The 44637-nt window shown below is 69.1% G+C and carries 45 protein-coding genes; 19 read left to right on the forward strand and 26 right to left on the reverse strand.

The genetic code is table 11. The features are described from left to right. Both DDF67_RS07780 and DDF67_RS07785 read left to right on the forward strand, forming a co-directional pair. Window positions 1–229, forward strand: a 229-nt coding sequence (locus DDF67_RS07780) for an acetyl-CoA carboxylase biotin carboxyl carrier protein subunit (protein ID WP_332888319.1), incomplete at its 5' end; no start/stop codon positions are given. A gap of 101 nt (window positions 230–330) precedes the next feature. Next, window positions 331–702 (forward strand): MerR family transcriptional regulator, encoded by a 372-nt coding sequence (locus DDF67_RS07785; protein ID WP_109100330.1) that lies wholly within the window; start codon window positions 331–333, stop codon window positions 700–702. A 35-nt stretch (window positions 703–737) separates the two neighbouring features. On the opposite strand, the gene DDF67_RS07790 is transcribed toward DDF67_RS07785, so the two are convergent. Both DDF67_RS07790 and DDF67_RS07795 read right to left on the reverse strand, forming a co-directional pair. Then, window positions 738–1916 (reverse strand): vWA domain-containing protein, encoded by a 1179-nt coding sequence (locus tag DDF67_RS07790; RefSeq protein ID WP_109100331.1) that lies wholly within the window; start codon window positions 1914–1916, stop codon window positions 738–740. 63 nt (window positions 1917–1979) lie between these two features. Then, on the reverse strand, window positions 1980–2279 hold the full coding sequence (locus DDF67_RS07795) for a UvrB/UvrC motif-containing protein (protein WP_109100332.1): 300 nt from the start codon (window positions 2277–2279) through the stop codon (window positions 1980–1982). A gap of 94 nt (window positions 2280–2373) precedes the next feature. On the opposite strand from DDF67_RS07795, the gene DDF67_RS07800 reads away from it, so the two are divergent. Continuing rightward, window positions 2374–3807, forward strand: coding sequence for an MFS transporter (locus DDF67_RS07800; RefSeq protein ID WP_233247574.1), 1434 nt, complete (start codon window positions 2374–2376; stop codon window positions 3805–3807). A gap of 33 nt (window positions 3808–3840) precedes the next feature. Here DDF67_RS07800 and DDF67_RS07805 read toward each other — a convergent pair whose 3' ends face one another. From DDF67_RS07805 to DDF67_RS07825, 5 genes are all read right to left on the reverse strand, one after another. After that, a complete protein-coding gene (locus DDF67_RS07805) occupies window positions 3841–4902 on the reverse strand; it encodes a Leu/Phe/Val dehydrogenase (RefSeq protein WP_109100333.1) in 1062 nt (353 codons plus the stop codon). A 143-nt stretch (window positions 4903–5045) separates the two neighbouring features. Next, complete coding sequence (locus tag DDF67_RS07810) at window positions 5046–6080, reverse strand: alpha/beta hydrolase (RefSeq protein WP_109100334.1); 1035 nt, start codon at window positions 6078–6080, stop codon at window positions 5046–5048. Further along, window positions 6077–6661, reverse strand: coding sequence for a uracil-DNA glycosylase family protein (locus DDF67_RS07815; protein ID WP_109100335.1), 585 nt, complete (start codon window positions 6659–6661; stop codon window positions 6077–6079). The genes DDF67_RS07810 and DDF67_RS07815 overlap by 4 nt, the downstream gene beginning before the upstream one ends. A 179-nt stretch (window positions 6662–6840) precedes the next feature. Then, complete coding sequence (locus DDF67_RS07820) at window positions 6841–7497, reverse strand: glutathione S-transferase family protein (RefSeq protein ID WP_109100336.1); 657 nt, start codon at window positions 7495–7497, stop codon at window positions 6841–6843. 87 nt (window positions 7498–7584) lie between these two features. Beyond that, window positions 7585–7896 carry a DUF3253 domain-containing protein gene (locus DDF67_RS07825; RefSeq protein ID WP_109100337.1) on the reverse strand — a complete coding sequence of 104 codons (312 nt, stop codon included), beginning with the start codon at window positions 7894–7896 and terminating at the stop codon, window positions 7585–7587. Window positions 7897–8008: 112 nt separating this feature from the next. Between DDF67_RS07825 and DDF67_RS07830 the strand changes: the two genes are divergently transcribed. Then, entirely contained in the window at window positions 8009–8470 is a 462-nt protein-coding gene (locus tag DDF67_RS07830) for a PaaI family thioesterase (protein ID WP_109100338.1), read from the forward strand. 15 nt (window positions 8471–8485) lie between these two features. On the opposite strand, the gene phaH is transcribed toward DDF67_RS07830, so the two are convergent. From phaH to rlmJ, 3 genes are all read right to left on the reverse strand, one after another. Further along, window positions 8486–9175 (reverse strand): phasin PhaH, encoded by a 690-nt coding sequence (gene phaH / locus DDF67_RS07835; RefSeq protein ID WP_109100339.1) that lies wholly within the window; start codon window positions 9173–9175, stop codon window positions 8486–8488. An 84-nt stretch (window positions 9176–9259) separates the two neighbouring features. Next, entirely contained in the window at window positions 9260–10540 is a 1281-nt protein-coding gene (gene chrA / locus DDF67_RS07840; protein WP_109100340.1) for a chromate efflux transporter, read from the reverse strand. A gap of 4 nt (window positions 10541–10544) precedes the next feature. Then, window positions 10545–11369, reverse strand: coding sequence for a 23S rRNA (adenine(2030)-N(6))-methyltransferase RlmJ (gene rlmJ, locus DDF67_RS07845; RefSeq protein WP_109100341.1), 825 nt, complete (start codon window positions 11367–11369; stop codon window positions 10545–10547). A gap of 105 nt (window positions 11370–11474) precedes the next feature. Between rlmJ and DDF67_RS07850 the strand changes: the two genes are divergently transcribed. Beyond that, window positions 11475–12485, forward strand: coding sequence for a DNA topoisomerase IB (locus DDF67_RS07850; protein WP_109100370.1), 1011 nt, complete (start codon window positions 11475–11477; stop codon window positions 12483–12485). A gap of 12 nt (window positions 12486–12497) precedes the next feature. Here the strand turns inward: DDF67_RS07850 and DDF67_RS07855 are convergent, their stop codons facing one another. Further along, on the reverse strand, window positions 12498–13481 hold the full coding sequence (locus tag DDF67_RS07855) for a helix-turn-helix transcriptional regulator (RefSeq protein WP_109100342.1): 984 nt from the start codon (window positions 13479–13481) through the stop codon (window positions 12498–12500). 74 nt (window positions 13482–13555) lie between these two features. Here DDF67_RS07855 and DDF67_RS07860 point away from each other — a divergent pair, with 74 nt between their 5' ends. Continuing rightward, window positions 13556–13900, forward strand: coding sequence for a hypothetical protein (locus DDF67_RS07860; RefSeq protein WP_109100343.1), 345 nt, complete (start codon window positions 13556–13558; stop codon window positions 13898–13900). A 317-nt stretch (window positions 13901–14217) separates the two neighbouring features. Then, a complete protein-coding gene (locus DDF67_RS07865; protein ID WP_109100344.1) occupies window positions 14218–15039 on the forward strand; it encodes a flagellin in 822 nt (273 codons plus the stop codon). A 67-nt stretch (window positions 15040–15106) separates the two neighbouring features. Here the strand turns inward: DDF67_RS07865 and DDF67_RS07870 are convergent, their stop codons facing one another. Then, complete coding sequence (locus DDF67_RS07870) at window positions 15107–15658, reverse strand: GNAT family N-acetyltransferase (protein WP_109100345.1); 552 nt, start codon at window positions 15656–15658, stop codon at window positions 15107–15109. 130 nt (window positions 15659–15788) lie between these two features. Between DDF67_RS07870 and DDF67_RS07875 the strand changes: the two genes are divergently transcribed. Further along, window positions 15789–16154, forward strand: a complete 366-nt coding sequence (locus DDF67_RS07875; protein WP_109100346.1) for a c-type cytochrome — start codon at window positions 15789–15791, stop codon at window positions 16152–16154. A 158-nt stretch (window positions 16155–16312) separates the two neighbouring features. On the opposite strand, the gene DDF67_RS07880 is transcribed toward DDF67_RS07875, so the two are convergent. From DDF67_RS07880 to DDF67_RS07930, 11 genes are all read right to left on the reverse strand, one after another. Then, the gene (locus tag DDF67_RS07880; RefSeq protein ID WP_109100347.1) at window positions 16313–16699 is read right to left on the reverse strand and encodes a Rieske (2Fe-2S) protein; all 387 of its coding nucleotides are present in this window, start codon (window positions 16697–16699) and stop codon (window positions 16313–16315) included. Beyond that, a complete protein-coding gene (locus DDF67_RS07885; protein WP_109100348.1) occupies window positions 16696–17703 on the reverse strand; it encodes a fumarylacetoacetate hydrolase family protein in 1008 nt (335 codons plus the stop codon). The genes DDF67_RS07880 and DDF67_RS07885 overlap by 4 nt, the downstream gene beginning before the upstream one ends. 25 nt (window positions 17704–17728) lie before the next feature. Next, window positions 17729–19006: a homogentisate 1,2-dioxygenase gene (gene hmgA, locus DDF67_RS07890; RefSeq protein WP_109100349.1), complete on the reverse strand. Its 1278-nt coding sequence runs from the start codon at window positions 19004–19006 to the stop codon at window positions 17729–17731. Window positions 19007–19164: 158 nt separating this feature from the next. Beyond that, complete coding sequence (hppD, locus tag DDF67_RS07895; RefSeq protein WP_109100350.1) at window positions 19165–20226, reverse strand: 4-hydroxyphenylpyruvate dioxygenase; 1062 nt, start codon at window positions 20224–20226, stop codon at window positions 19165–19167. A 30-nt stretch (window positions 20227–20256) separates the two neighbouring features. Continuing rightward, the gene (hisC, locus tag DDF67_RS07900) at window positions 20257–21372 is read right to left on the reverse strand and encodes a histidinol-phosphate transaminase (RefSeq protein ID WP_109100351.1); all 1116 of its coding nucleotides are present in this window, start codon (window positions 21370–21372) and stop codon (window positions 20257–20259) included. A 286-nt stretch (window positions 21373–21658) separates the two neighbouring features. After that, window positions 21659–22129 carry an Lrp/AsnC family transcriptional regulator gene (locus tag DDF67_RS07905; protein ID WP_199229182.1) on the reverse strand — a complete coding sequence of 157 codons (471 nt, stop codon included), beginning with the start codon at window positions 22127–22129 and terminating at the stop codon, window positions 21659–21661. A gap of 166 nt (window positions 22130–22295) precedes the next feature. Next, window positions 22296–23849 (reverse strand): cell division protein FtsZ, encoded by a 1554-nt coding sequence (ftsZ, locus tag DDF67_RS07910; RefSeq protein WP_109100352.1) that lies wholly within the window; start codon window positions 23847–23849, stop codon window positions 22296–22298. Between the two features lie 431 nt (window positions 23850–24280). Then, window positions 24281–25606, reverse strand: coding sequence for a cell division protein FtsA (ftsA, locus tag DDF67_RS07915; protein ID WP_109100372.1), 1326 nt, complete (start codon window positions 25604–25606; stop codon window positions 24281–24283). Between the two features lie 33 nt (window positions 25607–25639). Next, window positions 25640–26548 carry a cell division protein FtsQ/DivIB gene (locus DDF67_RS07920; RefSeq protein WP_109100353.1) on the reverse strand — a complete coding sequence of 303 codons (909 nt, stop codon included), beginning with the start codon at window positions 26546–26548 and terminating at the stop codon, window positions 25640–25642. A 568-nt stretch (window positions 26549–27116) separates the two neighbouring features. Further along, the gene (locus DDF67_RS07925) at window positions 27117–28517 is read right to left on the reverse strand and encodes a M20/M25/M40 family metallo-hydrolase (RefSeq protein WP_408608598.1); all 1401 of its coding nucleotides are present in this window, start codon (window positions 28515–28517) and stop codon (window positions 27117–27119) included. A 109-nt stretch (window positions 28518–28626) separates the two neighbouring features. Beyond that, on the reverse strand, window positions 28627–29712 hold the full coding sequence (locus tag DDF67_RS07930; RefSeq protein ID WP_109100355.1) for a serine hydrolase domain-containing protein: 1086 nt from the start codon (window positions 29710–29712) through the stop codon (window positions 28627–28629). Window positions 29713–29860: 148 nt separating this feature from the next. Between DDF67_RS07930 and DDF67_RS07935 the strand changes: the two genes are divergently transcribed. The 10 genes from DDF67_RS07935 (at window position 29861) to spt (ending at window position 40542) form a co-directional block, all read left to right on the forward strand. Beyond that, window positions 29861–30523, forward strand: coding sequence for a TetR/AcrR family transcriptional regulator (locus DDF67_RS07935; protein WP_109100356.1), 663 nt, complete (start codon window positions 29861–29863; stop codon window positions 30521–30523). Window positions 30524–30605: 82 nt separating this feature from the next. Beyond that, complete coding sequence (locus DDF67_RS07940; protein ID WP_109100357.1) at window positions 30606–31880, forward strand: D-arabinono-1,4-lactone oxidase; 1275 nt, start codon at window positions 30606–30608, stop codon at window positions 31878–31880. 3 nt (window positions 31881–31883) lie between these two features. After that, window positions 31884–33044, forward strand: a complete 1161-nt coding sequence (locus tag DDF67_RS07945; protein WP_109100358.1) for a DSD1 family PLP-dependent enzyme — start codon at window positions 31884–31886, stop codon at window positions 33042–33044. An 88-nt stretch (window positions 33045–33132) separates the two neighbouring features. Next, complete coding sequence (gene lptC, locus DDF67_RS07950; protein ID WP_109100359.1) at window positions 33133–33744, forward strand: LPS export ABC transporter periplasmic protein LptC; 612 nt, start codon at window positions 33133–33135, stop codon at window positions 33742–33744. Between the two features lie 12 nt (window positions 33745–33756). Next, the gene (locus DDF67_RS07955) at window positions 33757–34917 is read left to right on the forward strand and encodes a glycerophosphotransferase (protein ID WP_109100360.1); all 1161 of its coding nucleotides are present in this window, start codon (window positions 33757–33759) and stop codon (window positions 34915–34917) included. Continuing rightward, window positions 34914–36329, forward strand: coding sequence for a lipopolysaccharide biosynthesis protein (locus DDF67_RS07960; protein WP_109100361.1), 1416 nt, complete (start codon window positions 34914–34916; stop codon window positions 36327–36329). The genes DDF67_RS07955 and DDF67_RS07960 overlap by 4 nt, the downstream gene beginning before the upstream one ends. Then, window positions 36326–38041 (forward strand): fatty acyl-AMP ligase, encoded by a 1716-nt coding sequence (locus DDF67_RS25985; RefSeq protein ID WP_109100362.1) that lies wholly within the window; start codon window positions 36326–36328, stop codon window positions 38039–38041. The genes DDF67_RS07960 and DDF67_RS25985 overlap by 4 nt, the downstream gene beginning before the upstream one ends. A 1-nt stretch (window position 38042) precedes the next feature. Next, on the forward strand, window positions 38043–38993 hold the full coding sequence (locus DDF67_RS07970; protein ID WP_233247575.1) for an NAD-dependent epimerase/dehydratase family protein: 951 nt from the start codon (window positions 38043–38045) through the stop codon (window positions 38991–38993). A 79-nt stretch (window positions 38994–39072) separates the two neighbouring features. Then, window positions 39073–39324 (forward strand): phosphopantetheine-binding protein, encoded by a 252-nt coding sequence (locus DDF67_RS07975; protein WP_109100364.1) that lies wholly within the window; start codon window positions 39073–39075, stop codon window positions 39322–39324. A 3-nt stretch (window positions 39325–39327) separates the two neighbouring features. Further along, on the forward strand, window positions 39328–40542 hold the full coding sequence (spt, locus tag DDF67_RS07980; RefSeq protein ID WP_109100365.1) for a serine palmitoyltransferase: 1215 nt from the start codon (window positions 39328–39330) through the stop codon (window positions 40540–40542). Window positions 40543–40601: 59 nt separating this feature from the next. Here spt and DDF67_RS07985 read toward each other — a convergent pair whose 3' ends face one another. The 3 genes from DDF67_RS07985 to DDF67_RS07995 are packed head-to-tail and all read right to left on the reverse strand — an operon-like array spanning window position 40602 to window position 43476. After that, window positions 40602–41516, reverse strand: coding sequence for a hypothetical protein (locus tag DDF67_RS07985; RefSeq protein WP_109100366.1), 915 nt, complete (start codon window positions 41514–41516; stop codon window positions 40602–40604). Next, window positions 41513–42424: a diacylglycerol/lipid kinase family protein gene (locus DDF67_RS07990; RefSeq protein WP_332888320.1), complete on the reverse strand. Its 912-nt coding sequence runs from the start codon at window positions 42422–42424 to the stop codon at window positions 41513–41515. The genes DDF67_RS07985 and DDF67_RS07990 overlap by 4 nt, the downstream gene beginning before the upstream one ends. Then, window positions 42424–43476, reverse strand: coding sequence for a CDP-alcohol phosphatidyltransferase family protein (locus tag DDF67_RS07995; RefSeq protein WP_109100373.1), 1053 nt, complete (start codon window positions 43474–43476; stop codon window positions 42424–42426). The genes DDF67_RS07990 and DDF67_RS07995 overlap by 1 nt, the downstream gene beginning before the upstream one ends. Before the next feature lie 151 nt (window positions 43477–43627). Between DDF67_RS07995 and DDF67_RS08000 the strand changes: the two genes are divergently transcribed. Next, complete coding sequence (locus DDF67_RS08000; RefSeq protein ID WP_109100368.1) at window positions 43628–44515, forward strand: metallophosphoesterase family protein; 888 nt, start codon at window positions 43628–43630, stop codon at window positions 44513–44515. The last annotated feature ends 122 nt before the right edge of the window (window positions 44516–44637 follow it).

Here is a 44637-nt window from a genome sequence, read left to right on the forward strand (position 1 = left end):
GGCCCCGGCCGACACCTCCAGGCTGGTGCTCTCGCCCATGCCCGGCCTCGTCGTCTCCATGGACGTCGCCGTCGGCCAGACGGTGCGCGAGGGCGAGGTGGTCTGCGTGCTCGAGGCCATGAAGATGCAGAACATCCTGCGCGCCGAGCGCGACGCCGTCGTCAAGACCATCAACGCCAGCCCCGGCGACCCCGTCGCCGCCGACCAGGTGCTCGTGGAGTTCCAGTGAGCGCTCCCGATCTCGCCATCCCCGGCCCGCGGACAAAGGCGGCGCTCGCGCTGGCCGAACGCCGTCGCCGCGCCCAGACAACCATTCGCAAGGGAGTTCCGATGCAAGCCGCCGCCCTGTCGAAGAACAATACCGCCGCCCCGCGTTTTTCGCTGCGCTCGTCCGAGCTGCCGATCGGCGTCGTCGCCGAGCAGTTGGGCCTGACCCTGCGCGCTATCCGCCACTACGAGGAGATGGGCCTGATCGCCTGCGGGCGCGGCCCCAAGAACGTCCGCACCCTGGGCCAGTCGGCCCGCGCCCGGCTGGCGGCCATCGCCGACCTCAAGAGCTTGGGCCTGCCGATCTCGGAGATCGTCGACCTGCTGGGCGAGGACGGGGCTTGCCCTGACCGCCTGAAGACCCGACTTCGAGCGCAGCTGGAGGCTCTGGACGCGCGGCGGACCGCGATCGCGGGGTATCTGTCGGGGCTGTAGCCAAGACCCTGTCCCTCTGGGGGAGGATCTTCAATCTACCCCCGCACCAGCTCCCGCATCGCCTTGTCGAGCCCGTCGATGGTCAGCGGGAACATGCGGTCGTTCATCAGCTGCTTCATGACGCCGATCGACTGGGTGTAGTCCCAGTGGCGCTCGGGCGTGGGGTTCAGCCAGACGCAGCTCTGGTAGATGTCGGTGACCCGGCTCATCCAGATCGCGCCGGGCTCCTCGTTCCAATGCTCGACGCTGCCGCCCGGATAGGTGATCTCGTAGGGGCTCATGGTGGCGTCGCCGACGAAGATCACCTTGTAGTCGGCCGGGAACTTGTGAAGCACCTCCCAGGTGGCGACCTTCTCGGTGTGCCGGCGCTTGTTGTCCTTCCACACGCCTTCGTAGAGGCAGTTGTGGAAGTAGTAGAACTCCAGGTTCTTGAACTCGGTCTTGGCGGCTGAGAACAGCTCCTCGCAGAGCTTGATATGGCCGTCCATCGAGCCGCCGATGTCGAAGAAGATCAGCACCTTGATGGCGTTGCGGCGCTCGGGGCGCAGCTGGATGTCGAGATAGCCCTTCTCGGCCGTGCCGCGGATGGTGCCGGGCAGGTCGAGCTCTTCGGCCGCGCCGGTGCGGGCGAACTTGCGCAGGCGGCGTAGGGCCACCTTGATGTTGCGGGTGCCCAGTTCGACGCTGTCGTCGAGGTTCTTGTACTCGCGCTTGTCCCAGACCTTCACCGCGCGTCCGTGGCGGCCCTTGTCCTGGCCGATGCGCACGCCTTCGGGGTTGTAGCCGTTGTTGCCGAAGGGACTGGTGCCGCCGGATCCGATCCACTTGTTGCCGCCCTGGTGGCGCTCCTTCTGCTCGGCCAGGCGCTCGCGCAGGGTCTCCATCAGCTTCTCGAAGCCGCCCAGGGCCTCGATCTGGGCCTTCTCCTCGTCGGTGAGGAACTTCTCGGTCAGGGCCTTCAGCCACTCTTCCGGAATGTCGGCGGTGATCCCCTCGCCCACGGTCTCCAGGCCCTTGAAGACGTGGCCGAACACGCGGTCGAACTTGTCGAGGTTCTTCTCGTCCTTCACCAGGCTGGCGCGCGACAGGAAGTAGAAGTCGTCGATCGAACGGTCGATGACGCCCTTGTCCAGCGCCTCCATGAGCAGGAGGTACTCGCGCAGGGACACCGGCACCTTGGCCTGGCGCAGCTCGGAGAAGAAACGGAGGAACATCGGCAGGCTCTCGAACGTCTGTTCGAAAGAATGAAGCCATCCGCCCTCCGGCGCAACGGCCCGCTACTTCCGACGGCGTCCGCCACGCGAATGGCCGGCGGTCATCGGGTCGGGCTTCTGTGGCGGCGCCCAGCCCGGCGGCCTGGCGGGAACCGGCTGGTCCGTGCCCAGGCCCATCTTCCCCGGAACCTGTCGCTGGAAATAGGAGGCCTGGGGCTCGGGCGCGTTCGGCGGCTCATGCAGGCGCTCGGAGCGTCGCAGTCCGGCGATCTCGTCGCGCAGGCGGCCCGCGGCCTCGAAATCCTCGGCGGCGACGGCTTGGGCCATCCGCTCCTCCAGCGCCTCGACATGGGTCTGCTTCATGGCCGCTCCCTTGCTGACCCGATGACAACGCCCCAGGCCCGCGTTCGCCCACTCTTTGCTTGAGACGCCGGATGCGGAGGCGTAGGCCATCGAGGTGTCCGATCCCGTCTCCGTCAATCCGGCCGCCCCGCCCCTGCCAGAGCCCTCGCCCTGGGCCACGCGCCTCGTTTCCCTCGCCGTCGCCAGCGCGCTCCTTATGGAGTTCATCGACTCCACGGCCCTGTCGACCGCCCTGCCCCGCCTGGCCCAGGCCTTCTCGGCCGACCCCATTCACCTGAAGCTGGCGCTCACCTCCTATATCCTGGCCCTGGCGGTTTTCACCCCGGCCAGCGGCTGGGCCGCCCAGCGCTATGGAGCCCGCCGGGTGTTCCTGATCGCCATGCTGGTGTTCCTGGCCGGCTCGGCGCTGTGCGGCCTGTCGCAGAACCTCGGCCAGCTGGTCGCCGCGCGCGTCGTGCAGGGCGTCGGCGGGGCGATGATGACGCCGGTGGCGCGGCTGATCGTCGTAGGCTCGACGCCCAAGGACAAGCTGATCAGCGCCATGGGCTGGTTCACCATGCCGGCCATGGTCGGACCGCTGATCGGACCGCCGATCGCCGGCTTCGTGCTGTCGGTGGCCGACTGGCCGTGGATCTTCTACCTGAACCTGCCGATCGGCGTGGTCGGGGCCATCGCCGTGCGCCGTTTCGTGCCCAAGGGCGCGCCCGATCCCGAGGCCGGCCGCTTCGACACGCAGGGCTTCGTGATGAGCGCCATAGCCCTGTCGGGCCTGATCGGCCTGGCCGAGACGGCGGGCCTGTCGCTGTTGCCCCCGCTAATACAAGCCCTGCTGCTAGCCGTGTCGCTGGGCGCAGGCTGGCTCTACCTCAAGCACTGCCGGGCCCAGGCCAGGCCGATCCTCGACCTGACCCTGCTGCGCTATCCGACCTTCCGGGCCAGCCTGGTGGGCGGAACCTTCGTGCGCCTGGGCATCGGCGCCAGTCCCTTCCTGATGCCGCTGCTGTTGCAGGTGGCCCTCGGCTGGAGCCCGCTGAAGGCCAGCGGCGTGACCATCGCCACGGGCCTGGGCGTGCTGGTCGCGCGCCCCTTCGCCGGCGCCCTGCTCAAGCGCTACGGCTTCCGCACGGCCCTGGCGGTGTTCGTGGTCGCCACGGCGCTGATGACGGCCGTGCCAGGCTTCTTCACGGCCTCGACGCCGATGTGGCTGATGATCGCCCTGCTGCTGGTCGGCGGCTTCGCGCGGTCCAGCCAGTTCATCGCCGCCAACACCATCGCCTATGCCGACGTGCCCCAGCCGCGGGTGGCGGCCGCCTCGACCCTGGCGGCGGTCAGCCAGCAGGTGGGCCTGGCCCTGGGCGTCAGCTTCGGCGGCCTGATGCTGCACCTGACGCGCGGCGCGGGCGAAGCGGCGCTGACACCGGCCAGCTTCGTCTGGCCGTTCGTGGCGATCGGGGTGGTGACGCTCCTGGCGCTGCCGGTCTACCTGCGACTCGACAAGGACGCGGGGGCCAGCATCAGCGGCCGGTAGAGAACCTCCCCTTTGGGGGAGGTTCCTTCAGGATCAGGCGCGCGCCGCCGCGATGCGGGCGCGGGCGATCTCGTCGGCGACGAGATTGGCCGGGCGCTTCTCGGCCAGCGACTGGTCGAGCACTTCGGCCAGGGTCAGGGCCAGGCGGTCGAGCTTGGTCGCCACCCATTGCGGATCGAAGGCGCCGCCGGCTTCCAGGGCGCGGATCTCGGCGGCCACGTTGATGATACCGCCGCCGTTGATGACGTAGTCCGGGGCGTAGAGGATGCCGCGATCGAACACGGTCTGGCCGATCATGGCGTCGGCCAACTGGTTGTTGGCGCCGCCGGCGATGACCTTGACCTTCAGGCGCGGCAGGGTCGCGGCCGAGATCGCGCCGCCCAGGGCGCAGGGCGCGAAGACGTCGGCCTCGACGTCGAAGATGGCGTCGGTCGAGACGATCTCGGCGCCGGTCTTGGCGGCGACCTCGTTCAGGGCGACCTGGTTGACGTCGGCGATGATCAGCTTGGCGCCGGCGGCGTGCAGCTTTTCGGCCAGATAGGCGCCGACGTGGCCGACGCCCTGGATGGCCACCTTCACGCCCGTCAGGTCGCGGCCAAGGGCGCGCTCGACGCACAGGCGCACGCCGCGGAACACGCCTTCGGCGGTGACCGGCGAGGGATCGCCCGAGGCGGCCGCATGGCCTTCCAGGCCGGCGACGTAGCGGGTGGCCTTGCGGGTGTTCTCCAGGTCGGCCGGCGAGACGCCGACGTCCTCGGCCGTCCAGTAGCTGCCGCCCAGGCTGTCGACCGCGCGACCGAAGGCCTCGAACAGTTCCGGCGTCTTCTGCTCACGGCTGTCGCCGATGATCACGGCCTTGCCGCCGCCGAAGTCGAGGTCGGCCATGGCGTTCTTGTACGACATGCCGCGCGACAGGCGCAGGGCGTCGGTCAGAGCCGCTTCGCTGCTGGCGTAGTCACACATCCGGCAGCCGCCGGCGGCCGGGCCGCGCGCGGTGGAGTGGACGGCGATGATCGACTTGAGGCCGGTCTTTTCGTCGTAGAACGAGTGGACGCCTTCGTGCCCTTCGAAATCGGGCAGATCGAACAAGGTCATTGCCGTGGGCCTCGCCTCAGCATGGAAAACAGTGCGCCGGGATGTACGCCGCCACGAGCGCCGCCGCAAGGATCACTTAATCGGCCTTTCGTCGCATAGACCGATGATCATTCTTTTCGCGCTGCAATAAGCCGGACGTTCGACTAGCGTCCTGCCGGAACACCCTGAACTTTGACAACATTCGGCGCGGTCGGCGCGCCTGGGATCGGCGGCGCCCCCGACGGCAGGTCCCCCTGGGGATCCTTGAGGAAGGCCGCCGCGTCGCGCCAGACCACTTCGGCCTGTTTGTCCACCAGCAGCAGGTGGTAGCCGTTGGCGTAGAAGGCCGAACGATCGTCGGGCTTCAGGCGGCGGGCGGCCTGCTTGGTCGGCTCCTCGGGAATGATCTCGTCACGCTCGCCGTAGAAGTAGGCGACCGGCACGCGCACCTTGCCCAGCGACGCCCAGGCCCGCTCCATCAAACCAACCAGCCCGTAGAGGGTGTCGGACCGGGCGCCCCAGATCATCAGCGGGTCGCGGCCCATGCGGCGCAGCTCTTCCATGTTGTCAGTCGGCAGCACCTTCTGCACCAGCCACTCGGGCGGTTTGACCACCCAGCTGCGGGCGGTGTGGGCGCTGATCCACAGGCTGGTCTTGTAGGGCAGCGGCTGGGCCGACCAACCCCAGACGGCGGGCGCGAACAGCAGCAGGCTGTCGGCGGCCGGTGGGTTGTCGGTGGCCATGGCGGCGATCGCCAGCCCCCCGCCCATGCTGACGCCGGCCAGCGAGACCTTGGCGTCGGGATGGGCCTCCCGGGCCAGCGACACCAGGGTGCGTACGTCCTCGATCATCAGGTCGGTAGAGGCCCAGACGCCCCGGCGCGGCGAGCGGCCAAAGCCCCGCAGGTCGAGCGCGTAGGTCGCGACGCCCTGCTGCGCCCACCAGTCGGCGGCCAGGTGATAGGCGTTGGAATAGTCGTTCATGCCGTGCAGGCCGACGACCACATGGGTGACCTGTCCGTCCCGCGGCAGCCAGCGCTTGAGGCCAAGCTTGGCGCCGTCGAAGGCGATCATCCAGTCGTCCTGCAGCCGCGCGCCGCGCAGGCCGAGCGGCGCGATGGCCGGACGCTGGGTGATGGGGGCGCAGGCGGCGGCGAGGCCGGCGGCCCCGACGGTCAGGAAGAGGCTCCGGCGGTTCATGCCGCCAGAATGCCCGCGACACGGCGGCGAAGATAGGGCGTGACCTCGTCCTCGAACCATGGATTGCGCTTGAGCCAGGCAGTGTTGCGCCACGAGGGGTGCGGCAGGGGCAGAACGCCGTGGGCCGCGTACTCGCTCCAGGCGGCGACGGTTTCGGTCATTGAGGGCTTCATCGCCTCGCCCAGCGCCCAGGCCTGAGCGTAGCCGCCGACCAGCAGGGTCAGCTCGACCTTCGGCAGCAGGTCGAGCAGGTCCTTGCGCCACAGGGCCGCGCAGCGCGGCGGCGGCGGATAGTCGCCGCCCTTGGGATTGGTCCCTGGAAAGCAGAAGGCCATGGCCGCCACGCCGATCTCCGGGCGGCCGTAGAAGGTGTCACGATCCACGCCCATCCACTGGCGCAGGCGATTGCCAGAGGGATCGTTGAACGGCAGGCCAGTCTCGTGCACCAGCCGTCCCGGCGCCTGGCCGCAGATCAGCAGGCGCGCACCCTCGCCCACCCGCACCACCGGCCGCGGTTCGGGGATCTCGCCGGCGCAGGCCCGGCAGGCGCGGATTTCGGACAGCAGGGCGTCGAGCGGCATGGCCGGCAGTTAGGACGCCACCGGCCGCGCGCCAAGGGGCGGCGTCACTGCGTCGCGACCGGGAACTGCAGGCCGAGGACGCCGGGCGACGGCAAGGTTCTGGACATGAAAGCTGCTCCCCGCACTCGCCGCTCAACCTCGAACGCCGAGCGCGGGTTGGCAACCTGTCGGATGATCGCTCAGGCGGCTTGCGGCGGCGCGAACCTCGCCAGCAACGCTTCTTCCCTGGCGATCAGCTCGGCGAAAGCCGGGCGGGCCAGGACGGCGTCGACATAGGCCTTGGTGCGCGGCCAGCGCGACAGGTCGAGGGCTAGGTGACGCAGGTTGGCGAAAGGACTGGCGACGGCGATATCGGCCAGGGTGAGGCGATCTTCCAACAGGAAGCCGCCGGCGTCCGGCGCGATGCCTTCCAGATAGTCGAGCACGGGCGGCAGTTCCTCGGTCTCAGCCCTGGCCGCCACCGCCTCGTCGCCGGGCTTGCGCATGATGCGCGGCGCCACCAGCCGGTTGAAGAAAATCTTGCCCGCGGCGGTCACCAAGATGGTGTCGGCGAATTCCTCGAACCAGACGGCCCGGGCGCGGGCGCGCGGCTCGGCCGGGATCAGGTTCGGCTCGGGATGCAGGGCTTCCAGATAGGTGATGATCGCCGTGGAATCCGAAATGCGGAAATCGCCGTCCTGGAAGCCCGGGATCTTCAGAAACGGACTGCAGTCGGCGAACTCGGGGTCAAGACTGCCGGGCGGCGACACCCGGTTCTCGAGAACGAGGCCCTTCTCGGCCCCGAAGGCCAGGGTCTTGCGCACATAGGGCGACAGCGACGAGCCGAACACGATCATGAGAACCTCCCGATGTATTTGGGAGGCTCATAGTTCATCGATTCAGTTTCTTTTCAAGACCCACCCAGGAGTAGGTCCTGAAGGGCCTCAATCCTCGGCGTCGCCAGCGGCGTCGGCCACGTCCTCGACGTCGTCCGGGAAGCTGGTCGGGTCGCCCTCCATCGGCAGGCGAAGTCGGTAGACGCCCCGGAACTTCTCGGGATTGGCCGGCTTGTTGTGGCGCAGGATGACGATCTTGCCTTCCTTGGCCAGCTCGATGGCGTCGGTGCGGATATGGCCCAGCAGGCGCTGCCAGCGCTCAGGCTGGATGGCCTTGGCCACCGACATCGGATCGATGGACTTGCCGGCCGGCACGCCGGCCAGTTGCGAGAGGATGGTGTCTTGGATCGGGGTGGTCATGGGAAAGCCATGCCACGGTTCGGCCTTCGACGTAAGCGGGCGGCTTGCCTCGGCGCGCGCCGGGGGCTTAGCTGAGCCGCAATAACAACGAGAAAGTACGGGAGCGCAGGGCATGGACGGCGGCAACGAGATCGTCAGCGGGCCAAGGCTGATCGAGGACGGCGAGTGGGCCGGCTGGCGTACCTGGGCGGGGCTGGATCCGTTCGAGGACCAGACCGGACCGTTCTACTTCCGCGAGGAAGACGGCAAGGTGCGCTGCGCCTTCCGGGCCGAGCCGCGCCACATGAACGGCGGCGGCTTCATGCACGGCGGCTGCATGCTGACCTTCGCCGACTTCTCGCTGTTCGCCATCGCCTGGCGCGAACTCGACAACGCCAAGGCTGTCACCGTCTCGCTGAACGGCGACTTCGTGGGCCCCGCCAAGTCCGGCGACTTGGTGGAGGCGACCGGCGAGGTGGTCCGAGCCGGCGGCTCGATGATCTTCGTACGCGGCCTGCTCTCCACCGGCGGCCAGCCGATGCTGACCTTCTCCGGCGTGATCAAAAAGATCTGGACGATGGGCGGGCCGGCCTAGGAGACCTGCGGAGCTTTACGCCCCCTCCGCCAACCGCTTGGCCTGGGCGATCCAGGCGTCACGCTCGGCGCGGCCCTTCAAGCTCAGCAGCTTGTCGAAACTGTCCAGCTCGTCGGCGCTCCAGGCGGCGATCTGGCTGAAGCGGGTGACGCCCAGGTCGGCCAGCGAGGCGGCCAGCTTGGGACCGATGCCGACCAGCAGCGTCAGGTCGTCGGCGGCGTTCTTGGCGGTCTCGATCACCGGCGCGGCGACCTTTTCCACCGCCTCGACCGGCTTGGCCACGGCGTCGGAGACAGGTTCGGGAACGGTCTCGACAACCGCTTCGACCACCTCGACCGAGGCCTCGGCGATGGCTAGAGGAACCTCGGCGGCGGCTTCGACCACTTCGGCGGTCGCGGAGGTCAGGGTCTCGACGACAGGTTCGGCCTCCGCCACGGCGGCCTCGATCACCTTGGCCGGCGTCTCGGCCAGGGCCGGAGCGGGCTCGTCGATCACGCCGCGCGACACAGGCTCGGGCGCGATGGCGATCAGGGCTTCGAGGTTGACCGCTTCGCGCCAGCGGTTGGACCACCACCACCAGGCCGCGCCCGCGGCGGCCGCACCGCCGAACACCGCCCACAACGGCGAGGCGACGCCGAGCAGCACGTTGGTCGAAGGAGCCTGGGAACTTTCGGAAGACGAGGGCAGGAAGGACGAGGAAACCATGGCCGTTCACTCCGTCGATCAAGATTGTGCGGCGCAGCATAGCATGGAACGCCGTTTCGCAAGCGCAAAAATGCTACCCTCGCGTCAGCCTCCCAGCAGCATCGTGCAGGCCACGCCGGCCGCAGCCATCACCCCTACCAGCGCCAGGATCGGCAGCCGCAGGGCGAAGGTCAGGCCGCAGGCGAGCACCACCAGGCCCAGCGCGGCCGGGTTCAGGCTGGCGACGTCGGGCAGCGTCGCCCGAAACGCCCCCCAGGTCGCCTCGTTCCCGGTCCGAAACAGCAGGTGAACGGCGAACCAGAGGGCGAGGCTGGCGATCACCCCGACGACCGCCGCCCCCACCCACGACAGCGCGGCCGCCGCCCGGGCGTGGCCGCGCAGGCGCTCGACGAACGGTCCGCCGGCGAAGATCCAGAGGAAGGACGGGGCGAAGGTCGCCCAGGCGGCCATCAACCCGCCCAGCACCGCCATCGGCCAGGCCATGGCCGGGTCGGCGTCGCGCCAGGCGGCCACGAAGCCGACGAAGACGAACACCAGCACCAGCGGCCCCGGCGTGGTCTCGGCCAGGCCCAGGCCGTCCAGCATCTGGCCCGGCGTCAGCCAGCCGAGCTCGCCCGAGACCTGCCCCACATAGGCGAGCGCGGCGTAGGCGCCGCCGAAACTGACCACGGCCAGGCCGCTGAACACCGCGCCGATCTGGGCCAGGGCCGAACGCGGCGCCAGCAGGAAGGCCACGGCCACCGGCGCCAGCCAGGCGGCCAGGCAGGCCAGCGCCGCCCTTCCCGCCCCTTTCAGCGGTGGCGTCTCGGCATGGTCGGCGACCACGGCGCCACGCGCGCCCAGGAACCAGCCGGCCAGGCCCGCGACCAGGATCACCAGCGGAAACGGCGCGATCGTGAAGGTCAGCGCCAGGAAGGCCAGGATCGCGGCGACTGCGCCGGCCCGGCCGCGCGCCGCCCGGCCGGCCATTCTTAGCAGGGCCTGCAGCACGAGGGCGACGACGGCCGCCTTCAGGCCCAGCAGCATCGGCGCGGCCCAGCGCGCCTGGCCATGGACCACGTAGAGCGCTGAAAGGCCGATCATGGCCAGAAGGCCCGGCAATACGAACAGCAGCCCCGCCGCCAGCCCGCCGCGCACCCCGTGGAGCCGCCAGCCCAGCCAGGTGGCCAGTTGCTGGGCCTCTGGGCCGGGCAGCAGCATGCAGAAGCTCAAGGCGTGGGCGAAGCGGTCCTCGTCGACCCAGGCCCGTCGCTCGACCACCTCCCTGTGCAACAGGGCGATCTGCCCCGCCGGTCCGCCAAACCCCAGGCAGCCCACCTTCAGCCAGACGGCGCAGGCCTGACGAAGGCTAGGCGCCGCGCCCACGTGATCAGGCGCGCCAGACGCGGCCGGCCGCGCCGGTCTCGCCCAGGCGCCCGGCCAGGAAGGTGGTGATCTCGCTGACCTTCGGCTCGATCGCCGCCGGCGCCCCGACCAGCACCATGGCGCTGCCGTTCATCTTCATCGGGTCTCGCAAGGGCCGCAGGCGGAGCTCGGCGATTAGCGCATCGTCGGTGACGTTTTCTAGCGCGCGGATGAAGGCGTCGAAGGTCTCGAGGTCCTTCAGCGGCGTCCAGATCGCCAGTACGGCGGCCGGATCGGTCTTGCGCACGGCTCGCACCGTGGCCACGCATTGGGCGTAGTCGTCGGGACGCTCGAACGGCGGGTCGATCAGAACGAAGGTCCGCCCGCCTCGGCCGGCGCGGGCCTCGGCCGTGGCATAGCCGTCGGCCTTCAGGCCTTGAGCGAAAGCGTAGGGACCCAGCACCTTGCGCAGTTGGTCGAAATCGTCGTCGCGCAGTTCGCAGGCCGTGTAGCGGTCGCTGCGCCGCAGGGCGCGGACGATCAGCAGCGGCGAGCCGGGATAGAGCGGCGCATCGGCCGCGCCGACGTTCAGTTCCTCCACCGCCTTCAGCAGCGGAGCGAAGGGCGCTGGCGCGTCGCCCTCGGCCAGCAGGCGGCCGATGCCGGCGGCGGCCTCCTTCGACTTCTGGGCCATGTCGCCGCGCAGGTCATAGGCCCCGGCCCCGGCGTGGGTGTCGATCACCGCCAGCGGCGACTCGTCGGCGGTCAGGGCCTCGAGCAGGGCCAGCAGGATCGCGTGCTTCTGCAGGTCGGCGAAGTTGCCGGCGTGAAAGGCGTGGCGGTAGTTCATCGAAGCTCCCCGGAACGGACGAACCCTCTACCACGTTGGCCGGAATTGGGTTGGGAGCGAACGCATGACCCGGCATTTTTCCGTCTTCGGCGCACGGTGAGCGCCGTGGCCCGCGACACCAACGAGGCCCCGGCCGCCGAAAAGACCCTGCTGGCCTATGTCAACGACCAGGAACAGGGGCTCGCGCGCCTGGGCAGGCCGGGCGCCTTCTCCTACGCCGACGCCGACGGTCGCCCGGTGAAGAATGCGGCCACGCTGGAGCGCATCCGCCTGCTGGCCATCCCGCCGGCCTGGACCAGCGTGTGGATCTGCCCCGACCCCAACGGCCACATCCAGGCCGTCGGCCGCGACCAGAAGGGCCGCAAGCAGTATCGCTATCACCCCGACTGGCGCGCCGACCGCGACGCGCGCAAGTACGAGCGCATGGCCGCCTTTGGCCGCGCCCTGCCCCGCCTGCGCAAGCGGGTCGAGGCCGACCTCTCCCGCCGGGGCCTGCCGCGGGAAAAGGTGCTGGCCGCCGTCGTCCGCCTGCTGGAGCTGACCCTGATCCGGGTCGGCAATGACGAGTACGCCAAGGCCAACAAGAGCTTCGGCCTCACCACCATGCAGAAGCGCCACCTGAAGCTTGCTGGGGGCGGGGCGGTGTTCGAGTTCAAGGGCAAGAGCGGCAAGGTCCACCGCACGGGCTTTCGCGACCAGCGCCTGGCGCGCATCGTGCGCGCCTGCCAGGAACTGCGGGGCCAGCGCCTGTTTCAGTATCTAGACGAGGACGGCCAGCGCCGCTCGATCGAGAGCCACGACGTCAACGACTATATCCGCGCCGTCGCCGGCGAGGACTTCTCGGCCAAGGACTTCCGCACCTGGTATGGCTCGCTGGCGGCGCTGGAGGCGTTGAGCCTGCAGCCCGCTCCGGCCACCAAGACCGAGGCGAAGAAGGCGCTGAACCTCTGCATCAAGGCCGTCGCTGGCCTGCTGGGCAACACGCCCGCCGTCTGCCGCGCCGCCTACATCCACCCGCGCGTACTGGAGGCGTTCGAGACCAGCGCCCTGCCCAGGCGGCGTGCGTCATCGGAGAGGGCGCGGGAACTGGCGCTGCTGAGGCTGGTTGGCGGCTAGCCGCGACGACGGTCAGCCCGGACGATGCGCCGCCAGGGCCTTTTCCAGCTCCTCGACCATGATCGTCTTCAGGCTTTGCGGCGAGACGATCTCGATAGCATCTCCCCAGGTGAACAGGTGCCAGGCCAGTTCCAGCATGCCGCTGGCCCGGAAGGCCACGGTCACCACGCCGTCTGGCCCCTGCGTCACGATCTGGTTGGAATGGAAGCGCCAGCGCAGGGCGTCCTCGGCGCGCTCGGGCTTGATGCGCAGGACCACGTCCTCGATCTCGCCGTGATAGATGCCGAAGCTCTCATCGGCGAAGGCCTGCAGCGAGAAGTCGGCCGGCGGCGAGGCTGGCCTTCCCAGCGCCTCGACTTCGCTCATCCGGTCCAGGCGGAAGGTGCGCGGGCGCGAGCTCGCGCCCTCCAGCGACACCAGGTAGTTGCTGCGGCCAAACAGGATGCCCAGAGGCGTCACCGTGCGCGTGCGCCCCGGCTGGCTGCCGCCCTCGTAGCGGAACGACAGGGCCGTCAGCCCCTTCACCGCCGAGCGGATCTCGGCCAGCACGGCCTGGTCCTCGTATGGGCGCGGACCGGCGTGGACGGCGATGGTCTCGGCCTGCACCAGGGCCTCGACATCGGGGGCCACGCGGCGGCGGGCCGAGCCCTTCAGAGCTGACAGCAGCTTGCCTTCCAGGGCGTACAGCGCCGCGGCCCGCGCCTCGGCGCCTGCGGTAGCATTGGAGTCGGCCGCCGTGCGCAGCGCCGCCAGCTCTTCGGCGGTCGGGGTCTGGAACAGGCTGTCCAGGCCCGAGGGGATGCGGAAGCGCCGGGTCGGCGGATCCTCGATCGCCTCCATCTGCGGAAAGGCCGACCAGACCGCGTCGCGCATGCGCTCGGCGGTACGGCGCCCAACCTCCATCGCCTGGGCCATCTCGTCCAGGGTCAGACCCTCGGAAGAGCTGGCCAGCCGCCGGGCCAGGTCGAGCAGCTTCGTCGCCTTCTCATGTCTCATTCCGGATCATTACGACCGTTTCTGACGCAACGCACGTGGAAAAGAGAGCATCGCAATCGTTCGGAGAAACCGACATGAGCCGCCTCGCCTGCCAGCCCTGGCACGTCCGCCCGGTCAGCGCCGCGATGATCTCCGCCGTGCTGGGCTTCGCCGACATTCACCGCGACCTGGGCGGCGGCCGCACCCTCATGCGCCTGAGCCTCGAGCGCGCGGCCCAGGCCGACGTGATCCTGCTGCTGGGGGGCGACGCTGAAAGAGCGACCGACGTCGGACTGGTCTGGAACGACCGCGAGGACCAGCTGGTGCGGGTGATCGACGATGCGGCCCTGCGCGAAACCCGCCGCGCCGCCTGGGAAGAGGCCTTCGACCTTTTCGACGCCGATGAACAAGAACCCGAGCCCGCCCGCCTCTGCGCCTGAACCGCTCCCGGACGTCACGCCCAGGACAGTTTGAATCTTCGCCCCTTCAAACGCGACGCGGGACCAAACTCCTCAGGTCGAGACCGTGATTTCTGTGTCTAGCTATCGCACTGAAGTCGCCATGACTTGGTCCGCGATTATCAAAGATTCATTGCGTCGCGACTGCCTCAATCGAGGTTAACAGGTCTTCTAAGTGAACGCCGCGGTAACCGCGACATTTTCACTCAATGTCAAGAACATTACGGGATGTTGCAGGAGGGCAAAAAGCCCTCCGGCCGTCAAAATGACGCCGGACACCTCAAGAAGGAGTCTTCGTAATGGCGCTGAACAGCATCAACACGAACTCGGGGGCGATGATCGCCCTGCAGAACCTGAACTCGACCAACAGCGAACTGCAGATCTCGCAACAGCGGATCAACACCGGCAAGAAGATCGGCTCCGCCAAGGACAACGGCGCGATCTGGGCCACCGCCAAGAACCAGTCGGCCACCTCTTCTTCGATCAACGCCGTGAAGGACTCGCTGCAACGCGGTCAGTCCACCATCGACGTCGCTCTGGCCGCCGGCGACACCGTGACCGACCTGCTCGGCAAGATGAAGGAAAAGGCCCTGGCCGCTTCCGACACCTCGCTGAACACGGCTTCGTTCAACGCGCTGAAGGCCGACTTCAACTCGCTGCGCGACCAGATCACGAAGGCCGTCAGCAACGCCAAGTTCAACGGCGCCAGCATCATCGACGGCAAGACCGCCAAGCTGACCTACCTGGCCAACTCTGACGGCTCGGGCATCACCGTCAACTCCAAGACCCTGTCGCTGGCCGGCATCGGTCTGAGCACCACGACCACCTTCACGACCGCCGCCGCGGCCAAGACGATGATCACCACCATCGACACGGCCCTGCAAACGGCGACCAACAAGCTGGCTTCGCTGGGCACCAGCTCGACTGGCCTGGACACCCACCTGAACTTCGTCGGCAAGCTGCAAGACAGCCTCGACGCGGGCGTGGGCAACCTGGTCGACGCCGACCTGGCCAAGGAAAGCGCCAAGCTGCAAGCCCTGCAAACCAAGCAGCAGCTGGGCATCCAGGCGCTCTCGATCGCCAACCAGTCGTCGAGCTCGATCCTGAGCCTGTTCCGCTAAGCGGCGCGGTCCGATCGGACACGAGGGGCGGACCGCGAGGTCCGCCCCTTTTTCGTTGGCCGGCCGCCTAGCGCGCCGGGGCCGCCCCCAGCGCCTTGCCCATCCGCGCCAGCGGCACGTCGTAGCCCCTGGAGGTCGCCGCCGTGAACGGCTCGATCAGGCTGTAGCCGCAGGCCTCATACAGCGGCACGCCGCCCATGGTCGCCGCCATCTCGGCGCGGGTGAAGCCCTCTCCGGCCGCCGCCTGCTCGCAGGCCGCCAGGACCATCCGGCCCACGCCCTTCCGCACGTGATCGGGGTGCGTATACATCGCCCGCACCCGGGCGGCGTCGCGCGACGGGTCCAGCAGGGCCGCGTCACGTCCCGCCGAGTGGTCGCCGCCGAACAGCGTGGCCCGCCGGCTCCACCCGCCGCAGCCAGCGATCTCTCCCCCATCCTCGACCACGAAGTATGTGCCGTCGGCGATCAGCTGACTGTCCAGCCCCATGATCTCGAACGAGGCCTCGACGCCCTCCGGCGGCAGGAACGGCGTCAGCAGTTCGGCGATCGCCGCGTTCATCAGGACGGTCAGGGCCGGGATGTCTTCCGGCTTGGCCAGGCGCAGGGTCAGGTCGGTCATGCTCTCGACATACCCCCCTCCCCACCGCGCGCAAGGCCCGGCGCCCTATCTCCATCGCCGCCGCCTCGGCTAACCTGCGCCGCGACGGAGCCGACGCCGTCGAGTCGACGACACCTCCCCGGGGAGACCTATGCACCGCAACGCCACCTTCGCCGCCCTGATCCTGGGCGGCGCCTTCCTGCCGGCCGCCTCGGCCCTGGCCGCCTCGCCGCCGGGCCAGACGCTCTATGCCGACAACTGCGCCGCCTGCCACCAGGCCAGCGGCAAGGGCGTCAAGGGCGCCTATCCGGCGCTGGCCGGCACGCCGCTGATTCAGGGCGACGCCAAGCCGCTGCTGTCCATCGTGCTGAACGGCAAGAACGAGATGCCCGGCTTCAAGGACGACATGACCGACGCCGATCTGGCCGGCCTGCTGACCTATGTCCGCGGGTCCTGGGGCAACAAGGGCAAGGCGATCACGCCCGCCGAGGTCGCCGCGGCGCGCCGGCGGAAATAGGCCTCCGGCGCTCCGGCGATTTTTTTCACCGAAAACTTCATGACAACGTTGTCACACGTACCGTAAGCGGCTATACAGGTTCTGCCCTCCTAGGGCGTTTCCTCCCAATTGACTCGGCCGCCTTCTTCTCCTGGAGGGCGGCTTTTCTTTTGGGCGCGTCAGGCGGTGCGGATCCGCCCGTCCTCGACCCGCACCGGCCAGGACGTCAGGCGGCCGCCGGCGCAGGGTCCGCCCAGGCAGGCGCCGTTCTCGATCGAAAACACCGCTCCATGCCAGGAGCAGGCGATCATGCCGCCGTCCGGCGTCAGGTACTGATCGAGCGCTTGCGCCAGGGGCAGACCGGCGTGCGGGCAGCGGTCGACATAGCCGAACACCGCCTCGCCCCGCCGCACCACGAAGCCATGGAAGCGACAGGCTCCGATCTGCAGCACGTAGTTGCGCGCCGCCCCGTCGGCGATCAGGTCGAGCGAACCCAGGTTGACCCCGGCCGGCGTCGACCAGACCCGTCCAACCGCCTGGGCCTCCGGAGCGGCCTCCTGGCTCAAACCCGCTCCACCTGCTGCTCGATGGCGCCGAAGATGGTGTGGCCCTTGGCGTCCTTCATCTCGATCCGGACCGTGTCGTCGCCCAGCAGAAACGGCGTCCTGGGTGCACCATGCAGGATCGTCTCGACCGTGCGCAGTTCGGCCAGGCAGGAATAGCCAAGACCGCCCTGCTCGATCGGCTTGCCCGGACCGCCGTCGGCGTCGCGGTTGCTGACCGTGCCCGAGCCCACGATCGTGCCGGCCGCCAGGGCGCGGGTCTTGGCCGCGTGGGCCACCAGGGTCCCGAAATCGAAGGTCATGTCGACGCCGGCGTCGGCCTTGCCGAAGTCCTTGCCGTTCAGCTCGATCAGCAGCGCGCCATGCAGCTTGCCATCTTTCCACGCCTCGCCGAGCGCGGCCGGCGACACCGCCACCGGCGAGAAGGCGCTGGCCGGCTTGGACTGCACGAAGCCGAAGCCCTTGGCCAGCTCGGCGGGGATCAGGTTGCGCAAGCTGACGTCGTTGCACAGCATCACCAGCCGGATAGCCGCCAGGGCCTCTTCCCGGCTGGCGCCCAGCGGCACGTCGCCGACGATCACCGCCACCTCGCCCTCCAGGTCGCAGCCCCAGGCCGCGTCGGCCAGGGGGATGGTGTCGCGGGGGCTGAGGAACCCGTCAGACGCGCCCTGATACATCAGGGGATCGGTCCAGAAGCTGTCGGGCATCTCGGCCCCGCGCGCCTTGCGCACCAGCTGCACGTGATTGACGTAGGCGCTGCCGTCCACCCACTGGTAGGCGCGCGGCAGGGGGCTCAAGGCATCGTGCTCGTGGAAACGCTCCTTGGGCACGCCGCCGTGCTCCAGGCTCTCGGCCAGCCCGCGCAGCAGCGGCTCGCAGCGCTCCCAGTCGTCGAGCGCGGCCTGCAGCGTCGGCGCGATCGTTCCGGCGTCGGTGCACCAGGCCACGTCGTTCGACACCACGACCAGCCGGCCGTCGCGGCCGCCCTTCAGAGACGCGAGCTTCATTCGGCGCTTCCTCTTCTTGTTCTGGTTACGGCAGGCGGGCCTTAGGGAACCCGTCCCAGCACGCGTCATAGTCGGCCTGAAGCGCGCGATGCTCCAGCGCGAACTTCGTCGGCGCGATCACCCAGCGGCTCTCGAACATGAATGCCAGGGTGTTGTCGATCTTGTGCGGCCCCAGTTCGGCGTCCGTCGCCTTGCGGTGGCTGGCCACATCCGGTCCGTGATCGCTCATGCAATTGTGCAGACTGGCGCCGCCGGGGGCGAAGCCGCCCTCCTTGGCGTCGTAGGCGCCATGCACCAGCCCCATGAACTCGCTCATCACGTTGCGGTGGAACCAGGGCGGGCGGAAGGTGTGCTCGGCCACCATCCAGCGCGGCGGGAAGATCACGAAGTCCACATTGGCCGTGCCCGGCGTGTCGCTGGGCGAGGTCAGCACCGTGAAGATCGACGGGTCGGGATGGTCGTAGCTGACCGTGTTGATGGTGTTGAAGCGCGCCAGGTCATAGCGGTACGGCGCGAGGTTGCCGTGCCAGGCCACGACGTCGAGCGGGCTATGATCCCACTGCGCGCTCCAGAGCTTGCCCTGGAACTTCTGGATCACCTGGGTCGGCGCATCCACGTCCTCGAAGGCGGCTACGGGCGTCTCGAAGTCGCGCGGGTTGGCCAGGCCGTTGGAGCCGATCGGCCCCAGTTCCGGCAGGCGCAGGGCCGCACCGAAGTTCTCGCAGACATAGCCGCGCGAAGGCCCCTCGACCTCGACCCGGAAACGCACGCCGCGCGGGATCACCGCGATGTGGCCGGGGCCAGCTTTCAGGCGCCCCATCTCGGTCACCAGGGTCAGCACGCCCTGCTGCGGCACGATCAGAAGCTCGCCGTCGGCGTCGTAGAACACCCGGTCCTTCATCGAGGCGTTGGCGAGATACAGGTGCACGCCCATGCCGGCCTGAGTCGCCACGTCGCCGTTGCCCGCCAGGGTGACCAGGCCGTCGACGAAGTCGGTCGGCTCGGCCGGGATTTCGATCGGGCTCCAGCGCAGTCGGTTGGGCGTCACCGGGCCGTCGAATGCGCTGGTCAGCCTTGGCTGATTGTAGGGCCTGTAGGGCCCGTGACCGGCGCTGGGCCGCAGGCGGTAGAGCCAGCTCCTGCGGTTCTCGTGCCTGGGCGCGGTGAAGGCTGTGCCCGACAGCTGCTCGGCATAGAGGCCGAACGGCACGTGCTGCGGCGAGTTCTGTCCGACCGGCAGGGCGCCGGCCACAACCTCGGTCGCGAAGTGGGCGCCGAAGCCGGTCTGGTAGCGGAGGTCCATCGACGCCCCTCTCGAACTTTCAGGTCCAACTAGATCGCCATCCCGGACGGCCTGCAAGGCCGATCCGGGGACCCAGAGGCGGTGCGCATGGCCCCTGGGCCCCGGCTCTTCGCGCCGCGCGCTAAGGCCGGGATAACGGCTGAGAAGATCGGCGACGCCTACGCGTCGACCGTGATCACGCCACGGCGGATCTGGTCCAGCTCGATGCTCTCGAACAGGGCCTGGAAGTTGCCGTTGCCGAAACCCTCGTTGCCCTTGCGCTGGATGATCTCGAAGAAGATCGGCCCGAACAGGTTCTCGGTGAAGATCTGCAGCAGCAGGCCCTCGTCGCCGACATTGCCGTCGATCAGGATACGGTTCCTGCGCAGGCGCTCCAGGTCCTCGCCATGGCCGGGCACGCGCTTGTCGACCAACTCGTAGTAGGTCTCGATGGTGTCCTGCAGCTTCACGCCGCGGGCGCGCAGACGCTCGACCGTATCGTAGATATTCTCCGTCGTCAGGGCCAGGTGCTGGATGCCCTCGCCATTGTACTGGCGGATGAATTCCTCGATCTGGCTCTTGTCATCCTGGCTTTCGTTCAGCGGAATGCGGATGGCCTTGTCGGGCGCGATCATCGCCTGGCTGAACAGGCCGGTCGCCTGGCCCTTGATATCGAAATACTTCTGCTCCTCGAAGCCGAATACCTGATTGTAGAAGGTCGACCAGGTGCGCATCTGGCCGCGCTTGACGTTGTGGGTCAGGTGGTCGAGCAGATCGAGGCCCACCGAGTTGGCGGCCTCGGCCTGCTCGGCGCCCAGCACCGGCATCCAGGCCTCGTAGATGCTTCCCTCGCCTTCGACGAGATAGAGCAAGGATCCGCCGATGCCTTCCAGCACCTTGCCCCCCTCACCCAGCACTGATCGGCTGGCGTCGGCGGCCTTCGCCCCGCGCTTCAGCGCGTCTTCGAAGGCTTGGCTGGCGTTGTCGACGCGGAAGGCCATGCCGTTGGCCGACGGGCCGTGTTCGGCGCGGAAGTCGGCGACCTGTCCGGCGGCCTCCTCGTTGACCAGCAAGTTGATGCGGCCCTGCTTGTAACGGGTCACGGCCTTGGTCGGATGGGTGCTGGCGGGCACGAAGCCCAACTGCTCGATGATCGCCTTCATCGCCGCCGGATCGGGGCTGGTGAATTCGACGAACTCGAAGCCGTTCAGGCCGAGGGGGTTTTCGGGCGTGACGGGCATGCGGGCCTCCCTAAGGCTCGTTGTAGTTGGTTATGGAACCAGCGCGGCCGGCAGGCCGGCGATCAGGCGGTCGTTGTCGGCCGGCCGGCCGATGGTGATGCGCACCCAGCCGCCCTTGACGGGCGTCGGCCGGACGATGAGCCCTTCGTGCAACAAACGCATGGCGGTGGCTTCCGGACCGGCCGGCGTGCGCAGGAAGACGAAATTGGCCTCCGAGCGGGTGTATTCGACGCCCATCTCGTCCAGCGCCGCCTCGACGCGGGCGCGCTCGGACAGGGTCAGGGCGACGGTCGAGGCCAGGTGCTCGCGATCGTCCCAGGCGGCCAGGGCGGCGGCCTGGCTGACGGCGGTGACGTTGAACGGCGGACGCAGGCGGTCGAGATAGGCGATCAGCTCTTCGCTCGACGCGATCCCGTAGCCCACGCGCATGCCGGCCAGGCCATAGGCCTTGGAGAAGGTGCGCGCGGCGATCCACGGTCCGCCCCAGGCCTCCAGCACGGCCAGCATGTCGTAGGCTTCATAATACTCCCGATAGGCCTCGTCGACGAACACCAGGGTGGTCTTCGGGGTGGCGGCCAGCACGGTCTCTACGGCTTCCTTGGAGAGAGCGTTGCCGGTCGGGTTGTTGGGCGTGCAGAGGATCAGCAGCTTGGGGCCCAGCGCGGCCGCCGCGGCCACGGCCGGGACGTCGAGGTCGAAATTGGCCAGGCGCGGCACATCTACGATCCTGGCCTCGGCGCAGCGGGCGAAGATGTCGTGGGCCGGGAAGGTCGGCGAGGAGAGCAGGATCTCATCACCCGGCGCCAGCACGGCGCGGAATACGTAGTCGATCAGGGCTTCCGACCCCGGGGACACCAGGAGGCGATCCGACGACACCCCAAGGCGCTGGCCGATAGCCGCGCGCAGGGTCTCGCAATAGGGGTCGGGATAGATCTGCGGCTCGGCCACGGCGGCCATCACCGCGTCGGCGACCTTGGGACTGGCGCCCAGCAGGTTCTCGTTGCTGGCCAGCTTGGCGAAGTCGGTCAGGCCCGTGCGCCGACCGGCCTCGGCCAGGGTCATGCCGGCCTTGTAGGCCACGACGCCGTCGAGCGCGGCGCGCATGGGCGTCTGAGGAGCCTTGGGCTTGCGATCGAGAACCAGCATGACGGCCGCTCCGGGAGTCGGGAGATATGGACGTCAGGATAGGTCAGGCGCAGAGACGCGTTGTAGCGATTGTGACCGACGAAGATGTTCATAGGGTCATTTTATGACCCAGAACTATGAGATGCCGCCACGCCTGAAGCCGCTTCCCTCGCTCTTGCGGCGGGCCCATGCCGGCCGCTGCTCATATGCGGACGAACTCGAAAGGTCTGAGCAGGCTGAACGATGGATCCTGGGCACAAGGCCCAGGAAGGCGCTCCACGGTGGTGATCTCCCGAGCGTTCGAACGCTATTCCAGGTAATCCAACGGCAGCGCCGTGGAGTCCTTGATCGTCTCAAGCACGAAGCTGGACTGGATGTCCTTTACCGCCGGCATCTTCAGCAGGCGCTTCATCGTGAACTCGGCATAGGCGTCGAGGTTCGGCGCCACCACCCGCAGCAGGTAGTCATAGCTGCCGGTCATGGCGTGGCAGCCCACCACCATCGGCTCGCGCAGGATGGCCTCCTTAAAGGCCTCCGCAGCGGCTTCGTTGTGGCGGTCGACCGCGACCTCGACATAGGCCAACAGATCCAGCTTGGCCTTGCGCCGGTCCAGCAGCGCCACATAGCCGCTGATCAGGCCCGCGGCCTCCAGCTGCTTGACGCGGCGCAGGCAGGGGCTGGCCGACAGCCCTACCCGCTCGGCCAGCTCGACGTTCGTGACCCCGCTGTCGTGCTGCAGGACGTCGAGGATCTTCTTGTCGGTGCGGGTGAGCTTCATCGTGACCGGATCAGGTGATTTACCGGCACTATATGACGAGTTCGCGCTGTGATCCTCCCCTAGAAGGGGGAGCATCTGGAAAAGCAAAACGCCCGGGGCAGAGACCCCGGGCGCTTCGACTTACGCTTTACGCTTACTGTTACGCTTACTGGTACTAACTCGACTTTCAGTTGGCCAAGCGACGCAGGAACGACGGGATCTCCAGATCCTCGCCGTCGTCGGCCTGGGGCGGATCGATCGGCTGCAGTTGCGGGCGGGCCGAACCCGTCTGGCGGGCCTGCGGCTGCGGAGCCGGCTCGTAGCGTTGCTGGCGACCGCCGCCGAACAGGCTCATCCAGCCGCCGCTCTTCTGCTGACGGCGATCCTCGTAGTGATCGCTGTACAGCGGCTCGTCATCGGCCTCGGCGACCATCGGGTCGACGATGCGGGTGACGCGCGGCGCCGGGGCCGGCTCATAGACCGGTTCCGGCTCGTAGGCGGCTTCCGGCTGGGCGTAGAGGTCGGCCTGGGCGTGCGGCTGCGGAGCCGGCTCGTAGGCCGGTTCCGGGTAGGCCATGGTCGTCGGACGCTCGATCGGGCGGGCTTCGTAGCGCGCGCCCGGGCGGATTTCCGGCTGGGCCGGAGCCTGGGCGACCGGCTGAGGGGCCGGGGCGGGCTGCGGAGCCGGTTGCGGCGCGGGACGCGAGGTCTCGGCCAGCAGCGGCGGAGCGTGAGTGTTGCGGGCGGCCGGCTTGGGCTCGATCTGCTGGATCGAGGCGCCGTCCATGCCGGTGGCGACCACCGACACGCGGATCACGCCATCCAGCGACGGATCGAAGGCCGCGCCGAAGATGATGTTGGCTTCCGCGTCGACCTGGTCCGAGATCGCGTTGGCGGCCTCGTCCACTTCGAGCAGAGTCATGTCCATGCCGCCGGTCACGTTGACCAGCACGGCCTTGGCGCCCTTCAGCGACACTTCGTCGAGCAGCGGGTTGGCGATGGCGTTCTGAGCAGCCATCAGAGCGCGGTCTTCGCCGGTGCCCTCGCCGGTGCCCATCATCGCCTTGCCCATCTCGGTCATGACCGTGCGGACGTCGGCGAAGTCGAGGTTGATCAGGCCCGGCAGCACCATCAGGTCGGTGATCGAGCGGACGCCCGAGTGCAGCACCTGGTCGGCCATGCCGAAGGCTTCGGCGAAGGTCGTGCGTTCGTTGGCGACGCGGAACAGGTTCTGGTTCGGGATGACGATCAGGGTGTCGACGTAGCGCTGCAGCTCCTGGATGCCGGCGTCGGCCAGGCGCATGCGGTGACGGCCTTCGAAGTGGAAGGGCTTGGTCACCACGCCGACGGTCAGGATGCCGCGCTCGCGGGCGCACTTGGCGATGATCGGGGCCGCGCCGGTGCCGGTGCCGCCGCCCATGCCGGCGGTGATGAACACCATGTGGGCGCCTTCCAAGTGCTCGCCGATCTCGGGGAAGCTTTCCTCGGCGGCGCTCATGCCCACTTCGGGGTGCGCGCCGGCGCCCAGGCCCTGCGTGATCTGCACGCCGAGCTGGATGCGACGGTCGGTCTTGGCGAACTGAAGCTGCTGGGCGTCGGTGTTGGCGACGACGAACTCGACACCTTCGAGGCCCGCCTCGATCATGTTGTTCACGGCGTTGCCGCCAGCGCCGCCGACCCCAAAGACCACGATACGCGGCTTCAGCTCGGTGGTGCGCGGCGCCGAAAGTGAAATAGCCATGGGGACCCTCGCGTCCTTACGCCGAATTCGTCAAATGAACCGACCGCAAGCCGGTAACGCCTCGACGATCGGGTTAACAGAACAACCACCATCGTTAACTGGCGGTTAAAGCCATAATCTGAGTCGGCTGCAGGTCGATCCCGCTTACAGGGAAAAAAGCGAGTTATCCAAAGGAATTGCTTGGAACTCCTTGGTTTCCAAGCTGGGCCGGAACGGCCGTGCGGCGGAACGCCGCTGGCCTGTTTTTTGCGTCCAACCCCTCGGATTCGGGGGCGCGAAACTACACTGTTTGGCCATTCAGGCACTTAGAAAGTTAAATGACAGGGTTAATTCACCCATCGCGCGAGCCAAGGTGATTTGGTCCAGACGCACGAAAACGCCCCGCCCTTTCGGGCGAGGCGCTGACTATTTCTCACAATGAGACGAGGGCGCTAGAGGTTGTCGCGCAGCCAGGCGGCGGCCTTGGCCACCGGCGAGGCGTTGGGATCCATCGGACGCTTGCGCACCTGGGCGCTGCTCAGCGCCTTGGGCGAGACCACCTCGCGCGGACCAAAGGCCGTGCGATGCAGCACGCCGGCGGCGGCGCAGAAGGCCGGACCCGAGGCGGCGTCGGCCAGGTGCGGCACCCGGCGCGGACGGCCCAGGCGCACCGGACGGTCGAACACCCGCACGGCCACTTCACGCACGCCGGCCAGCTGGCTGGCGCCGCCGGTCAGGACGATGCCCGCGCCGGGCTCCACCGGCGCGCCCGAGGCCTTCAGGCGCTCGCGCAGCAGTTCCAGGGTCTCTTCGACGCGGGGCTGGATGATGCCCTTCAGCAAGGACCGCGGCGCGATCACCGGACCCGCGCCCGGATCATCGCCCCGCGGTGGGGCTTCGATCATCTCGCGGTCCTCGTTGGCCGATGCGATGGCGCTGCCATGCAAGGTCTTGATGCGCTCGGCGCCGGCGACCGAGGTCTGCAGGCCGCGCGCGATGTCCTGGGTGACGTGCCCGCCGCCGACGGCCAGGCTGTCGACGTGGCACAGGGCGCCGTTGTTGAACACCGCCACCGAGGTCGAACCGCCGCCCATGTCGATGCAGACGGCGCCCAGGTCCATCTCATCCTCTTCCAGGGCCGCCAGGGCCGAGGCGAAGGGCGCGGCGACGATGCCCTCGAACGACAGGTGGGCGCGCTCCACGCAGTGGGCCAGGGTGTGGAAGATGTTCTCGTTGACCGAGACGACCAGCAGCTCAAGGCCAAGCGAGCGGCCGAACATGGCGCGCGGGTCGCGGATGCCCTTCTGGCCGTCGACCGACCAGGCGATCGGCAGCAGGTGGATCGGCTTGCGGCCCGGCAGGCGCACCTGCGCCAGGGCCGAGGAGATGGCGCGCGACAGATCCCCATCCGCGATGGGCCGCGCCCCCAGCGAAACCTGGGTCTGGACGCGGTGGCTGGCCAGCTGGCCGCCGGCCGTGCAGACCGACACGCCCTGGACGCTGACGCCGGCGACCGTCTCGGCGCGCTCCACGGCTTGCGCGATGGCCTGGGCGGCTTCGTCCAGATTGACGATCGCCCCGCCGCGCACGCCGCGCGACTGCACGTAGCCGACCCCCGCGGTCGTCAGGGTGCGATTGTCGCGGTGGACGCCGTCCGCCTTCATGATGAAGCACGTGACTTTCGACGCCCCCAGGTCCACGGCCGCGACCGCGGGCTGACGCACGAGCGTCGCCTTCAGGCCATCACGGGCCTGTCTCCGGTCCTCAAGTCGCGACATGGTCAGGGTCACCTCAGTCCATCGTTTCTGTTCTTAAGCCCCGTTGGCCACCGGCTGCCCGGGCAGCACGGTGTCACGAGGCCGGATCGCCACCATCTCGGGATCGCGCAGGTCGATGCGCGCGAAGCCGAGATCGAGGATGCGTTGCCGCTGGTCCAGTTGATCCAATTGAATCAACGCGGATTCTTCGTCAATGGCCGGCAGCTGGATCAGCGAGCCGTCCTTCAATCGCAGGTCCCAGCGGCGGTCGTCGACGCGCACCAGCGCTTCGAGACGATCGCGCAGGCGCGGCCGGGCGTTGACCGCCGGCAAGATGTTCCCAGCGGCCTGGTCGGCGCCCTGCCCCACCACCAGCGGCAGGTGCGGGAAGCGCGCGGCGTCGGCCTCGCGGATGATGCGGCCCTCGGCGTCGATCACCTTCAGGCGCCCCGAGTGCTGCCATACGGCCAGGGCCGGGCGCTCCTCGACGGCGATCATCACGGTGTCGGGCAGCAGCCGGACCACCTTGGCCGACTTCACCCAGCCCACGCCCTCGACGCGGGACTTCAGATCGACCAGGTCCATGCCCAGCGTCGGCTGGTCCTGGTACAGGCCGCTGGCCTTGAGGATGTCGGCCTGGGCGGTCGCCGAAGCGCCGGTCACGTGCACGGCCTTCAGCTTGAAGCCCAGGTTGGCGAACTCGCCATCGACGCCGTGGGCCATCGCCTGGCCCAGGCGCTCGGCGCGATGACCGGTGGCCAGGGTGACGACGAGCGCGAGCGCGAGGGCGCCGCCGGCGACGCCCAGGGCCAGGCCCGGCGACACGCCGACGCCGCCGCGCGCGGCATGCAGCTTCCCCGCCGGCTGCTGTTGCTGAGCCGGGCGAGCCTTGTTCGGACCTGCGGGCGCTTCGGCCCGGGGGCGCGCTGGCTTGCGCGGTCCCCCCCGCACTGCCGCGGGCATAAGCGTCCTCCACCATCAGACACTGGAAAAACGGAACCTTTCGGCTCTTCTCCGAGCCCGACCGTCGTTCGACGACGGAGCGGTTTCGGGCGAAGCGCCTACGGAGGCGTAGAAAGGCCTGAAGGTCGTTAATGCCGGGATAACGAAGGGCCCGTCGCGTTACGCCTCGGCAACCAAGACGCGCACCATTCTGGGACAGGCGTTAACCCCTCGCAGCCTTGCGCAGTCAGGGTTTACGGCGCGTTTTCCCTGCTGGGGGAGGCGTTTGCGGCGCTATGATGCGGCGCCGCAAATCTGTGGATGAGCACATAAAGTATGAACGGCCACGCTTTGCGGCGTTTTGACTCACCCGACGGTCGCGGCGACGCGTCGCACGCGCTGGGAGTGTTTGGGAGCTTCCCTTCCCTGCTCGTCATCCCGGCCGAAGCGAAGTGCAGAGCTGGGACCCAGAGGCCGCCGCACTGCGTCGGCGACCGCCTGGGCGCTCGATAGATCCGCCGAGCCCGGCCCCCTGGGTCCCGTATAGCCGCTGCGCGGCTTCCGGGATGACGACGAAGGGGACGAACTGTCAGTGACCCGCCTGAGCCGGCGCGGCGGCGCTCAGGGCGCGGAAGTCGATGTCGCTGTCGGCCACCAGGTAGATGAAGCTCGTCCAGGCCGCGACGTTCTGGGCCAGCTGGATCGGGTCCACCTTGTCCAGGGTGTCGTCGGCCGTGTGGTGATAGTCGAAGTAGCGGCTGGCGTCCTGATTGAGGTTCACCACCGGCACGCCCGCGCCCTCGATGCCGCCGATGTCGGCGCCGCCGTGCGCGGCCGGGTTGCGATCGAAATAGATCTTCAGCGGGCTCAGCGTCCGGATCGCCGCCTTCATGGCCGGGTGGCCTTCGGAGCCCCTGGGCAGTTGCAGGCTGTAGATGCGGTCGGCGCCCGTGTCGCTTTCGCCGGCCAGAACCAGCTTCTCCAGGTTGGACTTGTTGGCCGCCAGGAAGGCGTCGGACGAGCCGCCGCTCTCTTCGGAGCCCCACATCACGACGCGGATGGTGCGCTTGGGATGCTTGGGCAGCTCGCCGATCAGCTTGGCCGCGGCCGTGGTGATGGCGATGCCGGCCGCATCGTCGAAGGCGCCGGTGCCCACGTCCCAGCTGTCGAGGTGGCCGCCGATGACGATCACCTCGTCGGGCTTTTCCGAGCCCTTGATGTCGGCCGAGATGTTCCAGGCCACGTCGCCGGCGTCGAGGCTGGAGGCCAGCTTCAGCTTGATGCGCAGCGGACCCTTCTTGGCCAGGCGCTCCAGCTGCTCGGCCTCGGGCACGCCCAGGGCGGCCGCCGGAATGGTGACGACGTCGGCGCCGTTGGTGGTCACGCCGGTGTGCGGAACGGTCGAGCTGGAGGTCGAGACCGAGCGGATCAGCAGGGCCACGGCCCCGCGCTTGGCGGCCTCGACCGGGCCGGCGCGGCGCGAGATCCCGGCGACGCCGTAGCCGGCGCCGTCCTGGGCGCGGACCATCGGCTGGGTGATGACGACGATCTTGCCCTTGATGGCGCTGGCGGGGGCGGCGACCATCTCGGCATAGGTCGTAAACAGCGCCACCTCGGCCTCAACGCCCTCTGCCGGCGTCGGGATCGTGCGGCCCAGGCCCACGATCGACAGCTTCATCGGATAGGGCGCGACCAGCTCGGCGCTCTCTTCGCCGCGAGTCCACGACGGTTTGGCGAACTGGTCGACCTTGATGTTGGTGAAGCCCAGCGCCTTGAACCTGGCCACGCCCCAGTCCTTGGCCCGCTCCATGCCCGGCGAGCCGACGAGGCGCGGGCCGATGTTGGTGGTCAGGTCTTCGGTGATGTCCCAGGCCAGGCGATCGGTCAGGGCCTTGTCGCGCAGCGCCTCGGCGATCTTGACGTCTTGAGCTTGGGCCGCGCCCACGAGCAGGGCGGAAGCGGCGACGGCGGTCAGCAGGCTGCGGATCATGAGCAGGATTCTCCCCTAAGGCGTGCTTGTCATAGCATCGCTCTTCCGGTGGAGAACCCTGCCCCGCGCCCACTTTTGTCAGCAGTCGTCAGGAAAGGCGAAAATCGCCTCACCCAGGGCGGGGCGCGGCCCCGAACAGCCTGTCGGCGAAGAGATCCAGCGCCTTCTGCGACAGGTCGGTGTTGTTGAGGATCACCACCTGGTCGCCGGTGTCGAACCGGTGGCCGAGCACCGAACGGAAGCCCGCCGTGCGCCCGGTCTCCCAGCCGGCCAGCCGGGCCTGGCCGTCGATGGTCAGGGTCCGCACCCGGCCGCCCAGAGCATAGTCCTGGTCGGGCACGAGGATGGTGGTGAGGGCTTTGCGCGAGGCCTCGCTCAGGAAAGGCGTGTCGAAGACGATGTGCGCCGCGGTCAGCAGGTCGTCGGCGGTGCTGAAATAGCCGCCGCCGGCCGCCATCACCGACAGGCGCGGGTTCTCCCGTCGCGCCAGGGGCGGCCCTGCATAGTATGAGGCCGCCACGCCCGGATCGGCGTCGACGCGGCCGGCCCGCGTGCGGCTCATCTTCAGCGGGCCGGTAGTCAGTTCCTCGACCACCGCCTGGAACGGCTTGCCCGTCGCCGCCTCGACGATGGCGGTTACGACGAACCAGTTGGTCAGGGCGTAGTCGAACTTGCCGCCGGGCGCGAACAGCGGGGCGCCCTGGCAGAACAGGGTCACCGCCTCGGCTGCCGACAGTTCGCGCTTCAGGATCTCCGGATCGAGCTTCAGGGCCGGCGAGAAGCCGTTGGGAATGCCGGTGGTGTTGGACAGCAGATGCGTCAGGGTCACGGTCTTGCCGGTCTCGGGCCGCTGACGGGGCAGCCAGGTGGCGATGGGCGCGTCCAGCGACAGCTTGCCCTGCTCCACCAGCCGCAGCACGGCGATCGTGGTCAGCCACTTGGAGATCGAGGCGATCCCATAGACCGTCTCGCGCGTCGCTGGCGCGCCCGCCTCGATGTCGGCCATGCCGAAGGCGCGAACATAGGACGCCCTGCCCTTGCGCCCGATCATCACAACGCCCTGGAACTTCTGTTCGGCGACGAAGGCGTCCACCACGGGATTGTCGGCGCCCAGCTTCGTCGGCGCGGCGAACGAAAGGCCTGGCGCGGCGCACAGCGCTCGGGCGGCGGCGAACAGGCCGCGTCGGTCGATCATCGAAAACTCCCCACAAACCGCCGCCCCCAGCGATGGCGACGACCCTGACCCAGGCCCGCCCCCAAGTCCCGTTAAGCTTTGGCAATGAGCGAACATTGGCATTCGACGAGAAGCGCTCTAGGTCTGGTGGGGACTTCAGGAGACCCCCATGCCGAAGCCGACGGTCGATCCGGCCGCCGACATCCCGCTCGACGCCAAACTGCGCCCGACCCAGGCCCGCGCCCAGGACACTTACGAGGTGGTTCTGGCCACCGCCGGCGAACTGCTGATCGAGTCCGGCTTCGAGCAGCTGACCACCAACGCCATCTGCAAGCGCGCGGGCCTGACCCCGCCGGCGCTCTATCGCTACTTCCCCAACAAGTACGCGATCCTGAAGGAGCTGGGCGATCGGCTGATGCGGCTCCAGGACGATGCGGTGTTCGCCTGGATGGAGGCCGGCGGCCTGGAAGGCGCGACCGCCAGCGAGCGCGTCGCCAAGACCGCCGCCCTGCTGACCGACGTCATCGGCATGACCCGCCGTTTTCCCGGCGGCGCGGCCATCGGCCGGGCCCTGCGGGCGGTGCCGATGCTGCAGCAGCTGCGTTTCGCCTCGCGCGACATGGTCGCCGGCCAGTTCGGCGAGGTGCTGACGGCGCGGTTCCCGAGCGTCTCGCCGCTTCGGATCCGCACCGCCACGCGGATGATGGTCGAACTGACCTACGCCGCCACCGAAATGGCTGTCGAGGAGCCAGGGCAGGACGCGTCCGCCCTCGCCGAAGAGATCGGCCGGCTGTTCGACTGCTATTTCGAGACGTTCGATACCCCGCTGTAAGCGAGGAACCTCGCCGCATAACACCGGCTTGCAATAACGATAGTTTTTACTATCGTCAGTCCATCGCAGCGGGGGAGCGCCGATGGAGGGCTGGAAGAACTGGTCGGGCAGCGTGGCGGCCACGCCCAGCAGGATAGCCCGGCCGCGCACGGTCGAGGAGCTGTCAGGCTTGGTGCGCGAGGCCGACAAGGTGCGCGTCGTCGGGGCCGGTCACTCCTTCATGCCGCTTTGCGAAACGGGCGGCCTGCTGCTCGACCTGTCAGACCTGGAAGGCGCGGTCGAGATCGCGCCCGACCGCAAGACGGCCTGGGCTCCCGCCGGCTGGAGCCTCAAGCGCCTGACCGCCGCCCTCTGGACCGAGGGGCTGTCGCTGATCAATCAAGGCGACATCAATCCGCAATCGTTGGCCGGGGCCACGGCAACAGGCACCCACGGCACCGGGGCGGAGCTGGGCAGCCTGTCGACCCAGGCGTGCGGCTTTCGACTGATGACCGCCGACGGCCGCCTCGTCGAATGCGGACCAGACCTGGAGCCCGAGCTCTACCAGGCCCAGCGCGTGTCGCTCGGCCTGCTGGGCGTGGCCGTGGCCATCCGCATCAACGTCGTCCCAGCCTACTACCTCGAAGAACGGGTCAGCCGCATGCCGCTGGCCGAGGTCGCCGAGCGTCTCGACGATCTGGCCGCCGCCACTCGCCATATGGAGTTCTGGGTCTTTCCCTACAGCGACGACGTCATCTTCAAGACCCTGCACCCCGTCCCGGCCGAGGCCGCCGACGAAGCCCTGGGCAAGAGCGGCGAAGGCGACGAAGACACCTTCCGCACGATTTGCGACCTGTGCGCCGCCCTGCCCGTCCTGACCGCGCCGCTGCAGAAGCTGATGATGAAGGTCGCCGGCAAGCCCGCCCGCCGCGCCGGCCCGGCCTACGAGGTCTTCCCCTCCGAGCGCAACGTCCGCTTCGAGGAGATGGAATACGAGATGCCGCGCGCCGCCGGCCTGCCTACCCTGAAGGCGGCCATGGCCCACATCCGCAAGCGCCGCCTGCCGATCACCTTCCCGTTCGAGTTCCGCCTCGTGGCCGGCGACGACATCTGGATGAGCCCGTTCAACATCGGCGCGGGCGCCTCGATCTCGTTCCACCAGTACGCCAAGATGCCCTGGCGGCCGGCCTTCGCCGAAATGGAGGCCGTACTGGCCGACAGCGGCGGCAGGCCGCACTGGGCCAAGCGCCATACCCTCACCCCCGCCGACGTCCATCGCCTCTATCCCCGCGCCGGAGACTTCCTGCGGGTGCGGAAGGCCTGGGACCCGGCCGCCAAGTTCGCCAACGCCCACCTCTCGCAGCTTTTCGGGATCTGACCGATGACCGACATCGCCTTGCACGCCGCGCTCGTCGGCCACTCCGGCTCCCGCGGACAGCTGAATACGCCCGTGCTGGTCGTCGACCGCGTCGCTCTCGCGGCGAACATCGCGACCATGGCCGACTTCGCCGCGTCCAAGGGACTGAAGCTTCGCCCGCACGCCAAGACCCACAAGAGCGCCGACATTGCCCGCCTGCAACTGGAAGCCGGCGCCGTGGGCCTGTGCTGCGCCAAGATCGGCGAGGCCGAGGCCCTGGCGGCGCAGGGCGTCTCGAGCGGCCTGCTGATCACCTCGCCAGTGGTCTCGGCTCCCGCCATCGCCCGGCTGGCCGCGCTGAACCTGGCGACCGAAGGCCTCAAGGTCGTCGTCGACCATCCCGACAACGTCGCCGCCCTGGGCGTAGCGGCGAGCGCGAGCGGCAAGCCGCTTGAGGTTCTGATCGATCTGGATCCCGGCATCCACCGCACCGGCGTCGCCTCGCCCCATGCCGCCGTCGCCCTGTTCCAGGCGATCCAGGCTCAAGCGTCACTGAGCTACCAGGGCCTGCAATGCTATTGCGGCGTCCAGCAGCACATCGAAGCCTTCGACGTCCGCAAGAGCGCGCTTGAGGATCGCGGCGCCTATATCCGCGAGGTGATCGACGCCCTGGCCGCCGCCGGCGGCGCACCGGCCATCGTCAGCGGCTCGGGCACCGGCTCGCACCGCATCGACGCCGAACTCGGCATCTTCACCGAACTGCAGGTCGGCTCCTACGTGTTCATGGACGACCAGTACCTGGCCTGCGACCTGACGGGTGCCGGGGCCGGCGACGGCGCCGAGGCCAGCCCCTACAAGCGCTCTCTATTCATCGACGCCCGCGTGGTCAGCGCCAACAGCCCCGGCATGGTCACGGTCGACGCCGGCTTCAAGGCGATGTCCACTGACGCCGATCCGCCCCAGGTCGTGGCCGGCGCCCCGGAAGGCTCGCGCTACTTCTTCATGGGCGACGAGCACGGAGCGCTGGTTCCGTCATCAGGCGCGCCCCCGTCTCTGGGCGCCCGCGTCACCCTGGCCGCCCCGCACTGCGACCCCACCGTCAACCTCTACGACGCCTATCACGTGGTCGAGGGCGACACCCTGGTGGCCATCTGGCCGGTCACGGCGCGGGGGCGGTCACGGTAACAGCCCCGCCTTCGCCTTCAGAAAAACCGCTTGGGCGTCGGACGCGTTGAAGACTATCCATGGCGTCCGTTCTGGATCGTCCGCCCGCATGACCACCGCCGCCCTCTCCGCCGCTCCTGCCAAGAAGCCCCGCCGCAACCGGCGCCGGCGCTCGGCGCGCTGGGCGCGCGCTGGCCTGCTGGTGCTGGCGGTCGGCCTGTCGGGCGTGGTCATCGGCCAGACCACCTGGCGCATGCTGGACACCCACAACGCCTCCAAGGCCGCGACCGCCGCGCCCCTGGCCATGGACAATCCGCGCTTCACCGGCGCCATGCGCGACGGCCGCGCCTTCCTGATCACCGCCCGCCGCGCCGAACGCGACGCGGCCGATCCCAACAAGGTCAAGCTGGTCGAGCCGACCCTGGTGCGCGGCTATGGCGCGCCCGACGCCAGCAAGGTGACGTCGAAGGACGGCATCTACCAGGAAGCCCAGAACATCCTGGTGCTGACCCAGGACGTGAAGATCGACAACGGCCAGGGCTACCAGTTCGCCTCGCAGGAAGCCCGCATCGACACCAAGACCGGCGAGGTCGTCGGCGGCGCGCCGGTGGCCGGCGCCGGGCCGCGCGGCAATGTCAGCGCCGACAGCTACAGCGTCAGCGACAAGGGCGATCGCGTGGTCTTCAAGGGTCGCGTCCGCACCCGCGTCCAGCCCCGCTAGGTCGACCGCCCCATGAACGGCCTCGGCCTCCTCGACCAGCAGCGCGCCCGCGCCACGCGCGTGTGCTTCCTCTACATCGCCCAACCGCACCAGGTGTGGCACAGCCTGTCGATCGCCGTGGCGATGGCCCGCGACTGGCCGGAGATCCGCGTCGAGATCGCGGCCACCTCGGCCGGGCACCTCGACTATATCCAGGGCATGCTCGACGCCCTGGGCGGCGCGCCCGTCACCCTGCGCCTGCTGCCGCCGGCCTGGCTGCGGAGGATCTCGAAGAACGCCCCGCCGCCCAAAGCCCTGATGCTGGCCCTGAACGCCGGCCGGCTGTCGACCTATGACGCGGTGGTCACGCCCGAGCGCACCACCGCTCTTTTGCGCAAGCTGGGCGTACGCCGCACCGCCCTGGTCTACACCCAGCATGGCGCCGGCGATCGCGGCGGCCCTTTCGAGCCGCGCCTTCGGGTCTTCGACCTGGTGATGGCCGCCGGCCCCAAGCAGCGCGACCGGATGATCGACGAGGGCTGGGTGAAGCCGGAAGCCTGCGCCATGGTCGGCTATCCCAAGTTCGACCTGGTCGACGCCCTCCCCCCCAGCGTGACCCCCGCCTTCGCTCGGGCCCTGCCGACCGTCGTCTACAACCCGCACTTCCATGAAGCCCTGGGTTCGTGGAGCGCCTTTGGCCTGTCGATCCTGCAGCAGTTCGCCGCCGACGAGCGGTTCAACCTGATCTTCGCGCCGCACGTCCGCCTGTTCGAGACCGCGTCCGAGACCGACCGCCGCGCGGTGGCCGGCTTCGAGGGCCATCCGCGCATCCATGTCGATCTGGGCGGCCCGGCCGCCTTCGACATGACCTACACCCGTCAGGCCGATCTCTATCTCGGCGACGTCTCGAGCCAGGTCTACGAGTTCCTGCGCAAGCCCAAGCCCTGCCTGTTCCTCAACCCGTCGCACGCCGACTGGAAGGGCGACGAAAGCTTCCATCACTGGCTGTACGGCCCCGTGCGCGAGACCGCCGACGGGATCTGCGACGCGGTCGCCGCCGCCATCGCCGGCCACGGCGACTTCCTGGGCGCCCAGAAGACGGGCGTGGCCCAGACCTTCGACCTGACCGACACCCCCTCGTCGCAGCGCGCCGCCCGCGCCATCGTCGACCGCCTGTCCGCCCTCGACCGATGAACGCCGCCCTCAAGGACGCGCCTCCAAAGGACGCAACCAAGGTCAATCCCCTGACCCGCATGCTGGCCAATGTCGGCGCCCTGCTCAGCGGGCGCGGGCTCAACGCCATCGTCGGCCTGGCCTATATCGCCGTGACCACCCGCAGCCTCGGCATCGAGGTCTTCGGTTTCCTGACCCTGATCAACGCCTTCGCCCAGGCCCTGGGCGAGATGGCCAAGTTCCAGTCCTGGCAGACCGTCGTGCAGTACGGCGCCAAGCCGCTGATGGACGGCGACCGCAAGACCTTCCAGCAGGTCATGCGCCTGGCCCTGGTGCTCGACGGCATCGGCGCAGTGGCCGGCGTCGCCATCGGCGTGGGCGGCAGCCTGCTGTTCAGCCACTACATGGGCTGGCCCGACGAACTGGCGCCGGAAGCCGCGCTCTACTGCCTGTCGATCGGGGTCATGACCTCGGCCACGGGCGTGGGCCTGCTGAGGCTGTTCGACCGCTTCCGCATGCTGGCCGCCGAGCAGGTGGTCTCCTCGGCGGTGCGCCTGATCGGCTGCGCGATCGCCGCCTCGATGGACGCGCCGATCGAGATGTTCCTGCTGGCCTGGGCGGCCGGCACCGTCGCCTCGTTCCTCTATGTCGCCGTCATCGCCGTATGGAGCCTGCTGCAGCGAGGGCTGCTGGACGGCTTCAGCCTCTTTGGCCCGCTGGGCGCAGGCCTGCCCGGCGTCTGGCGTTTCGCCTGGGCGACCAATTTCAGCAGCACCATCGAGGTCGGCTTCACCCACGTCCTGACCCTGGCCATCGGCGCCTTGGTCGGCCCCGCGCCGGCCGCCATGTGGCGCGTGGGGCGCCAGGTGGCCGACGGCATGGCCAAGCCCGCCCGCCTGATGCTGCCGGCCCTGCATCCCGAGTTCGCCCGCCTGCGCGCCCAAAAGGACGACGCGGCCATGCTGCGCCTGGCCCGCCAGATCGCCCTGATCGGCGGCGGCGTGGCCGGGGTGCTGCTGCTGGTGTGCCTGCTGGCCGGCCCTTGGCTGCTGACCATCATCATGGGCGCCGAATACGCCTCGGCCGCCGGCATCATGAGCTGGCAGGTCGCCGCAGCCGCCATCAGCATCATGGCCCTGCCGATCGAGCCGATGCTGGTCTCGATGCACGCGGCCGGCGCGGCCCTGCGCGTGCGCATCGTCGTCATCGCCATCTATTTCGCCGCCCTTGTGCCCCTGCTGCAGATCTTCGACCTGACCGGCGCCGGCGCGGCCCTGGTGCTGGCCTCGACCTGCATGGCGATCGGCATGTTCATCACCCTCCGGTCGCGTCTCGCTGCGGAAGCCGCCGCCGAGCGCGAGGACAAAAGCGCTCAGCCGCTTGAACAGACTTGCGCGGACCCCCGGAACGAGCGCAAAGGCGATCCGCAATGAATACGCCCACCGCTTCCGGCAGGACCGTCCGTCTCGCCGACTTCCCGACCCTGACCGCCGCCTTGGATTTCGCCGCGACCGGCGAGACCGGGATCAACCTGCATTCGCTGCGCGGCGAACTGGTCGAGGCCCTGACCTACACGGCCTTGCGCGAACAGGCCCAAGGCCTGGCCCGCCGGCTGCTCGCCGTCGGCGGCGTGAAGGTCGGCGACAGCGTCGCCCTGATCGCCGAGACCGACGGCGACTTCGTGCGCGCCTTCTTCGCCTGCCAGTACGCGGGCCTGGTTCCGGCCCCCCTGCCCCTGCCCGCGCCGCTCGGCGGCCGCGAGGCCTATATCGAGCAGATCGGCCGCATGTGCGTCTCGGCCCGCGCCCGCATCCTGATCGGCCCGGCCGGCATGGCCGAGTGGCTGACGCAGATCGGCGACGCCGCCAGCCTCGACTTCGCCTCCCCGCTGTCCGCGCTGCCGCAAGACGCTGGCGCGACCCTGCCGGAGATCACGCCCGATCACGCCTGCTACCTGCAGTTCTCTTCGGGCAGCACGCGCTTTCCGACCGGCGTGCTCGTCACCCACAAGGCCCTGATGGCCAACGCCGTGGCCATCACCCGCGACGGCCTGCAGGTTAAGCCGGAAGACCGCGCCGTCTCGTGGCTGCCGCTCTATCACGACATGGGCCTGATCGGCTTCCTGCTCAGCCCGCTCACCAGCCAGATGAGCGTTGATTTGCTGCCTACCGGCGCTTTCGTGCGCCGGCCGCTGCTTTGGCTCGACCTGATCAGCCGCAACGGCGGCACGATCGCCTACAGCCCGACCTTCGGCTACGAGCTGTGCGCCCGCCGGGCCGAGGCCGCCTCGATCGAGCACCTGGACCTGTCGCGCTGGCGCAGCGCGGGCCTGGGCGGCGACATGATCCGCACCGCCCCGGTCGAGGCCTTCGCCGAGCGCTTCGCCGCCGTCGGCTTCTCGCAAAAAGCCTATGTCGCCAGCTACGGCATGGCCGAGGCGACCCTGGCGCTCTCCATGGCCCCGCTGGGCAAGGGCCTGCGCGTCGAGATCCTCGACATCGAGCGCCTGGAGCGCGACGATCTGGCCGTCACGGTCGGCGCCGACGCGCCCCGCGCCCGGGCCTTCGCCCGTTGCGGCGCCGCCCTGCCCCACCATCAGCTCGAAGTCCGCGACGCCGACGGCAAGCCCGTGGCCGAACGCCACGTCGGCCGCATCTTCGCCAAGGGTCCCAGCCTGATGGGCGGCTATTTCGAACAGCCCGAAGAGACCGCCCGCGTGCTCGACGCCGACGGCTGGCTGGACACCGGCGACCTGGGCTTCCTGATCGACGGCGAAATCGTCATCACCGGCCGCGCCAAGGACCTGATCATCCTCAACGGCCGCAATATCTGGCCGCAGGACCTGGAGTGGACCGCCGAGCGTGAGGTCCCCGGACTGCGCAGCGGCGACGTGGCCGCCTTCTCCGTCCCCGGCGATGCGGCCGAGGAAGAGATCGTCACCATCCTGGTCCAGGCCCGCGGCGGCGACGCCGACAGCCGCGCGGCCCTCGTCGAGACCGTGGCCGGCGTGCTGCGCTCGCGCCACGGCGTCGAGACCCAGGTCAAGCTGGTCGGCGCCCACGCCCTGCCCCAGACCTCGTCGGGCAAGCTCAGCCGCTCCAAGGCCAAGGCCGCCTATCTGGCCGGCGCCTACGAGCGCGCCTGAGGTGGAAGGCGCCGGGACTATCGCCGTCACCGGCGCCACCGGCTTCCTTGGCCAGCACCTCGTCCGCGCCATCGCCGAGCGAGGCCTTGCGCCCCGCATCCTGTCTCGCCGCGACCCGATCTCGCCTTTCTGGCGCGGGATCGAGCCGCAGGTCGTGCCGGGCGACCTGTCCAGCGCCAAGGCGCTGGAGCGCCTGTGCGACGGCGCCGAGGTGGTCATCCACCTGGCCGGCCTGATCAAGGCCGCCGACCGCGCAGCCTTCGACAAGGTCAATGTCGACGGCGCCCGCGCCGCGGCCCAGGCTGCGACGCGCGCCGGCGCCCGCTTCGTGCTGGTCTCCAGCCTCGCCGCGCGCGAACCGCAACTCTCGGACTACGCCGCCAGCAAGCGCGCGGGCGAAGAGGCGGTGCTGGCCGTCGCGCCCGAGGCCCTGATCATCCGCCCGCCGGCGATCTACGGCCCCGGCGACCGCGAGACCGTCGGCCTGTTCGCGGCCGCGCAAGGCAGTCGCCTGCTGCCGGTGCTGTCGCCGGCCTCGCGCGTGGCGATGATCGAGGTGCGCGACGCCGCCGCCCAGATCCTGGATCTGGTCCTGAGCCGCCGCGCGGGCCTGGCCTCAATCTGCGACGCGCGATCGGACGGCTATGCCTGGAGCGAGATCATGAGCGCCGCGGCTGCCGCCGTCGGCGCCAAGCCGCCTCGCCTGCTGCGCGTGCCCGAAGGCCTGATCCGCGCGGCTGGAAGCATCGCCGATATGGCGAGTAGATTTTCAAGACAACCGTCGGTGTTCGGATCGGGCAAGGCGCGCGAACTGTCGCATGCAGATTGGGCGTTTTCGGACGATCCATCCCTTGCGTCGTCGCCGAGTCGTCACGATGTTGCCCGCGGCTTCGGCGAAACCGTCGACTGGTATCGGTCGGCCGGCTGGTTGTCGAAAAAATACAGCGACTAGCTCAATTGTGGCAGATATCTGACAGAGACACTGTTACGGTGCGGTCACAGTGCTTTGACGGGGGCGTCTGGCGTTTGGCATGGATACAGTGACAGATCTGAGTTTGCGTGAGATCGGGCTGGCGACGAGCAAGGTGCTCGGCCGCACGGTCGAGGTGACGAACGAAACCCACATCGGCCGCGACCTGGCCGTGGATTCCCTCGCCCTGATGAACATCGTGATGGAGCTCGAAGACGCCTTCGACATCTCCATCCCGCTCGATCGCCTCGCCGCGGTGGAAACCGCCGGCGACCTCTCAAAACTGATCAACGATCTCCGAACCAAGGCTTGACCGATGGGTCTGTTCGACAAGCACCTGGCCTATCGCGATGCGTACAAGGCCATCCAGCAAGCGGGCGCCGACCCGTTCACCGTTCGCTTCGACGCCGTGGTCTCGCCGACCGAGGGCATCGTCGACGGCCGTCCCACCATCCTGCTGGGCACCAACAACTATCTGGGCCTGACCTTTGACGAGAAGGCGATCGCCGCCTCGGTCAAGGCCGTCCAGGAACGTGGCACCGGCACCACCGGTTCCCGCATCGCCAACGGCAGCTTCGAGGCCCACGTGGCCCTGGAGACAGAGCTGGCCAAGTTCTACGGCCGCAAGCACGCCATGGTGTTCACCACCGGCTATCAGGCCAACCTGGGCGTCCTGTCGACCCTGGTCGGCCGCGGCGACCACCTGATCCTCGACGCCGACAGCCACGCCTCGATCTACGACGGCTCGCGCCTGGGCCACGCCGAGGTCATCCGCTTCCGCCACAACGACCCTGAAGACCTGGCCAAGCGCCTGCGTCGCCTCAAGGACGTCCCGGGCGAGCGCCTGATCGTCGTCGAAGGCATCTATTCGATGATCGGCGACACCGCGCCGCTCAAGGAAATCGCCGCCGTGAAGCGCGAGATGGGCGGCTACCTGCTGGTCGACGAGGCCCACTCGATGGGCGTGCTCGGCGCCACCGGCCGGGGCCTGGCCGAGGCCGCGGGCGTGGAAGACGATGTCGACTTCATCGTCGGCACCTTCTCCAAGAGCCTGGGCGCCATCGGCGGCTTCTGCGTCTCCAGCCTCGACGACTTCGAAGTCATGCGGGTGATCTGCCGTCCGTACATGTTCACCGCTTCTCTGCCGCCGGCCGTGGTCGCCTCGACCCTGGTGGCGCTGGAGCAGATGATCGCCAAGCCGCAGTTGCGCGAGCAGCTCAACAGCAACGCCTGCCGCCTGTACGACGGCCTTACCGCCCTGGGCTTCGTCACCGGCCCGGCCGCCAGCCCGATCGTCGCGGCCACCATGCCCGACGTCGAGCGCGCCATCGCCATGTGGAACGGCCTGCTGCAGTCGGGCGTCTACCTCAACCTCGCCCTGCCGCCGGCCACGCCCGACAGCCGTCCGCTGCTGCGCGCCAGCATCAGCGCCGCCCACACCCACGAGCAGATCGACCAGGTCCTCAAGGTGTTCGCCGAGGTCGGCACGGCGCTGGGCGTCATCGACGGCCAGCAGCGCGCCTTCGCCTGAAGGCAGGCGCACCGCTGAAAAGACGAAGCCCCGGTCGCGAGACCGGGGCTTTTTCTTACTTAGCGTTCCCGCGCCCTGCGCCACTTCCACAGGCCCAGCAGGATGCCCGGCGCGGCCAGCACCGGATGGCGCTCGCGCCAGGGGGTCAGCACCACCTTGAAGCCGGTATGGCGCTCGATCTTCCAGGCGGCGTAGCGGGCCGCGCCCTGGAAGGTGAAGGCGGCCTTGATCAGGCGGGCCACGTTCAGCGACTTGCCGAGATTGCGCCGCAGCCGCCAGGCCGCCTTCAGGCGCTTGCGCTCGATGGCCGACATCTGCGGCGCCGGCCGCCCCTCGCCGTCGAACCGGCCGTCGTCGGCCCAGCAGGCCGGCAGCAGGCGCTGGTAGTGGGCGGGATCGAAGGCCAGGATCGAGGCCTCGCGGCCGGCCTTCTCGACCCGGAACTCGGCGGCGTAGGTCTCCTGGAACAGCGCCGTCCAATAGGCCTCGGGCGGCCCCTCCTGTGGGCCCAGGGCCGTGGCGAAGCGGGCGGCGGTGCGGGCGGCGCGGCGCACGGCCTCGACCACCGCCTCGCGCGCGGCCGCGTCGGCGGCCCAGACCAGGCCCGAGGGCTGCACGAAGCGGGTCCACAGCGTGGTGTCGATCCCCCTGCCCTTCACGGCCTGAGAGAACCGCGACAGCGTCATCGAGGCGACCTTGGCTCGCAGGGTCACCCCCTCGTGCTCCAGCTCGTGATAGCTGACGTCGGGCCACAGGATCCGGGTGGCCACGCCGCGCAGGCCGCGCGGCGGCCGCGCGGTGAGCACGTAGAAGTCCAGCACGCCCGAAAGGTCGCCGGTGCGCAGGATCGAGCCGTAGAACAGCACTGCCTGGGCGGTCGGAAAGAGGCCTGTCAGGTGTTCGGCGAAGGCGCGGATCGGCGCCGGGATCGACTGCGCCAGCTCGGCCTCGACCAGCGGCCGGACCGCGCTCATCCGACCACGAAGCGCAGCGGCGCGCCCAGGGCCAGGGCCAGCTTGCCGCCCTCGAACACCTCGCCGTCGAGCACGAAGTCGAACTGGCCCGAGGCGTAGAGCGCGGCCGGATCGCGCCGGCGATAGCCGCGCGCCTCTAGGATCGGCTTCTCCTTGCCCGAAAGCACCGTGGGCAGCATGCGCAGCAGCCGTTGGGGCGGCGCGTCGACGTCCAGCACCTTCAGCCCTTCGCGCGGTTCACCGAAGGGCTTGAGGTTGAACGGCAGGCGCTTCAGCGCCGTGGCCAGCAGCACGAAGCGCTCGCCGGCTGGCTGCGCCTCGCCATCCATGGCCACCTTCACCGCCACGCCCTGGCGCCACTGGTCGCGCGCGCCGCCGAACAATGCGCCCAGCGTGGCGCCGGCCAGGGTCACCGCCACCGACAGGCTCTGGAACACGCCCATGCGGTTAACGCGCTTGGACAGGGCCGTGGCCCGCACCAGCGCCCCCAGGCCGAAGAAGAAGCCGCGCAGCGGCGGCCGTCCGTCGGCGAAGCGCACCTCCAGCGGAGCGCGAATCTTGATGCGCGGCTCGGCCCCGGCGGCGGCCGCCAGGGCCTCCTCCAGCCGCCAGTCGCGCGGCGCGCCCAGGTCGATGGCCAGGACGTTGGTCTTGCCCGAGGGCAGGATCGCCAGCATCGGCATGTCGTCGCCGAAGGTCGAGGGCGTCAGGCCCAGCACGTCGCGCACCGTGCCATCGCCGCCGTCGATGACCAGAAGGTCGATCTTCTCCTCGGCGAAACGGGCCAGTTCCTGTCCCAGCGCCTCGCGCGTCGCCGGCTCGACCACGCGCACGCCTTCGGGCGTGGGCGCATGCACCCGGCCCTGGTTGGCGTGGCTGCGCGGGTTCCTGACGACGCCGACGCGCATCATCGCGACAGCCAGGACTGGATCGAGCCCTTGGGGGCCAGGGCGCCCTGCACGATCTGCAGGGCGTGGACGAGGAAGCAGATCGCCGTCCAGGCCGCCACCAGCGTAAAGCCGACGTCGGGACGGCCCGCCAGAACGCTGCCGGTCAGCAGGATGAGGTTGGGGTTGCGGCGCGCGGTGATCAGCCGGAAGAAGCTGTCGAACGGCCGCCAGGCGTGCATCTCCAGCTTGAACAGGGCCAGGAAAATCCCCTCCTCAACCCGCTGGGCCACGTAGCCGCCAACGACGATGGCCAGCAGCCACGGCGCGTAAGGCATCGACAGGCCGACGGCGAACACGCCCACGTACCAGGCCCACCACCAGAACGGCGGGTGCACCAGGTCGATGCCGTGGTCGAAGACGTTGCCCCACTTGGACGAGGTCAGGGTCACGCGGGCCAGCTTGCCGTCGACGGTGTCGAGGAAGGTCATGATCCAGGCGCAGACCAGCCCCCAGCCGAACTGGCCGCGCCAGAACAGCACAAAGGCGGCGATGGTCAGCAGGAAGCCGATGAAGGTCACCTGGTTCGGCGTCATCTTCGCCAGGGCGCACCAGCGGGTGACGATCCGCGCCGGGGTCGGCCAGACATACTTGGTGACGAGGTCGGTGACGCCCTTGTAGGAGCCCTGGAACAGGCGCTTTTCGACGGCGCGAACGCTGTCCCTGGTCAGGCGCTCCAGCACCGGCGGCTCGCGCTTGCGAAGGGCGCTATTGTAGGCCGAGCCCAGCTCCAGCGCTGTCAGGCGAACGAAGCGCGCGTCGATCGTCGAGGGATCCTTGCCTTCGGCCAGGGCCGCGACCGCAGCCGCGGCCGCCTCGGCCGGGGCGTTCACGGCCGTCGGCGCGCCCGAGTCGTCGACCAGAACCGCCCACGGCCGGCCGGCCAGGGCCTTGATCAGCGACTCGTCGAACACCCAGCCGGCATGGACCGCGATCGCGCCGCCGCCCTCGCCCGCGCCTTCCGGCACGCCGATCCGGCGATAGATGCGCGACAGCCGCTCGCCCGAGGTCATGCCCCAGATGCGCGCCTCGCTGTCGCCCACCGTCACGGCGCGCGAAGCGACTGGATTGATTTCGCCGGTCACCGGTACTTTAAACCCCTTGAAAGCCGAGGCGATTGATAAGCAGCTTCGCCGAAATTCGCCACAATCGCGCCGGTCCCTCTTGTCGATATTCCGCCTCGCCCATCTGTCGGACCCTCACCTGCCGCCGCCGCCGGGCGCGTTCGGCTGGCGCGACCTGGCCTCAAAGCGCCTGCTCAGCCGCATCGCTTGGCGCCGCAAGCACAAGATTCATCGCTTCGAAGTCCTCGAAGCCCTGGTCGCCGACCTGAAGGCCCACGCCCCCGACCATGTGGCGATTACCGGTGATCTCACCAACTTCGCCTCGGAAATAGAGATCACCGCCGCCCGCCGCTGGCTTGAAGGCCTCGGCCCCGCCGAGACGGTCACCGTCAGCCCCGGCAATCACGACGCCCTGGTCGGCCAGACCGACCAGGCCCGTTTCGCCCCCTGGTCCGCCTGGCTGGGCGACGACGAGGAGGCGGCCTTCCCGCAGGTGCGCCTGCGCGGCCCCGCAGCGATCATCAACCTGTGCTCGGCCGTGCCCACCGCCCTGCACCTGGCCACCGGCCGCCTGGGCGCGACCCAGCTCGAACGCCTCGACGCCCTGCTGGCCGATCCGGCGCTCGCCGACCGCTTCAAGGTCGTACTGCTGCACCACCCGCCCACCGCCGGCACGGTGGCCGGCCGCAAGCAACTCGACGACCAGGCGCAACTTCGCGCGGTGCTCGCCCGCCGGGGCGCCGATCTCGTTCTGCACGGCCACGCCCACCAGTCGCTGATCGCGACCGTGCCCGGCCCCGACGGCCGCGCCATTCCCGTGCTCGGCGCGCCCTCGGCGTCGGCCTGGACCGGCGGCCACTCGCCGGCCCGCTGGCACGCGCTGGAGATCGAACCGCGCGAGGGCGGCTATTCGCTGCGGGTGATCGCGCGCGGGCTCGATCCGGCTACCGGGGGGATCCGCGAGCTGGGTCGGTATTCCCTTGTCTAGATCCTCCCCCTTGTTCAGACCGGAGACATCCGAAACAGGTGTGCCGGGACATCCGTGACACCTTTGGGCCTTCGCTGTGGAGGTCTGGATGCCGTTCACGGGAGTTTCCGCGATGGATCGCA

Origin of the sequence: Caulobacter endophyticus (assembly GCF_003116815.1) — a bacterium.
In the GTDB taxonomy this organism is placed as follows: Bacteria; Pseudomonadota; Alphaproteobacteria; order Caulobacterales; family Caulobacteraceae; genus Caulobacter; species Caulobacter endophyticus.

Bases quoted from the DNA above. Each gene is read 5' to 3' on its own strand.
- DDF67_RS07885 (WP_109100348.1), bottom strand. From the start codon at position 17,703: ATGAAGCTCGCGTCTCTGAAGGGCGGCCGCGACGGCCGGCTGGTCGTG.
- rlmJ (WP_109100341.1), bottom strand. From the start codon at position 11,369: ATGAACTACCGCCACGCCTTTCACGCCGGCAACTTCGCCGACCTGCAG.
- DDF67_RS25985 (WP_109100362.1), top strand. From the start codon at position 36,326: ATGAATACGCCCACCGCTTCCGGCAGGACCGTCCGTCTCGCCGACTTC.
- DDF67_RS07955 (WP_109100360.1), top strand. From the start codon at position 33,757: ATGAACGGCCTCGGCCTCCTCGACCAGCAGCGCGCCCGCGCCACGCGC.
- hisC (WP_109100351.1), bottom strand. From the start codon at position 21,372: ATGCTGGTTCTCGATCGCAAGCCCAAGGCTCCTCAGACGCCCATGCGC.
- spt (WP_109100365.1), top strand. From the start codon at position 39,328: ATGGGTCTGTTCGACAAGCACCTGGCCTATCGCGATGCGTACAAGGCC.
- DDF67_RS07925 (WP_408608598.1), bottom strand. From the start codon at position 28,517: ATGATCCGCAGCCTGCTGACCGCCGTCGCCGCTTCCGCCCTGCTCGTG.
- DDF67_RS07825 (WP_109100337.1), bottom strand. From the start codon at position 7,896: ATGACCACCCCGATCCAAGACACCATCCTCTCGCAACTGGCCGGCGTG.
- DDF67_RS07790 (WP_109100331.1), bottom strand. From the start codon at position 1,916: ATGTTCCTCCGTTTCTTCTCCGAGCTGCGCCAGGCCAAGGTGCCGGTG.
- DDF67_RS07860 (WP_109100343.1), top strand. From the start codon at position 13,556: ATGAGCCGCCTCGCCTGCCAGCCCTGGCACGTCCGCCCGGTCAGCGCC.
- DDF67_RS07820 (WP_109100336.1), bottom strand. From the start codon at position 7,497: ATGATCGTGTTCGGCTCGTCGCTGTCGCCCTATGTGCGCAAGACCCTG.
- DDF67_RS07810 (WP_109100334.1), bottom strand. From the start codon at position 6,080: ATGAACCGCCGGAGCCTCTTCCTGACCGTCGGGGCCGCCGGCCTCGCC.
- DDF67_RS07905 (WP_199229182.1), bottom strand. From the start codon at position 22,129: ATGAAGCTCACCCGCACCGACAAGAAGATCCTCGACGTCCTGCAGCAC.
- DDF67_RS07985 (WP_109100366.1), bottom strand. From the start codon at position 41,516: ATGAGCGCGGTCCGGCCGCTGGTCGAGGCCGAGCTGGCGCAGTCGATC.
- hppD (WP_109100350.1), bottom strand. From the start codon at position 20,226: ATGCCCGTCACGCCCGAAAACCCCCTCGGCCTGAACGGCTTCGAGTTC.
- DDF67_RS07975 (WP_109100364.1), top strand. From the start codon at position 39,073: ATGGATACAGTGACAGATCTGAGTTTGCGTGAGATCGGGCTGGCGACG.
- DDF67_RS07785 (WP_109100330.1), top strand. From the start codon at position 331: ATGCAAGCCGCCGCCCTGTCGAAGAACAATACCGCCGCCCCGCGTTTT.
- DDF67_RS07940 (WP_109100357.1), top strand. From the start codon at position 30,606: ATGGAGGGCTGGAAGAACTGGTCGGGCAGCGTGGCGGCCACGCCCAGC.
- DDF67_RS07865 (WP_109100344.1), top strand. From the start codon at position 14,218: ATGGCGCTGAACAGCATCAACACGAACTCGGGGGCGATGATCGCCCTG.
- hmgA (WP_109100349.1), bottom strand. From the start codon at position 19,006: ATGGACCTCCGCTACCAGACCGGCTTCGGCGCCCACTTCGCGACCGAG.
- DDF67_RS07995 (WP_109100373.1), bottom strand. From the start codon at position 43,476: ATGACCTCGGGCGAGCGGCTGTCGCGCATCTATCGCCGGATCGGCGTG.
- ftsZ (WP_109100352.1), bottom strand. From the start codon at position 23,849: ATGGCTATTTCACTTTCGGCGCCGCGCACCACCGAGCTGAAGCCGCGT.
- lptC (WP_109100359.1), top strand. From the start codon at position 33,133: ATGACCACCGCCGCCCTCTCCGCCGCTCCTGCCAAGAAGCCCCGCCGC.
- DDF67_RS07920 (WP_109100353.1), bottom strand. From the start codon at position 26,548: ATGCCCGCGGCAGTGCGGGGGGGACCGCGCAAGCCAGCGCGCCCCCGG.
- DDF67_RS07960 (WP_109100361.1), top strand. From the start codon at position 34,914: ATGAACGCCGCCCTCAAGGACGCGCCTCCAAAGGACGCAACCAAGGTC.
- DDF67_RS07815 (WP_109100335.1), bottom strand. From the start codon at position 6,661: ATGCCGCTCGACGCCCTGCTGTCCGAAATCCGCGCCTGCCGGGCCTGC.
- DDF67_RS07855 (WP_109100342.1), bottom strand. From the start codon at position 13,481: ATGAGACATGAGAAGGCGACGAAGCTGCTCGACCTGGCCCGGCGGCTG.
- DDF67_RS07870 (WP_109100345.1), bottom strand. From the start codon at position 15,658: ATGACCGACCTGACCCTGCGCCTGGCCAAGCCGGAAGACATCCCGGCC.
- DDF67_RS07805 (WP_109100333.1), bottom strand. From the start codon at position 4,902: ATGACCTTGTTCGATCTGCCCGATTTCGAAGGGCACGAAGGCGTCCAC.
- ftsA (WP_109100372.1), bottom strand. From the start codon at position 25,606: ATGTCGCGACTTGAGGACCGGAGACAGGCCCGTGATGGCCTGAAGGCG.
- phaH (WP_109100339.1), bottom strand. From the start codon at position 9,175: ATGGTTTCCTCGTCCTTCCTGCCCTCGTCTTCCGAAAGTTCCCAGGCT.
- DDF67_RS07875 (WP_109100346.1), top strand. From the start codon at position 15,789: ATGCACCGCAACGCCACCTTCGCCGCCCTGATCCTGGGCGGCGCCTTC.
- DDF67_RS07990 (WP_332888320.1), bottom strand. From the start codon at position 42,424: ATGCGCGTCGGCGTCGTCAGGAACCCGCGCAGCCACGCCAACCAGGGC.
- DDF67_RS07945 (WP_109100358.1), top strand. From the start codon at position 31,884: ATGACCGACATCGCCTTGCACGCCGCGCTCGTCGGCCACTCCGGCTCC.
- DDF67_RS07930 (WP_109100355.1), bottom strand. From the start codon at position 29,712: ATGATCGACCGACGCGGCCTGTTCGCCGCCGCCCGAGCGCTGTGCGCC.
- DDF67_RS07830 (WP_109100338.1), top strand. From the start codon at position 8,009: ATGGACGGCGGCAACGAGATCGTCAGCGGGCCAAGGCTGATCGAGGAC.
- DDF67_RS07935 (WP_109100356.1), top strand. From the start codon at position 29,861: ATGCCGAAGCCGACGGTCGATCCGGCCGCCGACATCCCGCTCGACGCC.
- DDF67_RS07795 (WP_109100332.1), bottom strand. From the start codon at position 2,279: ATGAAGCAGACCCATGTCGAGGCGCTGGAGGAGCGGATGGCCCAAGCC.